A 56,593-nucleotide genomic window follows, 5' to 3' on the forward strand; every position below is an offset into this window, starting at 1 on the left:
GAAGACCTCCTGTGCGTAGAGCTGGTTCCTAGACAGCTCCACTCCACGCCGGGAGGTCTTCACCCATCAACCACACTCACCGCGTGTCGTCACACTTTCTCAACCAACGTGCCTGATCAGTACACCTAGCCCTTCACCTTCGCGGCGGCCGAGTCGGGCATCGGCTCGTACCGGGCGAACGACCGGGTGAACGACGCCGCGCCGTGCGACAGTGAGCGCAGATCGATCGCGTAGCGGGTGATCTCGGCCTGCGGGACCTCGGCCTTGACCAGCGTCCGGTCGTCGCCGACCTTGTCGGTGCCGAGCAGGCGTCCGCGACGTCCGGACAGGTCGCTCATCACCGCGCCGACCAGATCGTCCGGCACCAGGACCGACACCAGGTCGACCGGTTCGAGCAGGTTGATCTTCGTCGCGTTCGCCGCCTCGCGCAGCGCCAGGGCACCGGCCATCTGGAACGCCATGTCGGACGAGTCGACGCTGTGCGCCTTCCCGTCCAGCAGCGTCACCCGGATGCCGACCACCGGATAGCCTGCGCCGACGCCCTTGTCCATCTGCGCCCGGACGCCCTTCTCCACGCTGGGAATGAACTGCCGCGGCACCGCGCCGCCGACGACCTTGTCGACGAACTCGAAGTCGGTGCCCTGGGGCAGCGGTTCGACCTCGATGTCGCAGACGGCGTACTGGCCGTGCCCGCCGGACTGCTTGACGTGCCGTCCGTGTCCCTTCGCCTTGCCGCCGAACGTCTCGCGTAACGGCACGCGGAGCTCGACGGTGTCGACCGATACGCCGTACCGGTTGGCCAGGGCATCCAGTACGACGTCCGTATGCGCCTCGCCCATGCACCACAGCACGATCTGGTGAGTCTCCGGGTTCTGCTCGATCCGCAGCGTCGGGTCCTCGGCTGCGAGCCGTTGCAGCCCGCCGGACAGCTTGTCCTCGTCGGTCTTGGCGCGGGCCTGGACGGCGATCGGCAGCAGCGGTTCGGGCATCGTCCAGGGCTTCAGCACGAGCGGGTCGGACTTGTCGGAGAGCGTGTCCCCGGTTTCCGCGCGGGTCAGCCGGCCGATCGCGCACAGGTCGCCGGCGACAACGGCCGAAGCCGGCCGCTGCTGCTTGCCGAGCGGGAACGACAGGGTCCCGATCCGTTCGTCCTCGTCGTGGTCGGCGTGGCTGTTGCCCGCACCGAAAAAGGACGTGAAATGGCCCGACACGTGAACCGTCGTGTCGGGCCTGATGGTGCCGGAGAACACCCGGACCAGGCTGACCCTGCCGACGTACGGGTCCGACGTCGTCTTCACCACCTCGGCCAGCAGCGGTCCGTCCGGATCGCAGGTCAGTTTGCCTTTCGCGACGCCGTGCGGAGTGAACACCTCGGGCAGCGGGTGCTCCAGCGGCGACGGGAACCCGCTGGTCGCGATCTCCAGCAGCTCGAGCGTGCCGACGCCGGTCCCGCTGCAGACCGGGATGGCGGGAAAGAACGAGCCTCGGGCCACCGCGCGCTCGAGGTCCTCGATCAGCACGTCCTGGTCGATCTGCTCGCCGCCGAGATAGCGCTCCATCAGGGACTCGTCCTCGGACTCCTCGATGATGCCCTCGATCAGGGTGCCCCGGTGCTGCTCGATCAGCTCCGCGTACGACGCGTCGGGTGCGTGCGTGCTGCGCTTGCCGTCGGCGTACTCGTAGTGGGTCTGGGAGAGCAGGCCGATCACGCCCTGCCCCGCGGGGAAGTACAGCGGCAGGACCTTGTCGCCGAAGGCGTTCTGGGCCGCGGAGAGCGCGTTCTCGTAGTTCGCGCGGGCGTGGTCGAGCTTGGTGATCACCACGGCGCGGGGCATGCCGACCTGGTCGCACTCCTGCCACAGCGTCTTGGTCGGTTCGTCGACTCCCTCGTTGGCCGGGATCACGAAGAGAGCGCAATCTGCCGCTCTCAGTCCGGCCCGGAGCTCGCCGACGAAATCGGCGTACCCGGGGGTGTCGATCAGGTTGATCTTGATGCCGTCGTGCAGCAGTGGGGCGAGTGCGAGGCCGACCGAGCGCTGCTGCCGGATCTCGGCGTCCTCGCAGTCGCACACCGTCGTCCCGTCGACGACGGAGCCGGCTCTGGTCAGTACTCCGGAGGCGACCAGCAGCGCCTCGACGAGAGTGGTCTTGCCGGCGCCGGACGGACCGACGAGCACGACGTTGCGAATGGCGGCGGGGGTGTCCGCACCCGGCGCGCCCTGGGAAGTGTTCGTCTTGTCTGCCATGACGTTTCCTCCTGTTCGTCCACCATTCCCCGAAGCAGCCGCCGAGCACAAGAGTTCCGCGAGAGACCGACACGACGGCGACTGATGCTCAGGCGCTCGCGCGTTGGGTGACGGCGATGCAGGCCAGGACGACCACGGCCGCGACCGGCGCGAGGACAGGCAGGTGCTCGCCCATCAGCACGACGGACCAGACCAGCGTGATCAGCGGTTGGGCGAGCTGCAGCTGGCTCGCCTTCGGTACGCCGATCGCGGCCATCCCGCGGTACCAGACGACGAACGCACCGAACTGGGAGATCGCCGCGATGTAGCCCATGCCGACGATCGCCTTGGTGGTCAGCTGCACCGGTTCGGCCGGGAGAGCGATCACTGTGACGATCACGGAGACCGGGAGGGCAGCGACGACGCCCCAGGCGATCACCTGCCAGCCGGGTAGATGCTGGGCGAGCCGGCCACCTTGCGCGTACCCGGCGGCGCACACGATCAGGGCACCGAAGAGGTACAGGTCGCCGATGGTTGGCAAACCGTGGCTCTGCTGCAGCGTGAAGGCGGCGACAGTGAGCGCACCAAGACCCGCGGCGGTCCAGAACGTGCGGGACGGCCGCCGGCCGGTGATCAGCGACGAAATCACGACGGTGGCCAGCGGCAGGATTCCGATGACGACAGCCGAGTGGGCTGTGGTGGAGGTCTGCAGCGCGAGGGTTGTGAGCAAGGGGAATCCGATGACGCAGCCGCCGGCGACTGTGAGCAGACCGGCCCAGTGGCGGCGCTCGGGCAGCGGCACGCGGGCGACGAACAGACAGATCGCGGCGATCACCCCGGCGAGCAGAGCGCGGACGCCGGTCGAGGTCCAGGGGCCGAAGCCTTCCAGCGCCCAGACGGTCGCCGGGAAGCTGAGCGAGAAGGCGACGACGGCCGCCGCGGCCAGCGAAGTACCGGTCCGGACTGATATCGCGGGAGCGCGAGTAGCGCTATCTTGGGCTGTCATGAATGACGGTAGCAGTGGCGGTCGATTGGTGGTTGCACTCCGGGCCGAGCTCGATCGCTACTCCGAAGGACAGAAGCTTCCGTCGAGTCGCGCGCTGGTGACGCGGTACCAGGTGAGTCCGGTGACGGTTTCTCGGGCGATCTCCGCGCTGGTCGCGGAAGGCCTGGTCGTCTCACGTCCCGGAGCTGGGGTTTTCAAGGCGGCCGGGCGCGCGATCGCCGTACCGGGGGATGTTTCGTGGCAGGAGGTCGCGCTCAGCGCTGATCCGCCGCACGCCTCTGTTGACGTCGGCCCACGGGCCGCGGACGCCGCTGGGTTGCTGGCGACGCTCACCGCGCCACCGCCGGAGGTCATCGATCTCAACGGCGGTTATCTGCATGCGGCGCTTCAGCCCGAGCGGGCGTTGGCCGGTGCTTTGGCACGAGCCGGTCGCCGGCCGGGGACCTGGGCCCGGCCGCCGGTCGAGGGACTGACCGAGCTGCGGGAGTGGTTCGCCCGGGATGTGGGTGGACCTGGTGGTTCGCTCGACGGGTCGGATGTGCTGATCACGGCGGGCGGTCAGAACGCGCTCTCTGCTGCTCTTCGCGGTTTGGCCGCGCCCGGTTCGCCGGTGCTGGTCGAGTCACCGACCTATCCCGGGATGCTCGCGATCGCCCGCGCCGCGGGATTGCGGCCCGTGCCGGTACCGGTCGACGCGGACGGCGTGCGGACCGATCTGCTCGCTGACGCTTTCGAGGCGACGCGCGCTCGGCTCTTCGTCTGCCAGCCGCTCTTCCACAACCCGACGGGAAGTTGCCTCGCCGCCGAGCGCCGTACGGCGGTGGTCGAGATCGCGCGCTCCGCAGGGGCCTTCGTCGTCGAGGACGATTTCGCCCGCCGGCTCGTGCACGCCGACTGCGAACCGCTTCCGCCGCCGCTGGCTGCTGACGATCCCGACGGTGTCGTGGTCCACGTCCGCTCGCTGACCAAGGCGGCCTCGCCGAGCCTTCGCATCGCCGGGCTGACCGCGCGCGGGCCGGCCTTCGAACGGTTGCGGGCGATCAACGCCGTGGACACCATGTTCGTCCCACGGCCCTTGCAGGAGACCGCACTCGAACTGGTCGGCTCACCCGCTTGGTCACGCCATCTCCGAACGCTTGCCCAAGCGCTGCAGGACCGCCGTACGACGTTGCTGTCGGCGCTGGGGAGTTCGTTGCCGGAGGTCGTGCCGGTCAATCCGCGCCGGGGCGGCTATCACCTGTGGCTTCGGCTCCCTGAGGGAACCGAAGAACGCGCTCTCTCGGCTGCGGCGCTGCGCCACGGCGTCGCGGTCACCGCCGGTGCGGCCTACTTCAGCGCCGAGGTGCCCGCGCCGCACCTTCGCCTGAGCTATGTCGGGACTCCGGGCACTGCCCAGCTCGAGGAAGGTGTCCTTCGGCTTCGGCGGGCGTTCGGCTAACCCGCCGCGCCGCGCTGGCTGGTCAGTGCGGCGACGAGAGTTTGCAGATCCTCCGGGTGCAGGCGGGTTGTAGTGAGCTGGGCTCGGACCGTTTCGAGCTCGGTGGTCGCCTGGGTGGCTTGGAGTTGGAGCTGCTCGGTGCGAGTGCGGAGGACCTCGAGGTCGGCGCTGGTCTGGTCATGACTGAGGGTGAGTTGCTGGAAGGCCTCTGCTTGAGCTGACTGGGCCGCCTCGGCGCGGAGTCGGGCGGCTTCGGACTCCTGGGCCTTGCGTTCTTGCGCGGAGAGCGCGTTCTGGAGAGCGTGCAGCTCGGCCCGTGCGGCTTCGAGGTCGGTACGACGGGATGCTTCGGCTTCGCGGGCGCTGTCTCGTTCGGCGCGGATCTCCTCTCGCTCGGTGCGAAGCGTGTCGCGTTCGAGGCGGGCCGCGTCGCGTTCGGCCAGGAGGCGCTCGGCGGCGACGGCGATCTCGCGGAGCTGCCGGTCGGTGCCGGCCGCCCGTTCTGCTTCCTTGGCGGCCTGAGCCTCCGCGGCGCGGCGGGCGTTGACGGCTTCTTCGGCTTGCTGGCGTGCTGCGCCGAGGGCCTCGGTCGCGTCCAGCGCCTGGCGGGCGGCGGCGGACGCGCGTTCGACAGCCTCGGCGCGCTCATTGGCGGCGCGCTCGGCGGCGGCCTGGCTCTGACGGGTTCGCTGCTCGGCTTGTTCGCGGGCTTCTTCGGCGGCCACGCGGGCCTTCTCGGCCTCGGCGACCTGGGCGTTCGCCGTCTCCACGGCCGCGACGGCTGCTGCTTCGACCTCGTCCAGACGGGTGGTGACCGCTTCGAGAGCGGCGGTGAGCGCTTCCACCGGTCCGCGCACGCTGTCCAGGTGGTCGCGCAGGCGTTCGGCGTCCAGGCGGAAGGTGCTGCTGCCGGCGTCCAGGCCCAGCGCTCCCAGGGCTTCCTTCTCTGCCCGGGCCATCTGCGCGCAGGTCCGGCCGCCTTCCCAGCGGGTGTCCCGGCAGAACGTCCGCGGGCGGCCGCCCTGGAGTCCTGGAGCGGGCAACTCGGCCCGGCACTTGCTGTAGCCGCATCTTCCGGCGTCCACGATCATGCTCAGACCCTAGATGTTCGAGGTTAGACAACCTGGAAACCGGTTCGGCGTTTCCGAAACCAAACCCAACCACCACGAAACCAGCATTTTGTGAGTGTGTTCTCCCGCCTGCGGAGTGGGAAGCCGAAGCGGACCGGATTGGCTGCCAGGATCGGGGCATGGACGGATTGCTGGTCGTGCTGGAAGCTGCCCGGAAGGCGCGAGAAGACGACCAGATCGTCGTCGCGGAAGGAACCTGGCCGGGAGTCGACGACCCAGAGACGCTGAGAGAACAGGTCGCCGACTGGCTGAGTCAGTACGCGAACGCCGGCACGCGGCGGACGTACGCCTATGCCCTGGGATTGCCGATCGCGTGGGTCGACGTCTTGATAGCGGGAGAGAAGGAAGCGGCCGACGCCCCGAGCCGCGGTTCAGGAGTCCGGCGCGAGGGGCCCTTGCACGACCTGGCCTGGTTCAGGTGGTGTGCCGGGCGGGGGATGGATCCCCGCGCGGCGACCGGGCGCGACGTGAAGGCCTGGCTTCATCTCCTGGATGCGGCCGGAGCCGAGAAGCGGACTCGCCAGCGCATGCTGAGCACGCTCTCCGCGTTCTACGGTCATCTGACCGAGACCGGCGTCGTCCCGGCGAACCCGGCAGCACTCAACCGGGCCCGCCTCGGACTGAACCGGAGCTCCAGAGACGCGTCGCCGACCATCCGCCTGACCGCGTCGCAGCTGCACGCGCTGCTGGATGCGGCAGGCAAGCTCCCGAACAAGACCCGGTACAAGGACCTGTACGCCGCCCGCGCGGTGGCCGTGGTGGCGCTGCTGACCTTGGGATTGCGGGTCTCGGAGCTGGTCGGGCTGGATCGTCAGCACCTGGTGGTGTCCGGCGGCGAGCCGATGCTCCGGGTGCTGGGCAAGGGCGGGGTGCACCGGGAGGTGTATCTGACGACGCTGGCCGCCGAGGCCCTCGAGCGGTACCTGAGAGAGCGCGATCTGGTGCAAGAGACAACCACTCCGGCGTTGCGCGGCCGGACCAACGGCAAGGCGACGAGTCCGCTGATCGCGACCCGCGACGGGGCTCGCTGCTCCCGGTTCGACGTGAACGCCTTGCTGAAGCGGGTCGCCCTTCAGGCTGGGCCGGCGTTGGAGGACGTCGTCGACAAGGTGCATCCGCACGCGTTGCGGCACGCGTACGTGACGATCGCGCTGGAGCAGGACGCCCGGATCCAGCACGTGCAGGCCGACGTCGGGCACGCGAGCATCGCGACGACGCAGTACTACGACCGCGGCCGCCGCACCCGCGACACCAGCGCCGCGGATCTGGTCGAGGCCGCAATCCGCGCCGCGGGCGAGACCAAGGGCACTGAACCTGAAGCGCGGCGCGAGCAGACGGTGGACTGACACCTCGGTACTGTCGCCGCATGCGAAGGGCACTCTGGACCGCGGTCGTCACGCTCCTCACCGGGCTAGTCCTGACCGGGTGGGCGGTGCCGGCCAACGCCTCGCCGGTCACCGGCCGCGAGACCGGGGACGAAGTCAGCCGCATGCAGCTCGACTACACCGTCGGCAAGGACGGCGTACTGCACGTCAAGGAGACGATCGACTACCGGTTCGCCAGCTCCGGACGGCACGGGATCTACCGCTTCCTGGTGACGCGCGAGCCCTACGTCGACGACTTGTCGAAGGACCAGAAGTACGAGATCTCCGACATCACCGTCAGCAGCCCGAGCGGCGCGCCCGACGAGTTCGAGGAGACGACCCGCAAGACCAACGGCGGGCGCGACGAAACCGTGCAGATCAAGATCGGCTCGCCGAACGAGACGATCGCCGGCCGGCGGGCGACGTACGTGATCGAGTACGACGTACGCGGCGCGCTGCGGCACTTCGACGACCACAGCGAGCTGTACTGGGACGCCACCGGTTCCCGCTGGGAGGCCGTGCTCAACCGAGTCGACGTCACCGTCACCGTTCCGGAGGGTGTCCAGCAGGTCGACTGCTTCGCCGGCCCGCACGGCAGCACGGCCAGTTGCGAGCGCAAGTCGATCTCCGGTGAGCAGGGCGTCTTCTCCGCGTCGAACCTCGACCGCGGCGAAGGTCTCACGATCGTCGCCGGCATCACGTCCGGCGTGGTGGCCAACGACACCCCGATCATCGTCGACGCGCCGAACTGGCTCGAGCGCAACGGCGTCAACCTGCCCGGCGTGGTCACCGCCGGCCTGGTCACGCTCGCCGGTCTCACGACCGCGATCGTCTACGGCCGGCGCGGAAACCGCGATCTGCGGTACGCCGGGATGCCGCCCGGCACGTTCCCGCCGGCCGGCTCGACCGTCGGCGCGGTGAAGGACACCCTGTCGACCGACCAGATCCCGGTCGCGTTCTCACCGCCGCCGATCCCGGTCGGCGAAGGTGGGCTGCTGATCGACGCGAAGGCGAACACCACCGAGACCGCCGCGACGCTGATCGACCTGGCCGTGCGCGGCGCCGTACGGATCGACAACACCGGCGACGAGCAGAAGGCCGTGCTGCTCAACGCCGGCCTGGCCATGGCGCCGCACGAGCAGGTTCTGCTGCAGAACCTCTACCCGACCGGCATGCCCGGCTCCGAGATCACGCTGGAACGCCGCAAGACCGGCGACAACTCGATGCGCCGGGCGCACGACGCGATGATCAGCGCCCTGCGCGAGCAGATCAGGGCCCGCCAGTGGTACACCCGGATGCCATGGGCCGCCCGCGGCAAGCAGCTGTCCGGCGTCTTCCCGTGCGCGTGCATCGCGATGGTCGGGCTCTGGATCTTCGGCGCCGGCGCGATCGGTACGGTGATCGGCGCCGCCACCGGCGGTCTGGGCCGCGCGGTGGTGATCGGGCTGCCGGTACTCGCCGTGGTCGTTGCCATCGGCACCTTGATCTCGAAGCGGGCGCGGGGACAGCGGAGCCCGGCCGGCCGCGCGGTGACCGACCAGCTGATCGGCTTCCGGACCTACCTGGCGACCGCCGAAGCCGACCAGTTGCGGTTCGAGGAGGGCGAGGACATCTTCAGCAAGTACCTGCCCTGGGCGATCGCGTTCGGCCTGGCCGACCGGTGGCAGCGGGTGTGCTCGCAACTGGTGGCGGCGGGACGGATCCCGGCCGACCCGTACTGGTACGTCGGGCCGTCGTACTACAGCTCGGGCTTCGCGGCGGGCAACATCAGCCAGACCGTGGCGCAGACCTTCGATCCGCCGCCGGCGCCTTCCGGCAGCGGCGGCGGGGGCGGCAGCTCCTCCGGCTTCAGCGGAGGTTCCTCCGGTGGCGGTGGAGGCGGCGGAGGCGGCGGTTCCTGGTGATCGACCTCCGGGCACAGCGGGGGAGTGGGCCGCCGCCGGAGCGGCGGCCCGGAAACTCCCGGACCTGCGTCAGACCTTGCCGCCGGCGGCCGTCGGCGCGGTCGGGTCCGCACCCTCGTCGCCGACCGTCTCGCGGGCCAGGAAGTCCTCCAGGTGGAACAGATTGTCACCGGCCCGCTTCGCGACGTTGACCAGCGTCGTCATCGCGGCGACCTCCTCGACCTGCTCCTTGAGGAACCACTGCATGAACTGCTCGCCGATGTAGTCGCCGTCGTCCCGCGCGGTGCGGGCCAGCGTCTCGATCTGCTTGGTGACCGTGATCTCCTGCTGCAGCGCGAGCTCCAGCGGGTCGAGCGCGGTCTTGAAGTCGTTGACGACCTCGCCGACGCCGGGGATCTGCGGCCGGACGTCCATGTCGAGCAGGTACTGGACCATCATCATCGCGTGGTTGCGCTCTTCCAGGGCCTGCTTGTAGAAGTGCGCGGCCAGCCGCGGGAGATCCTGGTCGTCGTACCAGACAGCCACTGCCGTGTACTGCTGGGCCGCCGTGAATTCGTTGCGGATCTGTTCTTGCAGGAGTTTCGCGTACGTGCTCATGCCGACCACGGTAGTGCGCGGCACCGCATTTCACACCGTTGGCGAGGCTGGCCTAACGGGGTGTCAGGCACCGCCCGCCACGTGCGACCGGATCGCGGGAAGGTTGCCCAGCGGGGCGAAGAAACCGCTGATGCCGTGGTCGAACGTGATCGCCGCGATGCCCTGCTGGGTCCAGATCGGTGCCTGGGCGACCGCGTCGGCCGGCGTGAGCGCCAGGACTTCCACCTGGTCGTCGGCACCGGCCAGACCGTTGGCGACGGCGAACCCGCGGGCCCGCTGGGCCGAGGTGAACGCCATCAGGAACGGCTGGTCGCCGTGCACGCCGACGAACGGCTGCGGGTTGGTGGGTTCGCCGCGCTGCACGAACCACCAGCGCTCCAGGGAGAAGGTTGCCGCCCACAACTTCTCCTGGTTGGCGGTGCTCGGGTCGGTGCGGACGGCCTCGGCGAGAACGTCGGTCGGGGAAACTTCCTGCATCCCCCGACCGTACGTCGTCAGCGGTTTCCCAGCATCACGAATTCCGTGTCGCCGCCGGGAAGTGTGATCGTGATCTCGCGTCCGTCCACCGCGACGTCGATGCCCTCGGCAAGAGCCTGCGGCGCCAGGGCGTCACGGGTCAGCAACACAGCGTGCACGAGCACGGCCGGTTCGCCGGTGTGGGGAGCGGTGAGGTACGGCGTGGCCGAGTGCGGGCCGAAGGCGTTGGCGCCGAGTCCGCGGTGGACGCCGGCGGAGGTGTAGCCGTGCAGTCCCACCACTGCTGACATCAGACCTTCTGAGTTTCGGGTGGAAGCCCAGACCGCTCCCTCCGAACTGGCAGTTGCTTCTGGCAAAGAGCTGCCCGCGACGGCGTAGCCGCCGCTGCGGACGAGGGCGCCGGCGGGACCCTCGACCAGCGAGACGCGGATCTCCCAGTTGCCGTAGATCACCGACGTGGTCTCGATCGGCCACGGGCCCTCGGTGCCGAGCCAGGCTTTGTGCCACGACGACGCCGTGCGGGCGCCGATGCCGAGGCGGCGGATGCGGCCCCGGGTGCTGGTGCGGCCTTCCTGGTCGATCAGGCAGATCAGGTTGTCGATCGCGGGCACGTGGTCGGCGAGCTCCGGACCGGCGTGGTTCGAGTAGGCGAACCGGTTGTAGTGCGCGTCACCGGCCGGCTCGACGCCCTCGGGCTCGGTGAGCGGCGCGTGGTCGGCGCCGTGGTTGACGAGCCGGACGAGCTGGTCGTGCCGGCTGTTGTGCACGATCCATCCCGGCGCAGGCATCGCCCGCACCTGGTCCTCGTCGTCCAGCGGGATCGAGTCCTCGGGCTCTGACCACACCGGGTGCTCCGGCGGCAGCAGCAACCCGATGAACCCCTTCGACGCCCAGTACGGCGAACCAGGCCCGGAGTACTGCTGTGTCGTCGGCAGGAACGTGTCGTACCACCCGAGCGTCAGCAGCCCGCGCTCGTCCGGCACCCCGTGCTGGACGAAGTGCCGCGCGATCCCCGAGCACAACCGCCGCGTCTGCCCCGGCGACAGCGGCGTCGAATCCAGCAACGCCCCCATCCAGTACGGCGCCGCCGCGGCCATCCGGTACGTCAGCGACCGGCCCTGGTACACCGGAGCCCCGTCGTTGCCGACCAGGTGCACCGCGTCCTCCAGGAACAGCGCGAGCCGCTCCCGGTAGACCTTCAGCCGGTCCTCGTACTGCGCACCCGGCGTGGCGGCGGCCATCCGCGCCCACAGGCCCGGGTAGAGATGCATCGCCCAGCCGATGTAGTTGTCGAAGTTCTGCCCGTCGCCGTCGGAGTACCAGCCGTCACCGACGTACCAGTCCTCGATCCGGTCCAGGCCGCCGTCGATGTCGTCCTGCGAGTACGGCGCGCCGACCGACGCCAGGAACTGCTCGCTGACCACCTGGAACAGCCGCCAGTTGTTGTCGTGCGTCGTCGACCCGATGAATCCGCCGAGCCACTCGGCGACGTGCTCCTGCGCGCGGGTGTCGAGCCGGTCCCAGATCCACTCGCGGGACTCGTGCAGCGCCACCGCGATCGCGGCCGCCTCGACCATCTGCTGCGAGCGCGGGGTCAGCCGCAGCCAGGACTCCGGGTGGTCCGGGTTCGCGCCGTTGGCGACGCCGCGCGCGTACCGCTCGATCAGCTGCTCGCAGCCCTCGCCACGAACGCCGCCGATCCGGAACGCGGCGAGCATGAACGAGCGGGCGAAACCCTCGAGCTCGTCGGACGCCGTACCGGAGCGGCTGGGGCGGCCGGGCAGCACGACGCGGGCCGACCCGGGGGAGAAGTACGGGACGAGCGAGTCGAGCAGGTGGTCGGCCAGCGCCTCCCAGTGACCGCGGACCCAGCCGGTCTGACGGGACAGCTCGCGATCGGTGGCGGGCAGGATGAGCCGTGACGTGTGGACGGTCATGCGATCCTTCCGAGTTCGGCGGGGCTGATGGCGTGCTGCAGCGGCCGTCCGGCGGCCAGCCGTTCGACCTCGCCGACGGCGAGTTCACCCAGCCGGGCGACCTCGTTGCCGAGGGCGCCGGCCAGGTGCGGGGTGAGGAAGACGTTGGGCAGGTCGAGCAGCGGCGAGTCCGGCGGCAGCGGCTCGGGGTCGGTCACGTCCAGTACGGCGTCCAGACGGCCGGCGACGCACTCGGCCTCCAGGGCGCGGGCGTCGACGATCTTGCCGCGGGCGGTGTTGATCAGCACCGAGCCGTCGCGCAGCAGGCCGAGCAGCCGCGCGTCGACCAGGCCGACCGTCTCGGGCAGCAGCGGCGCGTGCACGCTCAGGACGTCGCTGCGGCGGAAGAGGTCGTCGAGTTCGACCAGTTCGGCGCCGAGCTCCGCGGCGTCGGCCGGGGTCAGGTACGGATCGCTGATCAGCACCTCGAGGTCGAAGGACCGCAGCCGGTCGGCGACCATCCGGCCGATCCTGGACGCGCCGAGCAGGCCGACCGTGGTGCCGTAGTTGCCCGGGGAGTTGTACGGGTCGGGGCGCTGACGGTCGCGCTTGTACTCGGCGCCGAGCCGGAACGCCCGCTTGCCGCTGAGCACAATCGTCGCGACGGTGTACTCCGCGACGGGCAGTGCGTTCGCGACCACGGCGGAGGTGACCTGGATCCCGCGATCGAAAGCGACCGGCGTGACGAACCCCTTCACCGAGCCGGCCGCGTGCACGATCGCGCGGAGCCGGGGCGCCGCGTCGAGCACCTCCGGAGTGATCTGTGGGCAGCCCCAGCCGGTCAGCAGGACGTCGACTCCGGCCAGTGCGTCGCGAACCGCCGGGTCGTCGAGGAACGTGTGGTCCGCACGGACCGGCAGCACGTCGGCCACGCGCTCGAGGCGGTCGCGCACCGCGGGGACCAGGACCCGGTCGCGGCTGTACTCGCTCATCGCGAGCAGCACGGTCGGCCGGGCGACTGCCGGCGCCGCGGCCTGCGGCGGTCCCGCCGATTCGGCGCGTGGTGAGACGGCCGACGACGGGGCGGACGGGGAAGGCTCGGAATCGGTGCGCACAGGAGCACGCTAGCAAGCGCTTTCCGGATCCGCTCGTCCGGTCCGCGTCGCGCGCCGCGCGTCGTACGCCCGACCTCGAGCACCGGTCAGCCGCGAAGCCGCCTTGGCGACGGCTGAGCGGTGCACGAAGTCGGCCGCCAGAAAATTCTCGCGGAGCGGAATGACCGCCCGGTGAGTGGGCGTTGTGCAGGGAGAAGGCAGGATGGAGGGGCCTACCGCCCTGTTGGCCAGTGATGAAGGAGACGAGACACATGCTGCGACCGGACGACCTCTACGAGATCGTCGACGAGTCGGTGGCGACCGGCCCGGCGGCGACGCCCAAGGTGCTGGTGCACTCGCTCGACGGGTTCATGGACGCCGGTCAGGCGGGGCGGGTGACCGCCGACCACCTGCTCGACGTACTGGACCACCGGCTGCTCGCGCGCTTCGACGTGGATCTGCTGCACGACTACCGGGCTCGCCGGCCCGAGGTGACGTTCTCCGAGGACCGCTTCATCGACTACACGCCGCCGCAGCTCAACCTGCACCTGCTCACCGACGACGCGGGCGTCGAGTTCCTGCTGCTGGAAGGCGTGGAGCCCGACAACCACTGGAACCGGTTCGCCGGTGCCGTGCGGCAGCTGATCGAGAAGTACAACGTGACGCTGACGGTCGGCGTGCACGGCATCCCGATGGGCGTGCCGCACACCCGCCCGCTGGGCCTGACCGCGCACGCGACGCGTCCCGAGCTGGTCACCCGGTCGAACATCTGGGACGGCGAGATGCGGCTGCCCGCGAGCGCCGGCACGATGCTGCAGGTCCGCCTCGGTGAGGCCGGCAAGGACGCGATGGGCTTCGCGGTCCACGTCCCGCACTACCTGGCCGAGAACCGTTTCCCCGGTGCCGCGCTGGCGCTGGTGCACGCGATCTCCGCGGCCACGGGCCTGTTGCTGCCGAGCAAGGCGCTGCTGGACGAGGCCGCCATCACCGGCCGACTCGTGGACGAGCAGGTCGAGCAGTCCGACGACGCGGCCGCCGTCGTGAACGCGCTCGAGACCCAGTACGACGCGGCCGCCGGTTCGATCAGCCGCGGCAGCCTACTGGCCGGGTCGACGCCGTCGGCCGACGAGCTGGGCGCCGAGGTCGAGCAGTTCCTGGCCGAGCTGAACCGCGACGACGACACCAACTGACGCGAACGACAAAGGCCCCGGAGCGACACGCTCCGGGGCCTTCGTCATGGTTCAGACCGACAGTGTGGCCCGATCCGCGGTGGATCGGGTGAGCACCCGGTCGACGCTGTAGCGTCCCGCCCCGATGGCCGCGAGCGTCAGCGAGAACAGTCCGAGGATCACGACCAGCTCCCAGCCACCTTCGGCCACGAACACGCCGTTCGACATGTGCACGAACAGGAACGCACCGGCCATGTCGAGCGCCAGCAGGACGCCGGCCAGCGAAGTGAGCACGCCGAGGATCAGCGCCGCGCCGCCGAGCAGCTCGGCCCCGGCCGCGTAGTACGCCGACAGCGTGGGCGCGGGCACGCCCATCTGCTCGAAGCCCGCCGCGGTCGCGGCCAGCCCGTTGGTGCGGAACTTCTGCCAGCCGTGCGCGACGAACACGACGCCGAGCCCGACGCGGGCCAGCAGGAGGACGAGGTCACGGGCGGCGGCACGGGCGGCGCCGGAGGGGAGGCGGCTCACGGGGATCTCCTTCGGTCGGACCAACTGTTTGGTTGCGCGTTCAACCAGAGCCTACGGGCCGCGACCGAAAGCTCACCGAAAACGACCGGGTGAGTGGAACCACACCAGCCGGTACGCCGGAGGGCCGGTGCGAACTGTCAGGATGAGGCATGCCCGAGTCCCTGGAGGATCTGGTCGACCTGCTCGACCTGGAGAAGATCGACGACGACCTGTTCCGCGGCCGCCAGCCGCAGACCTCGGCCCAGCGCGTGTTCGGCGGGCAGGTGCTCGGCCAGGCGCTGGTCGCGGCCGGCCGCACGGTGGAGCCGGAGCGCATCGTGCACTCCCTGCACGGCTACTTCCTGCGGCCCGGTGACACCGCCGTACCGATCGTGTACCGGCCCGAGCCGACCCGTGACGGCAAGACGTTCAGCAGCCGCCGGGTGGTCGCGTCGCAGCACGGCAAGCCGATCTTCTACATGTCCGCGTCGTTCCAGCGGCCCGAGCCGGGTCTGGACCACAGCGACCCGATGCCGGACGACGTGGTCCCGCCCGAGGAGGCACCGACGCTGGCCTCGGTGCTGGAGGCGGCAACCGGTCGCTCGGCCGAGGACTGGAACAAGGAGTGGTCCGCGCTCGACATGCGGCTGGCCGGGGTGAGCGGCCGGCAGTTCTGGATCCGGGCCGCCGGCAAGCTTCCCGACGAGCCCGCGCTGCACGCCTGCGTACTGGCCTATGCCAGCGACCTGACGTTGCTCGGGGCAAGCTTGCTGCCGCACGGCCTGGTGATCGGCGACCGGCGGATCCAGCCGGCCTCGATCGACCACGCGCTGTGGTTCCACCGGCCGTTCCGGGCCGACGAGTGGCTGCTGTACGACCAGTCCTCTCCGTCGGCGTCCGGTGCCCGCGGGTTCGCGACCGGTCGCCTGTTCACCCAGGACGGCCGGCTGGCCGCGTCGGTCGCGCAGGAAGGGCTGATCCGTCCGGTCGGGCTGGACCTCGACGAGCAATAACGATTGACGGGCCTGCTAACTTGGTGGACATGCAGCAGCACGCCGTACAGACGACGACGCCGGATCCTGTCCCGGCGCGCTGACTCACGCAGTCTTCCGAAAGCCCCGGGGCGAGTGCCCCGGGGCTTTTGCGTTGTCACCGGCCACTCGCCCGACGAATCGAGCGAGGAACGAAACCATGTACGACCACCGCAAGTACGGCCGCGAGCTCGGCCTGTTCGACTCCGACCCGCTGATCGGCGCGGGTCTTCCCTATCTGCCGCCCGCGGGCGCGGCGATCCGGCACGCGCTGGAGAGCTACGTCGCCGAGCTGGAACGGCGCGCGGGCTACCAGCACGTCTACTCACCGGTGCTCGGCAAACGCGAGCTCTACGAGATCTCCGGCCACTGGTCGCACTACAGCGACGACATGTATCCGCCGATGAGAGTGGGGGAGGAGGAGGTCGTGCTGCGACCGAGCCTGTGTCCCCATCACGCCCTGATCTACCGGTCGCGCGCCCACAGCTATCGCGAGCTCCCGATCCGGTACGCCGAACTCGGCGGCATGTACCGCGCCGAGCTGTCCGGCGTACTCGGCGGCCTGAGCCGGGTCCGTGCGATCCAGCTGAACGACGGCCACATCTTCTGCACCCTCGACCAAGTGGCCGACGAAGCCGGGGGCGCGCTCGACCTGATCCTGCGCGCGTACGGCGATCTCGGCCTGAGCCCGTCCCGCTTCCTGCTGTCGCTGCCTGCGGCCGACGCCCGGATCGGCGAGCCCGGCAGCAAGTACGTCGGCGACCAGGAGAGCTGGGACCGCTCGGCCGACCTGCTCGGCTCGGTCCTGCGTGACGCCGGGGTCGAGTACGAGGAGGCGCCCGGCGAAGCGGCGTTCTACGGGCCGAAGATCGACATCCAGCTCGAGGACGCGGCCGGGCGGGAGTACACCCTGTCCACCATCCAGGTCGACTTCCACCAGCCGGCCCGGTTCGAACTCGAATACATCGGTGCCGATGGCAACAAAGCTGGTGGGAACAGGCTCCGGCCGGTGATGGTGCACCGGGCGATCATCGGCAGCCTCGAGCGGGTGATCGCACACCTGATCGAGCAGCACGGTGGTGCGTTCCCGGCCTGGCTGGCGCCGGTGCAGGTCGTCGTGCTGCCGCTGTCGGACGCCGAGGAGGCCTACGCGGCGGAGATCGCGCGCCGCGCCACCGACCGCGGACTCCGGGCGGAGATCGCGCACGCCGACGAGGGCACCCTCGGCGCCCGGATCCGGGAGAACCGGCCGGCGCCGTACCAGGTGGTCGTCGGGCCCCGGGAAGTTGCCGCCGGCCACCTGGCGTTGCGGTACCGCGACGGCCATCAGGACGACCCGGCCGAGGCGGCTGCGGTGCTGGACGGGCTGATGGTTGCCTGCCGCCCCGCTACCTTGCAGGAGAATCCGCGGTGAATTTCTTACCGAAGGGTTGATTGTCACTGAGGGCTGCGGGATCGTGACTGTCAGTCGTGCCAGCAGAAGGGGTCCAGCCCCTCCAGTGCAAAGGCGGTCCGCCCCCATGAAACGCCTCCTCTCAGTCCTCGGCAGCGCGGTGCTCGGCACCGCGTTGCTGGTCAACCCGACCGTGGCCCACGCGGCTCTCTCGTACGTCGCCCTCGGCGACTCCTACGCCTCCGGTGTCGGCACCCGCAGCTACATCGCCGACAGCGGCGCGTGCCAGCGCTCCACCAAGTCCTACCCGTACCTCGACGCGGCCCGGATCGGCGCGACGCTGACCTCGGTCGCGTGCTCCGGCGCCCGGGTCGCCGATGTCACCGCCAACCAGCTCGGCCCGCTCACCGCGGCCGTCAACTTCGTCACGCTGCAGGTCGGGGGCAACGACGCCGGCTTCTCGTCGGTGATCACCGAGTGCGCGAAGCCGGCCTGGCTGGCCAACTGCGACGGTGCGATCAACACCGCCCAGGCGACCATCAACAACACGATCCCGGGCCGGCTGAACACCCTGTACGCGACGGTGCGCAGCCGCGCGGTGAACGCGAAGGTGATCATCGTGGGCTACCCGCGGCTGTTCAACGGCACCGACTGCAACGCCGGGACGTTCTTCAGCGCCGCCGAGATGACCCGGCTGAACCAGACCGCGGACCTGCTCAACGCCAAGATCGGCGCGGCCGCGAGCGCGGCCGGCTACACGTTCGTGAACCCGACCCAGGCGTTCATCGGGCACGCGGTCTGCGGCAGTCCGGAGTGGATCAACGGGCTGTCCAACCCGATCAGCGAGTCGTACCACCCGAACGTCACAGGCCAGGCCGCTTACGCCAATCTGGTCCAGCCACACCTGAGCTGACACTCGGCGGGCTGCGCGGCGCCTCTGTTCGTGGTGTGATGCAGAGGTGCCGCACCGGCCTGTCCGCCGGCTTCCCGCCGCTCCGGACCAGTTCCGGCTTCGGCCGCCCGGTGAGCGAGGCCGGCCCCGGAGGGGTGGCCGGTGTCGTCGCCGGATGGCCGGCGGACCGGATCCGAAGCGTCGAATCCCCTTCCGGCGGACGCCGGTCGACCGGGACTCGTGCTTGTCTTTTATATGCCTCAAACGGTATATATGGGCTCATGAGCGAATCAATGAGCAGCGAGAACGGCCGGACCGTACTTAGGATGCGGCGCCGGCTCGCCCACCCGCCGGACAAGGTCTGGCGGGCCCTGACCGACCCGGCCGAGCTGGCGCACTGGTATCCGGCGCTGGTCGAGGTGGATCTGCGCCTGGACGGCCGGATCGCGTTCACGTTCACCGACGGCGAGGACGACTTCGTCGAAGACCCGGACAACACCGGCGTGGTCCGCGCCTACGACCCGCCGCGGCTGCTGGAGTTCACCTGGGGGAGCGAGATCCAGCGCTGGGAAGTCACCCCGACCGACGAGGGGTGCGAGCTCAGCCTCACCTCGACGTACGACGACCGCGCGAGCTCGGCCAGCCTGACCAGCGGCTGGATCCTTTGCCTGGACGCGCTGGACAAGGCGCTGGGTGGCGACTCCGTACCGCGGGAGCACTACTCGGTCCTGCACGAACACTTCGTCAAGATCTACGGGCTGGACCAGCCGGAGGTCCGCTCGGACGGCAGCCTGCGCTTCGAACGCCAGCTGACCGCGCCCAAGGACGACGTCTGGGCCCGGCTGGCCGGCGGCGGGAAGGTCGTCGCCGGCCAACTGCCGCCCGACGGTTTCGTTGCCAAGGGCATCGAGCCCGGCGCGGTCACCGAGGCGGAGGAGCCGGTGCGGCTGGTGTACCCGGCAGGTGAAGGAGTGGTCACTTGGACCCTGCGCGACGGCAACGGCGGAGCGCGCCTGGTGCTCACCCAGACCGCCGCTGGCCCCGACAATCAGGCTGCCTGGCACGACCTGATCGAGTCCCTCGCCTCGGCGTCGGTCACCCGGACCTGACCGGTTCCGGCAGCCGTCTCAGGCGGACGACCGGCGACAGGAACACGGCCGGCACCACGAGCGCCGAGGCGGTTGCCGCGACGATCAGCGCGCCCCGGGCGCCGAGAGCCGCCGACAGCAGACCGGCACTGAGGCCTCCGAGCGCACCACCGCCGAACAGCAGCGTCCGGAACACCGCGGTCATCCGCCCCATGAGTTCTGGCGGAGTGACGGTCTGCCGCAAGCTCACGATCACGACTCCGGCCACGCCGAGTCCGAGGTAGGTGACGAAGAACGACGCGATGACCGTTGCCAGCAGCACCGGCTCGGGTCCGGCCGCCAGCGGGATCAGGGCCGGTCCGAGCAGCAGCATCGACTGCGCGATCAGGTAGACGCGCCCGACCGGGAAGCGGGCCACCACCCGTCGCGAGATCGCCGATCCGATCAGGCCACCGACCGACGCGGCGGCGAACACCACGCCGAGGGTCTGTGCGCCGAGCCGCAGGTCACGGCTGCCGTAGAGCAGGAACATCGTCCACACCGTGACCATGGAGAAGTTGCAGCACAAGCCGATCAGCGCCAGCGCGCGCAGCAACGGCCGGCCGAACACCCAGTTCAGACCGTCGAGCAGTTCCCGTCCGGCGTGCCGCCGGCTGTCCTTGGGTGGACGCGGTTCCGGTGCGCGGATGAACAGCAGTGTCACCACCGAGACGGCGTACGAGCAGGCGTCGACCACCAGCGCGATCGGCGCGGTGAGCCAGCCGACCAGTACGCCGGCCAGACCAGGCCCGGCGACATCGGTCGCGCTGGAGGTCATGGCGAGCTTGGCGCTTGCCTCGACGTACTGGCGCGGGTCGCGGACGAGGACCGGGACGTAGGCCATCCAGCTGACGTCGAACAGGACCGACGCGACGCCGATGGCGGTTGCCACCAACAACAATCCGGGCAGCGTGAGCAGATCGGCCCAGTGCAGCAGCGGAATCGCGCCGAGCAGGAGGAGCCGGGCGACGTTGGCACCGAGCATCACCCGGCGCCGGCGCGCCCGGTCCACCCAGACCCCGAAGATCAGCGCGAGCCCGAGGTAGGGCAGCAGTTGCAGGAAGCGCAGCAGACCGACTTCCCGGTCCGACGCGCCGAACACCTGCAAGGCGGTCAACGGCAGCGCCAGCGTGGTGACCTGGCTGCCGAGCAGCGAGAGCGTCTCGCCGAACCAGAACCGGCGGAAGTCGCGGTTGGTCCGCAGCGGGGCAGCGGCGTACGAGGTGGTCATCGCGACGCCAGTTCGGCGATCGCGGCGACCACCTGCTCGACCTCGTCCTCGGTGTTGTAGTAGTGCGGCGACAACCGCAGGCACCAGTCGACGTCCTTGTCGCCGAAGTCGTACTGGGCGAACTCGCGGAAGCTGAGCGCTGAGTTGATCCGGCGGCTGTCGAGCGCGGCCTTGAACTCCTGCGGCTGCCGGCCCTCGATCGCGACGGTGACCAAGGCGCCGAGCTGCCGCCCCCGATCCAGCGCCCGTACGCCGGGCAGCGCGTCGAGCCGGTCGCGAAGATCGGCGGCGAGCGCCGGCGTCCGGTGCGCGATCACGTCGAGACCGACCTGCCGGGCGTACCGAACGGCCTCGGCGCTGCCGATCACCGCGGCGTACGGGAACTCCCAGTCCTCGAAGCGGCGGGCGGTCGGGCTCGGCGTGTAGGTCTCGGGGGCCGACCAACTCGCGCCGTGCATGTCGATGAACAGCGGCTCGTGCCCGGCCTCGAGCACGCGATCGGACACGTACAGGAAGCCCGTGCCGCGCGGCCCGCGGAGGAACTTGCGGCAGGTGCCGGTGAGGAAGTCGCACCCGATCCGGTCGACGTTCAGCGGGTACTGCCCGACCGACTGACACGCGTCGACCAGATACAGCAGATCCAGCTCGCGGCAGTGCCGGCCGATCTCCTCGACCGGCTGAACCAGCCCCGAGTTGGTCGGGATGTGCGTCGCGGCCACGAGTCGCGGTCTGCGTGAGCGCATCAGGGCCGCCATCGCCTCGACGTCGACGCCGCCCTCGGGCAGGTCGGGCGCGTGCACGAGCTCGACACCGAACCGGCGCCGCAGCGACAGGAACGCGATCTGGTTGGAGATGAAGTCGTTGCGGGTGGTCAGGATGACGTCGCCGCGCTCGAACGGGATCGCCGACAGGGCCGTCGCGTACGCGTGGGTGGCGCTGCCGGCGAAGGCGATGTTGCCCGGGGCACAGTTCAGCAGGCCGGAAAGCTCGGTGTAGAAAGCCTCGACTTGCTCGGCACGTGCGGCAGCCGCCTCGTACCCACCGATCCGCGCCTCCAGCTCCAGATGAGCCAGTACGGCGTTCAGCACGGGTGAGGCGAGCAATCCGCAGCCGGCGTTGTTGAAGTGGACCACCTCGCCCGTTCCGGGAGTTTCGGCGCGGAAGGCGAGTAGTGATTCCCGGGTCAGCTCAGTAGCGCTAGCATCAGCTCTCATGAACAACAGTAGCACTACTGGCGGACTCGACCACGGTTTGCGGGCGCTGGTCCGGGACCTGGCACCGGGCCAGAAGCTCCCGAGCAACCGCGAGCTGGTCGACCGGTACCGGGTGGGCCCGGGAACCGTGGTCAAGGTGATCGCCCAGCTGGCCGCGGAAGGAGTGGTCGAGACCCGTCCGGGCAGCGGAACGTTCGTCGCCCTGCCGTCGCGCGGCGCCCCGGTGCTGCCGGACTTCGGATGGCAGACCGTCGCCCTCGCCGACCGGTCCGTGGATCCCGGCCGACCGCTCGGCACCTCGTGGCCGGCCGGAACGATCCGCCTCGACGGCGGCTATCTGCACGAGTCGCTGCAACCGGTCCGGGCCTTGGGCAACGCGCTCGCCCGCGCCGCCCGGCGACCGGGTGCTTGGGATCGCGCTCCGGTGAACGGCCTGCAGTCGCTGCGAGCGGTCTTCGCGACGTGGTGCGGTCCGACCGTGACACCGGACGACGTACTGGTCACCGGTGGCGGTCAGAGCGCGCTGTCCGTCGCGTTTCGCGCGATCGCCGCTCCGGGAAGTCCTGTCCTCGTCGAGTCGCCGACCTATCCGGGTGCGTTGGCGGCGGCGCGGGCCGCTGGGCTCAGTCCCGTGCCCGTGCCGATCGACGCCGACGGCCTGCGACCGGAGCTGCTGGCCGAGGCCTTCGCCCGGTCGGGTGCGAGGCTGCTGTACTGCCAGCCGACGTACCAGAACCCCACCGGCGCGGTGCTGTCGATCGAGCGGCGGCGTCAGGTGGTGGAAGTCGCGCGAGCCGCCGGGGCGTTCGTGCTGGAGGACGACTTCGCCACGTTCCTGGGCCACGGCGGTCCGGCCGCGCCTCCCAAACCGCTGCTCGCCGACGATCGCGACGGCACGGTCGTCCTGATCACCTCACTGACGAAACCGGCGGCCCCAAGTCTGCGGGTTGGAGCCCTGGTCGCCCGCGGTCCTGTGCTGGAGCGGCTGCGGTCCGTACGGCAGGTGGACGACTTCTTCGTCCCGCGACCGCTCCAGGAGGCCGCACTCGAACTGGTCGCCGCGCCGTCGTGGGAACGCCACCTGAAGACGCTCGGTGCCGCGTTGCACGAACGCCGTCACGGGCTGATGACGGCGCTGGAGGAGCATCGACCGGACTGGGCCGTGGATCACGTGCCGACCGGTGGACTCCACCTGTGGGTCCGGGTCGGGTCCGACGACGTGGCGCTGACCGCGGCCGCGCGCGACCTGGGGGTCGGGGTGAGCCAAGGCAGTCGCTACTTCGCCACCGAGCGGCCGGGGTCCTGGTTGCGGTTCAACTTCGCCGCCGCGTCCGATCCGGTGGAGCTCGCCGAGGCGGCGCGGCGGCTCGCCGGGCTGTGAACTTCACCGGATCGGACGATCAGGCCGTCGCGCCGACGTACTGGCGCAGGTGTTCGGCGGTGAGCGAGGCGCTGGACTCGACAAGGTCGGCCGGGGTGCCTTCGAAGACGATCCGGCCGCCGTCGTGGCCGGCGCCCGGGCCGAGGTCGATCAGCCAGTCGGCGTGCGCCATCACGGCTTGGTGGTGCTCGATCACGATCACCGTGTTGCCGTCGTCGACCAACCCGTCCAGCATCGTCAGCAGCTGGTCGACGTCGGCCAGGTGCAGGCCGGTGGTCGGCTCGTCGAGGATGTAGATCGATCCGCGCTTGCTCATGTTGATCGCCAGCTTCATCCGCTGGCGTTCGCCCCCGGACAGGGTGGTGAGTGGTTGCCCAAGGCTCAGATATCCCAGGCCGACCGAGTTGAGCCGGTCCAGGATCGTCCGCGACGGCCCGCGCGGGAAGAACTCCCGTGCCTCGGTGACCGTCATCCGCAGGACCTCGCTGATGTTCTTGCCGCGCAACTGGTAGGCCAGCACCTCCGGGGTGAACCGGGCGCCGTTGCACTGTTCGCACACCGACGACACCTCGGCCATCATGCCGAGGTCGGTGTAGACCAGCCCGATGCCCTTGCAGGTCGGGCAGGCGCCGACGGAGTTCGCGCTGAACAGCCCCGGTTTCACCTTGTTGGCCTTGGCGAACTCGGCCCGGATCGGATCCAGCAGCCCCGTGTACGTCGCGGGGTTGCTGCGCCGCGACCCGCGGATCGGGTCCTGCCCGGCGACGATCACGCCATCGCGGCCGGCCAGTGAGCCGTGGATCAGCGAGCTCTTGCCCGAGCCCGCGACGCCGGTGACGACCGTGAGGACACCGAGCGGAGCCTCCACACTGACGTCCTGCAGGTTGTGCAGATTCGCCTCTTCGATCCGCAGGCTGCCGGTCGGGGTGCGGACGTGGTCGCGTAGTGCGACCTTGTGGTCCAAATATCTGCCAGTCAGCGTGCCGGACTTCAGCAGACCCTTCACGTCGCCGGCGTAGCACAGCCGCCCACCGGCCAGACCCGCGCCGGGCCCGAGGTCGACGACGTGGTCGGCGATCCGGATCGTTTCCGGTTTGTGCTCGACGACCAGCACGGTGTTGCCCTTGTTCTTCAGTTGCAGCAGCAGTTCGTTCATGCGCTGAATGTCGTGCGGGTGCAGGCCGACGGTCGGCTCGTCGAAGACGTAGGTGACGTCGGTCAGCGCGGACCCGAGGTGCCGGACCAGCTTCACCCGCTGCGCCTCACCGCCGGACAGCGTGCCCGACTCGCGGTCCAGGCTGAGGTATCCCAGCCCGATGTCGACCATCGACTCGAGCGTCTCGCGCAGCCCTTCCAGCATCGGCCCGACCGACGGGTCGTCGATCCCGCGGACGAACTCGGCCAGGTCGCTGATCTGCATCGCCGAGCACTGCGCGATGCCGACCCCGTCGATCCGCACCGCCAACGCCGCGGCGTTGAGCCGCGCGCCGTCGCACTCCGGGCACCGCCCGAGCTTCAGCGCGCGATCCGCGAACGCCCGCGCCGCGCTCTGCATCGCGTCGCGGTCCTTGCCCAGGTACTGCTTCTTCACCTTGACCACGAGTCCCTCGAAGGTGAGGTTGCTCGTGCCGACCTTGACCTTGGTCGTCGGCGAGTACAGGAACTTGTCCCACAGCTCGGCGGGGTAGTCGCGCAGCGGCAGATCGGGGTCGAACATCCCGGACTGCGCGAACAGCTGCCAGTACCAGGTGCCGACGCCGAACCCGGGCGCCTTGATCGCGTCCTGGTTCAGCGACTTGTCGCGGTCGACCAGCTCGTCGAGGTCGACCTCGGTCGCCTTGCCGAGGCCCTCGCAGACCGGGCACATGCCCTCGGCCCGGTTGAAGCTGAACGCCGACGGCGGCCCGGCGTACGGTGTACCGATCCGGCTGAACAGGATCCGCAGCATCGTGTGCGCGTCGGTCGCGGTGCCGACCGTCGAGCGGGCGTTGGCGCCGATGCGTTCCTGGTCGACGATGATCGCGGCGCTCAGGTTGCGCAGCGAGTCGACGTCGGGCCGCGACAGGCTGGGCATGAAGTTCTGCACGAAAGCGGTGTAGGTCTCGTTGATCAGCCGCTGGGACTCCGCGGCGATCGTGCCGAAGACCAGTGAGGACTTGCCGGAGCCGGAGACCCCGGTGAAGACGGTCAGGCGGCGTTTGGGGATGTCCAGCGAGACTCCGCTGAGGTTGTTCTCGCGGGCTCCGCGGACCTGGATCACGTCGTGGCTGTCGGCGGTGTCGTCGGTCGAACGCGTAAAAGGCATGCCTTCAATCGTCTCATTGAAGCGTCCATAAAAGCTTTGATGCCGCCAGCCCGCCCGACGCCACCGCAGAACCTTCAACCGTCGGTGAAGCTTCGAGTTCAGCCCAAGCGTGCCTGGACGGCGTCCAGCAGCTCCTGCAGCTGCCGGCCCAGCTGCTCGCGCTGCCCCGCGTCGAGCGACGACACCAGCTCCGCCTCGCGGGTCAGCACTTGGTCGACGGTTCGCTCGATCAGCTCGTGGCCGGCGGGCGTCAGCGACACGACCACCAGCCGCGCGTCTTCGGTCCGGCGGCTGACGAGGCCCGACTCCTCGGCCCGCCGTACCCGCTGTGAGATCGCGCCGGCCGTCACCAGCGTGCGAGCCGTCAGCTCCCGCGTGCTCAACTCGTACGGCGGCCCGCTGCGCCGCAACACGCTGAGCAGGTCCAGCGTCGCGGGGTCGACGCCGAGTTCGGCCAGCAGTCGCCGCCGGTCGTCCGCGAACAGCTTGGCCAGTCGCCACAGGGGAGTGACGATCCCGATCGACTCGGTCGGCACACCGGGCCGTTCCCGCTGCCAGGCCCGCGCGATCTCCACCGCGGGGTAACTGCTTGGAGCGTCCAGCGGATAGGAGTCGGAGAACTTGTCGGCCATGCGGGCCATGCTACGTTTAGACCTAAACATTTAGACCTAAACGAGAGGAGAACGCGTGCCCAGAACGATCGTGGTGACCGGGGGAGCGGCCGGAATCGGCCGTGCGGCAGCGCTGTTCCGCGCGGACGGCGACCAGGTGGTGATCACCGGGCGGCGGGCCGACGTCCTGAAGCAGGCTGCCGACGAGTTGGGCTGCGAAGCCGTCGTGTGCGACGCGACGGATCCGGCGCAGGTCGCCGAACTGGCCGCGGCGCTGCCGGAGCGAGTCGACGTACTGGTGAACAATGCCGGGGGCAACACCGACCTCAGCGCTCCCGACGCCGGTGGGGATCTCGGCCAACTGGCAGCGAACTGGCTCGCCAACTACACCGCGAACGTGGTCTCCGCAGTGCTGACCACCACCGCGGTGGCGCCGCGGCTCACGACGGCCGCGATCCACCTCGGCTCGATCGCCGGAACTCGCGGCGGCGGCTCGTACGGCGCTGCGAAGTCCGCACTCGCCACCTGGAGCCTGGATCTGGCCGCCGAGCTCGGACCGCGCGGGATCACCTCCAACGTGGTGGCTCCCGGATACACCGCGCAGACCGAGTTCTTCCAGGGCAAGCTGTCCGACGAGCGGCGCCGCTGGCTGGTGGACTCGACCATGACAGGCCGGGCCGGTACGCCGGAGGACGTGGCCGCGGTGATCCACTTCCTCGCCTCGCCCGGCGCGCGGCACCTCACCGGGCAGGTCCTGCACGTGAACGGCGGTGCGCTCACCACCCGATGACAACGAACGCGTCCGCAAGGTCGCCGGCGCGTCGGTGAGAATGGGCCCATGCGTGCCACCGTCAAGGACGTCGCCAAGCGGGCCGGGGTGTCCCCGAAGACGGTGTCGAACGTCATCAACGGCGTGGTCTTCGTCCGGCCGGAAACCCGGGCCAAGGTCGAACAGGCACTCAGCGAGCTCGACTACGTGCCGAACCTGAGCGCCCGCGGCCTGCGCAACGGCCGGTCCGGGATGATCGGCCTGGCGCTGCCCGATCTGCTCCGGCCCTACTCCGCCGAGATCACCCACCTGGTCGTCGAGCTCGCGCACGAGCGCGGCTGGGGTGTGCAGATCGAGCAGACCGCCGCCGAGCCCGACCGCGAGTACGACCTGCTCTCGAAGGCCCGGTCGCACCAGATCGACGGCCTGATCCTCAACCCGGTCAACCTCGACGACAGCGCGGTCATGTCGGCCGGCCCACTGCCGCCCGTCGTACTGATCGGGGACGTCGACCAGGACGTCGTCAGCCAGGTCTGCATCGACAACGTCAGTGCCGCGCGCGACATGACCCAGCACCTCGTCGACCAGGGCTACCACCGGATCGCCGCGGTCGGCACGCCGGAAGTTCCCAACCGCACCGGCCGGGTCGGCGGCCGCACCGACTCGGCCGGTACGGCGGCCGCCCGGCTGCGCGTGATCGGCTACCGTGAAGTGCTCACGGCGGCGGGCTGCTACGACCCGGCGCTCGAGATCGGCCTGGACCGGTGGAGCCCCGAAGGCGCCGCGACGGTCGTCGGCGAGTACCTGGAACAGCACGAACCGCCGGACGCGATCTTCTGCTTCACCGACACGATCGCCAGCGGCGCGTTGTCGGCCCTGTGGTCGGCAGGCGTCGCCGTACCGGAGCGCTGCGCGGTCGCCGGCTTCGACAACATCCTCGAGAGCCGGTACACGGTGCCGCCGCTGACCACCGTCGACTTCGACCGCCGGCACTTCGTCGCGTCGGCCCTGGACCTGCTCGCCGAGCGGATGTCCGACCCCGCCGCGACGCCGCGCCGGATCGTCGTACCGCATCGTCTGGTGACCCGCGCCAGCACCGCACGTTAGGCAACACGTTCCGACAAAAACCATGATCGTCAGGTCTTGTCAGCGCATTGCAACGATGTAATGATCGGTGCCGCCTGCGAAGGGACACCGCCCATGACACCGTTCGATGGTCAGATTTCCCGGCGCCGTCTGCTCTCCGGAGCCGCCGCGCTGGCCGGTGGGAGCCTGCTGCTCGGCTGCGCGCCGGGCGCTCGCGGTTCCACCGACGAACTCAGCTACTGGCACCTGATGAGCGGCGGCGACGGCATCGTGATGGCCGGCCTGGTCGACGCCGTGAACGCGATGAACGCCGGATTTCGCGCCGAGCAGACCGTGCTCGCCTGGGGAGCGCCGTACTACACCAAGCTGGCGATGGCCTCGGCCGGCGGACGCGCGCCGGATCTGGCAGTCATGCACGCGTCCCGGATCGCCGGCTACGCGCCCGGCGGGCTGCTCGAGCCGTGGGACGTCAACCTGCTCGCCGAGGTCGGCGTGCACGAGAGGGACTTCCCGCCGCTGGTCTGGCAGAAGGGCCTGTACAACGGCAAGCTGTACTCGATCGCGCTCGACACGCATCCGTTCGTGCTCTACTACAACACCCAGCACGCCGAGAAGGCCGGCGTCATCGACGCGATCGCGGCGATGGACAGCCCCGAGCAGTTCGTCGAGGTCGCGACGAAGCTGCAGAAGGTCACCGGCAAGCACGGTCTGTCGTACGGCTACCTGAGTGACCCGGCGCAGATGTGGCGGCTCTTCTACACCTTCTACCGCCAGACCGGCGCGGAACTGAAGCTCGTGCCCGGTACGAAGGCCGAGGCCGACCAGGCGGCCGCGGTGAAGGTGCTCGACTTCGTGCGGTCGTTGCTGAACGACACGATCGCCACCCGCAGCGGTGACGGCGGCACGGCGGTCAGTGAGTTCCTGCACGGCGAGAGCGGCTTGCTGTTCGGCGGCGTGTGGGAACTGCCGGTGCTGAAGGACTCCAAGATGCCGTTCGACGCGATGCCGATCCCGGCGCTGTTCGGGCAGCAGGCCGCGTACGCCGACTCGCACACCTTCGTGCTGCCACGGCAGTCGAGAACGGATCCCGAACGTCGCCGCCACACCTACCAGTTGGTCGCCGAGCTGCTGAAGCGCTCGGTCACCTGGGCGGAGGGCGGCGGGCACATCCCGGCGTACCAGCCGGTGGTGAAGAGCCCGGAGTACCTCGCGCTGAAGCCGCAGTCGAACTACGTCGGCATCCCGGCGTACGTCAACTACGACCCGGACGTCTGGTTCAGCGGCGCCGGCAGCGACTTCACCAACTACTTCGCGGAGAACCTGCAGAACGTCTATCTCGGCAGCGGGGACCCGGCGGCCGGCTTCGACGGGTTCGTGCGGCGGCTGAACAAGCTGCTCGACCGCCCGCAACCGGTCTGAGCTGATCCAGAGAGGGAGATCGCGATGCCGACAGCAGTCGACAGCCCGGCCGCCGAGGTGGTGGTCGCGAACGGCAAGAGAGCCGGCGCCGTCCGGGCGAGGCGCGACGAGTCACTGACCGGATGGGCCTTCGCGGCGCCGTTCGCGGTGCTGTTCGTGCTGTTCCTGGTGGTCCCGGCCGGCTACGGGCTCTACCTGAGCTTCACCGGTGAGACCCTGACCGGCGCGAACAGCGACCTGGTCGGGTTCGCCAACTACGCCGAGGCGCTCGGCGATCCCGACATGTGGAGGTCGTTCGGCAACACTGTGTGGTTCACGGTGCTGAGCACGATCCCGCTGGTTGTGCTGTCGCTGGCCTTCGCGCTACTGGTCAACCTCGGGCTGCCCGGCCGCTGGTTGTGGCGGCTGTCGTTCTTCCTGCCCTACCTGCTGGCCTCGACCGTCGTGGTGCTGTTCTGGGCCTGGATGTACAACCCGAAGCTGGGGTTGTTCAACGGCGTGCTGGCCGAGTTCGGCATCGCGCCGATCGCCTGGCTGCAGAACCCGAACGTGGCGATGATCTCGGTCGTCCTGACCACGCTGTGGTGGACGATCGGGTTCAACTTCCTGCTCTACCTGGCCGCATTGCAGAACATCCCCGAGCAGCAGTTCGAGGCGGCCGCGATCGACGGCGCCGGCAAGTGGCGCCAGCTGTTCTCGATCGTGATCCCGCAGCTCGCGCCGACCACCGCGCTGATCCTGACGCTGCAGGTCCTCGCGTCGCTCAAGGTGTTCGACCAGATCTACATGCTCACCAACGGTGGCCCGGCCGGCTCCACCCGGCCGATCGTGCAGTACATCTACGAGGCCGGCTTCACCGGTTACCGGTTCGGCTACTCGTCCGCGATCTCCTACCTCTTCTTCGCGATCATCGTGGCGATCTCGATCGCGCAGTACAAGCTGATCAACCGCAGGAGCGCCCAGTGAGCACCTACACCCTGTCGAGAGGTCTTCAGCGCAACAAGGCGGCGTACCGGCGGGGCCACAAGCCGGGGGAGAACCCGTGGAGCGTGTCGCGGATGGTCGCGCTGCTGATCCTCGCGTTCCTGGCCGGGACCTGGCTGGTCCCGTTCGCGTGGGCGATCCTCACCTCGCTGAAAAGCGAGGCCGACGCCGGAGCGTCGACCCTGAGCCTCAGTCCGCCCGACGGGTTCAGCCTCGATGCCTACCGCAAGGTGCTCAGCGCCGGCGACATCCCGCTGTGGGCGTGGAACAGCCTGCTCACCTCGGTGCTGATCACGGTCATCACAGTCGCCACCTCGGCGCTGGCCGGCTACGCGTTCTCCCGGATCAGCTTCCACGGCCGGCGCTGGCTGTACGCCGCGATCATCGCCGCGATCATCATTCCGCCGCAGCTGCTGATCGTTCCGCTGTTTCGCCAGATGCTTGCTTTCGACCTGGTCGACACCTACTGGGGAATCATCCTGCCGCAGGCGTTCGCGCCGGCGATGGTGCTGATCCTGAAACGCTTCTTCGACCAGATCCCGGTCGAGCTGGAAGACGCCGCCCGGGTCGACGGCGCGCACCGGCTGCGGGTGTTCTGGTCGATCGTGCTGCCGTTGTCGCGGCCAATTCTCGCCGCGGTCGCGATCTTCGTTTTCATCGGTGCGTGGAACAACTTCCTGTGGCCGTTCATCGTCACCACCGACGCCGACCTGATGACGTTGCCGGTCGGTCTGCAGACCGTGAAGAGCGCGTACGGCCTGCAGTACGCGCAGAACATGGCCTCGGCGATCCTGGCCGCACTTCCGCTGGTCGTGGTGTTCCTGTTCTTCCAGCGCCAGATCATCAAGGGCATCGCGACCACCGGATTCGGGGGCCAGTAGGTCCAGCCCGAACGCGCTGGGCGGACAAGCGTTCCGGCAGGCGGGAAACCTGACCTCATCCCTTGAAAACGTCGTCACTGTCAGCAAGGCTGCCGTGATCACTCCGTTGCGGTGAGGCGTGCCGGAGTGCGGCAACTGTGCTCGCGTCGGTGTTGCGAAAACCGTTGCACCGGCGACAGTTGTGTCTTTCAACTGTCCCTCGGGGGACCCGATGAGGAGGGGGATCTGTGTCAGCCATGAGGCGGCTCGCCGAGCAGCGCCGTGATGTGAGGAGTCACGGCACGTCAGCGCTCGGCAGGGCTTCGATCCAACCAGCGGTCTGTACCGGCATCCACGAGGTGAGCTCGTCGATCCCGGCCGGGCGGCCGCGACGCGTGGCGGTTCTGACCTTGAGCAACGGTCTGACCACCACCCTGCGTCTGCGCGACGGTGCTGCGGCACCCGAGCAGGGCGCGACGGTGTTCGTCCGGGGTGGCCGCGGGATGGGTGATCAACCCGCCACAGGTGGGGTCATCCTCGCGCCGGTACGTCCCAGCTAGAACACCCGGCTGCAGCAGCGACTCGCCGGTCTCAGGTCAACGCCGAGCTGAGCCCGGCAAGTCGCTGGAAACGAATCACTCGTCGAACGGCTGGATGATTCCCCGGACCTCGACCGGGGAGTACCTCGCCTCCACCAGCCGCCCGGCCAGTTCGGTCGCCCGCTCCAGGTCGCACTCGAACAGGTAGTAGCCGGCCAGCACTTCCTTTGCCTCGGTGAACGGCCCGTCCGTCACCGCCGGCGCGTTGTCCCGCACCTGGACCACCCGTGACCCCGACGTGGTGAGTCCCTGGGCCTCGATCAACTCACCACTGGCCCGCGTCTCGGCCAGCAGGGCGCGGTGCACGTCGTGCACCGACTCCATCCCTTCGGCCTCCAGGGCCTTCCAGGTCTCCTCGTTGCCGTAGATCAGCACCATGTACTTCACGTCGCCTCCTCGGTTCCGTCCGAGGCTACGTCGGAGCCGGTGCCGTCAGCTCGACACCGGCTCCGCACGGTCTACTGACCGGCAGCCGCTTTCGCCGCGGCGAGGTCGATCTCAAGTCGCCGCGTGACCGGCACCGACGCATCGGAATACTGACCGGTCAAACAGATCGGCCCGGTCCAGCCGAGGGACTCCAGCGTGGTGAACGCGCTCGACCAGTTGGCCATGCCTTCGGAGCCCTGAACGAACCAAGGCTTCCAGGCGCCCCCGACATCGCCGCTGGGTTCGGTCGCGACGTACGTGACGTTCTTCAGGTTGACGATGCCGAGCCGGTCCTTGGCCAGGTCGAGCGTGATCAACGGATCGTCACCGGCCAGTACGTCGTGCGCCGCATCCCAGACCACCTTGAACTGCTCCGGCAGTCCGTCGAGCAATTGCACGACACCGAGCGTCGAGGCAACGAACTTGCCGTGGTGCGGCTGCACCCCGACCTGTACGCCGTACTGGGCGGCGTGGCCGGCCGCGGCCTCGAGCTGCTCGCGCTTGCGTCGTACCGATGCCGCGTAGCCGTCCGGGCCGAGCTCGGCCATGATCCGGATCATCGGGACACCGGCCGAGGCCGCCGCCGCGAAGATGGATTCGTCGAGCCCACTGGCGATGCTGATCGGCTCGACGCCGGCCGCCCGGAGTTGCTCGGTGAACTGCGGCAGCAGCTTCTCCGCGGTCGCCGGCGTCACGTACGCCGTGTCCCGGACGGGGATCTCCGCGCCGGTGAAGCCGAGTCCGGCGACGAGCGCGCCCAGCTCGTCACCGGGCAGCTCGGCCCACGGTTTGGTGAAAACGGACCAGATGTAGTTCATGGGGTCAGCGGCCTCCGAGTCCACTCATGGTGATGCCCTTGACGAACCAGCGTTGGGTGAGGAAGAACAGCACGATCAGCGGCACGGTGGTGATGGTCGCTGCCATCAGCAACAGGTTCCACTGGGTGCCGTTGGTGTCCTGGAACACCTGCAGCCCGACCGCCGCGGTCCGGGTCGCGTCGGTGTTCGAGATCACGAGCGGCCACAGCAGGTTGTTCCACTGCCCGATGAACTTGAACACCGCCAGCGTCGCGATCGCCGGCACCGCGAGCGGCACGATCACCCGGATGAACGCCTGCCACCGGTTCGCACCGTCGAGACGTGCGGCCTCTTCGTAGTCGCGCGGGATCCCGAGGAAGAACTGCCGCAGCAGGAACACGCCGAGCGCGGTGAACGCGTGCGGCAGGATCATGCCCGGCCAGGTGTCGATCCCCTGCAGCTTGGCCACCAGCACGAACTGCGGGATCAGCGTCACCTGCGACGGGATCATCAGCGTCGCCAGATAGACGCCGAACAACCAGGTCCGGCCCGGGAACTGCAGCCGGGCGAACGCGTACGCCGCGAGCGCGGCCGTCACGGTCTCCAGCAGCGTCGTACCGGCCGCGAAGATCACCGTGTTCACCAGGTAGCGGCCCAGCGGGACCAGGTCGAAGGCGCGGGTCAGGTTCTCCGGGTGCCAGCTGCTCGGCCAGAACGACGGCCGCGCGGCCATCGACTCGGCGTCGGACTGGAACGCCACCAGCACCATCATCACGACCGGCACCAGTGTCACCGCGGTGACCACGAAGCAGGCGAACACGACCAGCTTCCGGGTCGCCACCGGGTTGGTGCGCAGGGGAGCGAGCGCGTTAGTTGTCATAGTGGACGAGCCTCCGCTGGAGCAGGAACTGGGCCGCGGTGATCACCACGATGAAGCCGAACAGGACCAGCGACTGCGCCGCGGCGTACCCCTGGTCGTAGTTCTCGAAGCCGGTCCGGTAGATGTACATCACCAGCGTCGTGGTCCTCGAGCCCGGACCGCCGTTGGTCATGATCAGGGCCTGGTCGAAGACCTGGAACGAGCCGATGATCGACGTCACCACGACGAAGAACAGCGCGGGCGACAGCATCGGCAGCGTGACGTTGCGAAACGTCTGGACCGCGTTGCTGCCGTCCACCTTCGCGGCCTCGTACAGCTGCTGCGGGATCGCCTGCAGCCCGGCCAGGAACACCACCATGCCGAAGCCGAAGCTCTTCCACACGCTCATCGCGATCAGCGCGGGCATCGCCCAGCCGTCGGAGATCAGCCAGGCCGGCCCGTCGATCCCGACCAGCCCGAGCACGGCGTTCACCAGGCCGTCGTGCGGGATGTAGAGCCAGATCCAGACGAACGCGACCGCGACCGTGATCGTTGCGTAGGGCAAGAGCAGCAGCGAGCGGAAGACCGCGATCCGGCGAACGCCCTCGTTCAGCAGCAGCGCCAGCGCCAGGCTGACCAGGATCGTGACCGGCACGCTGACGAAGGTGAAGTACGCCGTGTTGCCGAGCGCGGACCAGAACGTCGGGTCGGGACCGAGCCGGGCGAAGTTCTTGAGGCCGGCCCACGTCGGGGAGCTGAACAGGTTCCAGTTCAGCAGGCTGATCACGCCGGCCGCGAGAACCGGTCCGGCGGTGAAGATCAGGAAGCCGATCAGGCTGGGCAGGATGAACAGCCACGCGGTGAGCGCCTCGCGGTTCCTGGACTTCCTGGCGCCGGCCGGCCGCTGGTGGGGCGCTGCTGCCGCGGTGGTGGCGGGCAGGGTGTCGACGGCCATCGGGTCACCCCTTCCGGGCCGAGGCTTGGCGGATGTTGTCCTGGTGCTGCTCCATCAGGACGTCGAGGCGCGGCGTCAGGCCGTCGATCGCCTCCTTGACCGTGACCTGCCCGAGGAACGTCCTCGGCAGGTCCTGGCCGAGCAGTTGCTTGACCTGGTTCCAGTTCGTGGTCACGTCGAACGGATGCCCGCCCGCGACCTTGCCGGCCAGGATGTCCTGCACGATGCCGAGATTGTCCGGCGGCGGCTTGAAGGCGCTGCCCGCCGACAGCCGGGCGGGATTGTTGCGGCCGGCCCGGGCATAGATGTCGAGGGCCCCTTTGCTGGTCAGCGTCTTGAGCAGCTTCCAGGCCAGCTCGAGGTCGTCGCCGCGGACCTTGGCCGGGATCGCGAAGCTCGACCCCGACACCCGCGGCGTACTGCCGGCCGCGCCGGCCGGGAACGGGACGATGTCCCAGTCGAACTTTGCCTTCCGCACGTTGACCACCTGCCACGGCCCGTTCTGCATGAACGCGACGTTGCCCTCGAGGAAGTTGGACAGCGAGCTCTCGGTCACCAGGTTCGCGATCGGCGGCGTGACCTTGTCCTTGACGAACAGGTCGACGACGAACTGGATCGCCTCCATCGCTTCCGGCGCGTTGAGCGCGCTCCTGGTCGCGTCGGCGTTCATCACGTTGCCGCCGGCGCAGTAGATCCACGACACCAGGTCGTCGATGGCCGGCGCGCAGCTGAAGCCGTACTGGTCCGGTGGCCGGGTCAGCTCCTTGGCCAGGTCGCGGAACGCCGCCCACGTCATCGGCTCGGTCCGCGACGGCAGTGCGATGCCCTGCTTCTGCAGCAGCGTCTTGTTGTAGTACAGCACCGTCGGCGCGACGTCGAAGCCGATGCCGTAGGTCTGCTCGTTGAACGTGCTGATCGTGCGGATCGGCTGGTAGAAGTCGCCGAGATCGAAGTCGGGGTCTTGGGTGATCAGGTCGTCCAGGGGGCGGTGCGCACCGCGGGCGGCGTACGTCGGGATCAGGGTGCCGTTCAGCGCGGTGACCAGGCTGGCCGTGCCGCTGACCAGTTGCAGGTCGAGTTTGGTCGGGTAGCCGCTGGAGGGAGTGAGGTTCGGGACGGACTTGATCTTCAGCTCGCGTTCGACGTACGCGCTGAAGTCCTCCCACACCTTGCGTTCGGCCGGGCTGCTGGACCACATGGCCCAGCTCGCGGCACCGGACGGTGGGCCGGACGAGCAACCGGCGGCGGCTGCGCCGAGGCCGGCCAGGCCGGTCAGCTTGAGCAAGCTGCGGCGGGACAGCTGTGTCTGCATCAGGGGGAACTCCTCAGGTGAAGAGCAGGTCGATCGACTCGGCGCGGATCCGCTCCTCGTCGACCTCGACGCCCAGGCCAGGGGCGGTGGGGACCGTCGCGACGGCCTTGGTGATGGTCAGTCCCTCGACGTACAGGTCGGACAGCAGCTCCGGCCCGTTCAGCTCGGCGGGCAGTGCCAGTTCCAGCTGGCTGAACACGTGCAGCGCGGCCGCGAAGCCGATGCCGCAGTCGGTCAGGCCGCTGGAGAGAATCTCGAGACCGCCGGAGAGCGCGACCTGGGCGGTCTTCAGCGCGTTGCGCAGGCCACCGGACTTGGCGACCTTGATCACGACCAGGTCCGCGGCGTCCAGTTGCAGCGTACGGGCCAGATCCTGCGCGGTGAAGCTGCCCTCGTCGATCGCGACCGGCAGGTCAATCAGTCCGCGCAGCCTACGCATCGCGAGCAGGTCGGTGCTCGGCACGGGCTGCTCAACGCAGTGGATCGTGCGGATGTCGCGCGTCCGGTCGAGTAGTTGCCTGAGGGCGCTCGGGCGGTAGGACTGGTTCGCGTCGAGCCACAACGGTTTGGCGCCGGCGACCTCCGCCACCGCCTCGATCGCGGCGGCGTCCTGGTCGGGGTCGCCACCGATCTTCACCTTGTACGCCGCATAGTCCGACGACTGCCGGGCGTGCTCGCGCACGATCTCCGGCGCACCGACCCCGATCGCCGAGCAGAGCGGGATCTCGTCGTGCACCTTGCCGCCGAGCAGCGCGTGCACCGGCACGCCGGCCAGCTTGCCGGCCGCGTCGTGCATCGCGAGGTCGACGGCCGCGCGGGCGAACGGGAAGCCGTTCGACACCGACGGGCTGAGGCGCTTGGCCGCCTGCTGGTGGAACAGCTCCACGTCGAACGGGGTCAGCTCCAGCAGGATCGGGGTCAGGTGCCGGTTGATCACCACCGCGATGGTCTCGGCGGTCTCGTAGCTCCAGCTGGGGAGCGCTCTCTGCTCTCCCCACCCGACCACGCCGTCCTCGGTGGTGAGCTTCACGAACATCACGGCACCGGCCTGGTCGGGCCGTTGGTCCGGGCTGCCGACCGCACCGCTGCCGAGCACGAACTGCCGCGCGAACGGCACCGCGACGGCGAACACCTCGACCGATCTGATCCGCGACATCGCGATCCTCCTTCCGCTCAGGCCTGGATCGACCAGGAGGACGGGTCGACGTAGCCGGGGCCGCGCGTGCCGTGGTCGAGGTACTGCAGGACATCGGCGATCACGTAACCCGCCAGTGCGAGATGGCCCTCTTCGGTGTCGCCCGCGACGTGCGGGGTGAGCAGCAGGTTGGGTGCCTCGAGCACCTTTTGCTCCAGCGTCGGCGGCTCGGGGTCGTACACGTCGAGGGCGGCGTAGATCCGGCCGTCCAGCGCGTGCTCCAGCAACGCCTGCTGATCGATCGCCGGCCCCCGCGACGAGTTCACGACCACCGCGTCGTCCGGAAGCCGCTCGATCAGCTTCCGCGTCACCAGCCCCTTCGTCTCCGGTACGTCGGGCACGTGCAGACTCACGAATCCCGCCTGCAGCGTCTCCTCGAGGTCCGCCCGCCGGACCCCGAGTTCCGCGGCGCGCTCGTCGCTCAGGTACGGGTCGTGAACGACGACGTCGCACCCGAACGGCTTCAGCAACGTGATCAGGGCCCGCGCTGTCGAGCTCGCACCGAGGATCCCGACCTTCGCGCCCGCCAGTTCGTGCCCGCGGTAGGCCGTCTGCTTCCAGCCGCCCGCGCGGATCGCGCCGTCGAAGCGGGGGAGCCGGCGAGCCAGCGTCAGCATCGAGGCGAGGCAGTACTCGCCGACCGACCAGGCGATCCGGCCACCGGCGGAGAAGACCGCGACGCCGGAGTCGAAGATCGCCGGGTCGACCAGCTTCTTCACCGAGCCGGCCGCGTGCGCGACCACCTTCGGGCCGCTGCCGTCCGACCAGATCGACTTGTCCAGGTGCGGCGTACCCCAGCTGGTCAGCACCACGTCAGCTTCACGGGAGAGCGCGTTCACCGTTTCCGGGCTGGTCTCCGGAGCCCAGGTCACCGCGAACTTCGCCTCGATCAGCTCCCGGGTCTGCGGGCTGATCACGTCCTCGGCGCGCTCCGGCGTCATCACCACGGCCAGCTTGGTCACTTGGGCTCCTCACCTGTCGACTGGTCCGAAGGTAAGGGCTTTCCGTTATGCTCGTCCAAGCCCGATTCCGCATCGATCGATACCGAGGGCGCATGGACGTCTCACTGCAACAGCTCAGAGGCTTCGCCGCGGTCGCCGAGGAGCAGCATTTCGGCCGCGCCGCCCAGCGGCTGAACATGACCCAGCCGCCGCTGACCCGCCAGATCCAGGCCCTGGAGCGCTCTCTCGGCGTCAGCCTGTTCGACCGGACCGGCAGGGGAGTGCGGCTGACCGCGGCCGGCGGCGTGTTCCTGGAGCACGCTCACCGGGTGCTCGCGCTGCTCGAGGTCGCGCCCGAGGCGACCCGGCGCGCAGCCGAGGGGCAGACCGGCACGTTGCGGCTCGCGTTCACCGCGATCGGCGCGTACGCCGTACTGGCCGACTTCCTGGCGATGGTGAACCGGCGGATCCCCGCGGTCAGCGTCGAGCTGACCGAGCTGGTCAGCCCCGACCAGTACGAGGCGCTGGCGAACCTGGAGATCGACCTCGGCATGGTCCGCCCGCCGATCCCGGACGGCTTCGAGTCGCTGCTCGTGCACACCGAGGACCTGGTGCTCGCCGTACCCGCCGACCACAAGCTCGCGACCGGAGACGCGCCCGTGACGCTGGCCGACGTCACCGACGAGTACATCGGCTACAGCCCCGAGGGATCGCGCTATCTGCACGACATCTGCGCCGCGATGATCGGCATGAACCGGTACGCCGTCAGCCAGCTCGCGTCGCAGGTCCCGACGATGCTCGCGCTGGTCCGAGCCGGTCTCGGGTGCGCGCTGATCCCGCGTTCGATCATGGCGATGGGTGTCGAGGGCGTTCGCTACCGCGAGCTCGACGCCGCCGACGCGCACTCGGTCACCCTGCACGCCTGCTGGAGCCCGGACAGCCCGAATCCCGCCCTTCAGCGTCTGGCAGAGTCACTGCGACAGCAACCGCAGTTGGAGGAGTAGAAACGTTGGAATCCGTCGTCGCCACATTGCGTGCGGCCGGCTGCGTCTTCGCCGAGGAAGAAGCCGAACTGATCATCGCCACGGCTGCCGGCCCGGATGAGGTCGCGCGGATGGTCGACGAGCGGATCTCCGGCCTGCCGCTGGAGCAGGTGCTCGGCTGGGCGTCGTTCCACGGGCTGAGGATCGCAATCGATCCGGACGTTTTTGTGCCGCGCCGCCGGACCGAACACCTGGTCGACGAGGCGATCGCCCGCTGCCGCCCCGACGCGGTCGTCGTCGACCTGTGCTGCGGATCCGGCGCTCTCGGCCTCGCCGTCGCGACCGCCGTACCGGGGGTGAGCCTGTACGCCGCGGACCTGCACCCGGCCGCCGTCAAGAACGCCCGCCGCAACCTGCCCGCCGCGCAGGTCTTCGAAGGCGACCTCTACGACGCCCTGCCGACCGACCTGCGAGGACGCGTCGGCATCCTGCTCGCGAACGTGCCCTACGTCCCCACCGACGACGTACAGTTCCTGCCCGCCGAAGCCCGCCTGCACGAACCGCGCCTGACCCTCGACGGCGGCGCCGACGGCCTCGACCTGCTCCGCCGGGTCGCCGCCGACGCCGCTGACTGGCTCGCGCCGGGCGGCCACCTCTTCACCGAAGCGAGCGCCGAACAAGCACCCGTGGCCGCGGAGCTCCTGACCGCCGCCGGTCTACGAACCACCATCAGCACCGACGAAGACGACTTCGCCACCACGGTGATCGGCACGCGCGACTGATCACCGCGCGAGTTCTGCCGCCTCGTCCAGGCGGGTCAGTTTGTGCGGATTGACGATCGCGAAGATCCGGCTGATCTTCCCGTCCTCGATCTCCACGCTCACCGTGCCGAACTGCTCGCCGACCTGGATCCGGAACGCCGGCGCCCCGTTCAGCCACAGCGGCGCCATCGTGATGTCGTTCACCTGGTACGCCCGCGCCAGCAGCTTCGCCACCACCTGGGCACCGTGGATCGGCACCCGCGCGGCGGTCACGACCCCGCCACCGTCGGAGACCAGCACGACGTCCGGTGCCATCACTTCCAGCAGCTCCTGGACCTGCCCGGTCCGCAGCGCCCGCTGGAACCGCTCCACCACGGTCCGCTGCTCGGACCGGCTCACCTGCACCCGTGGCCGTCTCGCCGCGACGTGCTCCCGGGCCCGCTTCGCGATCTGCCGCACCGCCGCCGGCGACTTCCCGGTCGCCTCCGCGATCTCGCCGTACGGGAGTTCGAAGACCTCGCGCAGCACGAACACCGCGCGCTCGGTCGGACCGAGCGTCTCCAGTACGGTCAGCATCGCGATCGACACGCTGTCGGCCAGCTCCACGTCGTCCGCGATGTCCGGACTGGTCAGCAGCGGTTCGGGCAGCCACTCGCCGACGTAGTCCTCGCGCCGCCGCGCCAGGGTGCGCAGCCGGTTCAGCGCCTGCCGCGTCACGATCCGGACCAGGTACGCGCGGGGCTCGTTGATCTGCGACTGGTCGACGTCGGCCCACCGCAGCCACGACTCCTGCAGCACGTCCTCCGCGTCCGCCGCCGACCCGAGCATCTCGTAGGCCACCGTGAACAGCAGGTTCCGGTGGACGACGAACGGATCGGTCATGGGATCGACCCTACGGCCGGGTGGTGCCATCTGGTTCTCCTCGTCGGTCGCGGTGACGAGCATCAGACACCGGCCGGCCCGACGGTGTGACACCCGGATCGCCGTACGCTGACCGGATCCATCGGTTCGGGAGGGGCTGTTCGATGACGACTGTCCGTACGGCGACCGCGGGTGACCTCGACGGACTGGTCGCGTCGTGCGCCGCACTGTTCGCGGAGGACGCCGGGCAGCGCGATCACCTGCGCAACACCGCCTGGCCCGCGACGTACGGCGACTCGTGGTGTGCTGGGTTGCTCGCCGATCCGGCCGCCTTGGTGCTGGTGGCAACGAAGGACGACTCCGTGGCCGGCCACCTGATCGGCAACTTGCTGCCGGTTTCCGAGATGTGGACCGCACCGCGCGCCGAGCTGGTGAGCATGTACGTCCGGCCCGAAGTGCGCGGCGGGGGAGTCGCGGGCCGGCTGATCGACGGCTTCGTCGGCTGGGCCCGCGAGCGGGGCGCGGCACGGCTCGAGGTGAACGCGTACGCGACCAACGAAACCGCACTGCGGGTCTACGAGCGGCACGGGTTCCGTCCGCACTCGGTGCTGCTGACCACCGATTGAGAGGCGGCCGGAGCTGTCGGCCGGCGTTGGTAGCGTCTGGGTAATGGACGGACTGAGTCTTCAGGTCACCTCGGTGACCATCATGGCCCCGGACCCCCGGGCGCTGGCGGAGTTCTACTCGCGGCTGCTCGGGCGGCCGGTGACCACCAGCGAGGGGCCCCGCGAAGGGCATCCGGCGGCCGACGGCTGGGCGCAGATCCGCGCCGCCGAGGGCAGCGGCGAGGTCACGCTGAACTTCGAGTACGAGGAGCAGTGGAAACGGCCGCGCTGGCCGGCCGAGCCCGGCGCGCAGAACGCGACGCAGCACCTCGACATCGCGGTCGACGACCTGGACGCGGCCACCCAGTACGCCGTTGCCCAGGGCGCCGTGCTGCCCGAGTTCCAGCCGCAGGACTCGGTGCGCGTGCTGCTCGACCCGGCCGGCCATCCCTTCTGCCTCTTTGTTTAAACCCTTCTGAGCACGTGCAGCAGATACTCCCGGCGGTTCAGCGGATCGTGATCGGTGCGTTCCCGCCGGGGGACCGCACCGATCACGGGCTGGTACCGCTCGAACGCCGACTCCAGGACACCTTCACCTCGCGTGAGGGCGGGAAGTTGCTGCTCCAATTGATGGACGGCCGAGGCGGGGATCTCGCCTTCCAGCACGGAGACGTCCTGGTCGAGCGCCGGCACCCGCGGGATCGCCCGCAGCTTGGCCAGCGCCGCCAGCACTCCGCGGACCGCATCGGTCGGAAGCTCCAGTTGGAACCGGTGCATCGGCTCATGCACGGTCGTGCCCGCTCGGCGTAGCGCCGTCGTCAGCACCAACGGGGTCAGCAACCGGAAGTCCCCAGCCGTGCTCGACATGCTCTTGTCGAAGACCGCGTGCGCGTGGCTTTGCCGAGCCGAGTAGCCCGAGTGGGTCATGACTACGCGGGCGTCGGGAATCTCCCACCCGTACAGACCCTGCCGCAGCGTCTCGTGCACCGTGTCCTCGACCGCTTTGATGAACGCGAACGGCATCGACCCGAGCTCGACCTCCAGCTCGAACGACACCCCGGCGCCGGGCGCGGCCGGCTCGACCCGGAGCCCGATCGTGGCCAGGAACGGGTTCGGGTCGACCTTGTTGAACTCCACCGCCGCGCCGATCCCGTCGAGCCGCTCGATGTGGATCGTCGTGGTCTCGCGGAAGCTCACGTCGAGCCCGTACTCGGTCGCCAGAGTCGTCTGGACGACCTCCTTCTGCACTTCGCCGTACAGCGAGACCGAGGTCTCCTGGCGCACGTCGTCCTGGCGCAGGTTGATCAGCGGGTCCTGCTCGGCGAGCTGGGAGAGCGCGCTCTGCAGGTTCCCCCGGTCCGACGCGCGGGCCGGTACGACGACGGTTTCCAGCGTCGGGGGAGCGAAGAACGCGCTCTCCCGCTTGCTCTCGCAGTCCGCGACCGGACCGGTGGTGAGCTCGTCGCCGATCCGGACCTCGGTGAGACCCCAGAGCTGGCCGATCTGACCGGCCGCGACACTGTGGCTCGTGGTCGTCGTCCCGGCGTCGAAGACCCTGATCGCGGTGACCTTCGCCTCCCGGCCGGCACCGAAACGCACCCGGTCGCGGGTCCGCAGCTCACCGCTGAACATCCGCACGTAGGCGATCTTCTCGCCGGCCGGGCCACGCTCGACCTTGAACACCGATCCCACGACCGGCGCTTCGCGATCGCCTTCCGGCGCGGGCAGCAGTTCCCGGATCCCCGCGATCAGCGGTTGCGTCCCGGCGCCGGTGATCGCCGATCCGAAGTACACTGGATGCACCAGCGCCCCGCGCGTCTGCTCGGCCAGGCCGGCCCACAGCGCGTCGCCGGAGAGCGCGTTCTCGTTCTCCACGAACGTTTCCAGCCACCGGTCGTCGTGCTCGGCGAGCAACTCGACCAGGCTGAGCCCGAACGCCGGATCACTCACCCCGTACGGCGTGAAGGCCGCGTCGGGGGTCCCGCGATCGACGGTCGCGCCCATCGCCACGACCGACGGCGAGAGCTTGGCGGCCAGGTCGCACAGCAACGACTCGTGCCGGGCGCCGGCACGGTCGATCTTGTTGACGAAGATCAGCGTCGGGATCCGCAGCCGCTGCAGCGTGCGCATCAGGATCCGGGTCTGGGCCTGCACGCCCTCGACCGCCGACACCACCAGCACGGCACCGTCGAGCACGCCGAGCACCCGTTCCACCTCGGCGATGAAATCCGGGTGGCCCGGTGTGTCGATCAGGTTCACGGTGACGTCGCCGAGCGCGAACGAGACCACGGCCGACTTGATCGTGATCCCGCGCTGCCGCTCGAGCGCGAGCGAGTCGGTCTGGGTACTGCCGTCGTCGACGCTGCCGACCGCGTCGATGACTCCGGCGGCGTACAGCAGCCGCTCGGTCAGGCTGGTCTTACCGGCGTCGACATGCGCCAGAATCCCCAAGTTCAGTGCTTTCACGCAGCTTCATGTCCCTTGTACAGGTGTGGATGCGGAACGAGGTGGACATGAAGCGAGGTCGCATCTCGGCGCTCCTTTGCTGCGGGACAGGTCGCTACGAGTAGAACAAGCCCTGATCCGGGCGGCAAACCCTTTTCCGACGGATCGGGGTCACCCGGCGCTGCCCGCCCGATCCCGCTCGTAGGCCGCCACCGCCGGCTTCAGCACCTGCTCACACCATTCGGCGAAGCAGGTCGTCGCCGACCGCGGGACCCGCTGCGCGCTGTCGTAGACCCGCTGCTCGTTCTGCGCTCTGGCCATCGCGATCAGGCCGTCGGCCGAGGCGGCACTGACCCCGTGAGCGGTCAACGCGGCCTTGTACTGCTCGGCGTCGGCCGGCTGGAAACGCACCGGCCGGCCGAGAACCTCGGACATCACCTCCGCCATCTGGTCGAGCGTCAACTCGTCCGGGCCGATCACCGGCACGTCGCGCCGACCGCTCCAGGAGTCGTCGAGCAGGAGCTCGGCCGCCACCGCCGCGATGTCCGCGGTCGCGATGGTCCGCAGCGGACGATCGCCGTCCATCGGGAGGGTGAACATGCCGTGCTCGGCGATGAAGGCTGTCGCGTTGAGGAAGTTCTCCAGGAAGTAGGGCGCGCAGAGCGTTCGCTGGTCGACGCCAGTGGCCGCGATGACGTCGTCGGCGGCCAAGGCTGCCGTCAGGTGCCCGGCGTCGTGCGCGATCCCGCGGCCCAGCGTCGACACGTTGACCACCCGGCGTACGCCGGTGGTGCGGAACGCCGTGGCCGCGGCGCGGGCGAAGGTCAGGTAGTACTCGTCGAGGTCGGCGGCCTGCGCGTTCGGGGGAACGAGCCAGAACACGCTCTCCGCGCCGGAACACGCCTCGGCCAGCACGTCAGGATCTTCGTGCGAGCCCTGCACGACCTCGGCCTTCGCCCGGACGGCGGCCGGCAGGCGATCCGGATCGCGGGCCAGGAGGCGGAGCTCGGCGACCCCGAGCAGGCGGTCGACGACAGTACGGCCGATCTGGCCGGTGGGAGTGGTGATGGTGATCATGTGATCGATCCTGGTGGCGGCCGGGAGAAAGCTGAAGGATCGTTCCGGACGTGGTTGTTACCCTCAGAGCAACACCGCGGAGGAGGTCGGTCATCGAGTCCCAGGCGCTGCGCTACTTCGTTGCCGTCGGCGAGGAACTGAACTTCACACGCGCCGCGGAACGACTCGGCATCTCCGCTCCGCCGTTGTCGCGGGCGATCCGCAAACTGGAGTCCGAGCTCGGGGTCACGCTGTTCGAGCGGACCACGCACAGCGTCGTACTGACTGCTGCTGGATCAGTGCTGCTCGAGGACGCACGGATCGCGCTCTCTGCTCTGGACGCCGCCGGACGGAGGGCGCGCCGCGCCGCGAGTGCCGAGCCGAAGCTGGTCCTGGCCGTCAAGCCCGACAGCGACGCCGGGCTGCTCGAGTCGATCCTCGCTGCCTTCGCGACCGAAGCGGCGGCGTTGCCCGTCGAGGTCCTGCTGTGCGGCTGGGGCGAACAGGCCGGACTCGTCCGCGACGGGCATGCCGACGCGGCGCTGATTCCCGAGCCGTTCGACAGCACCGGATTGGACTTTGAAACGATCACCACCGAGTCCCGCGTCGCCGCCCTCGCGACGTCCCACCCACTGGCCGACGAGGGCCGGGCATCCCACTTACTGGCTGACGATCGCCGAGGCGAGATCAGCATGTCCGACCTCGGGCTTCCAGCCGATCCGGTGCGGTTGCAGGAGCACCTCGACCAGCTCATCGCCAGGCACGGGGTGCGGGATCTGCCGCAGCTGCTGAAGCTGGTCGAGCTCCGCGAACTGGTCACGCTCGTACCGGCGTCGGTGGCCGACCGCTATCCCCGCTCAGGTGTCGTGTACCGCCCGGTGCGCGACGCACCACCCGCGAAACTGGCGATCGCCTGGCCGCAACAATCCCGCTCGACAGCCACCGCGGCCCTCGTCCGCGCCGCCACCTCGACCGGCCGGAGAGCCGATGACTGACCCGAAGACCGAAGAGCTGCGCACCGCCCACGACGTACTGGCCGAGTGGTACGCCGAGAACCTCGACGGAGTGCTTGACCGCACACCTACGTCTATCTTCTGGCGCGGAGGCTTCCGCTTGATTGAGCCGGACGCGTTGATCGGGCCGGTCGCGGCCAGCGAGCCTGTGCAGGGGTTCGTCGGGAACGAGACCTTTCGGGTTCGGACGGTCGCGGGGGAGACGTACTACGTCAAGTCCGGGCCGGGTCTGACTGCTGAAGCGCGGGCTTGCTCGCTGGCTGCTGAGGCGGGAGTGCTCGCGCCGGAGATTGTTGCTGTGGGCACCAACGGATCGGTGGAGTACCTGGTTCAGCGTGCCGTCGCCGGGGGAGAGGTCAGCCTGTCCGACACCGGGGTGCTCACGAGTGTCGGGGTCGAGCTCGTGAAGTTGCATCGGGTTCGTGGCGATGGTTTCGGTTTGCTGAGTGGAGCGCTGCGTCCGACCTGGACGGAGCTGCTGATGGATCAGGTCGGCTCGCTGGACGGACTCGTCGACGCCGGGTTGCTGCCGGCGGATCACCGCGAGCGGCTGGTAGAACTCGTCGCGGCCCGGACGCCCGAACCCGAGGAGCCGGTGCTGCTGCACGGCGATCTTCATCCCCGCCACGTCTACGCCGCCGGCGGCGTACTGACCGGGATCATCGACTGGGGCGACGCCTTGTACGGCGATCCGCTGTTCGATCTCGCACGGTTCTCGATCGCCGGCGCCGGCGCGACGTCCGCCGTACTGGACGGGTACGGGCTCGCGCTGACTCCCGAGCTGGAGCAGACGTTCGCGCTGTACCGGGCCGTGTGGTCGGCGGTGGCGCTCCGGGCAGAGCTCGACGCGGGCGGCGACTGGTTCCAGCCGCATCTGGACCGGATCGCGGGGGAGTTGGCGCGGCTCAGCTGACCAGCGTGCCGATGTGCTCGCCGCGGCAGATCGCGGCCGCCGCACCAGGCGTGTCGATGTCGAACACGTGCAGCGGGAGCTGGTGATCGCGGGCCAGGATGAACGCCGACTGGTCCATCACCCGCAAGTCCCGGTCGATCACCTCCTGATAGCCGAGCCGGTCGAACCGGCGCGCGGTCGGCACCTTGTTCGGATCGGCGTCGAAGATGCCGTCGGCCCGGTTCTTGGCGACCAGCAGCGCGTCCGCCCCGAGCTCGACCGCGCGCTGCACCGACGGGTAGTCGGTGGTGGTGAACGGCTGCCCGTTTCCGCAGCCGAGCAGCACGATCGCGCCCTTCTCCAGGTGCCGGATCGCGCGCAGGCGGATGTACGGCTCGGCCAGGTTGTTGATCGGGATCGCCGTCATCAGCCGTACGTCGACGTCGCCGAGCGCCGCGATCCGTCCGCGCAGCAGCACGGCGTTGATCACCGTGCCGAGCATGCCGATGTTGTCCGCCTCGACCCGGTCGATGCCCCAGTCCTCGGCCCGGTTGCCCCGGAACACGTTGCCGCCGCCCACGACCACCGCCACCTGGACACCGGTCGCACGCGCCGCGAGCACCTCGGTCGCCAGATGCGTCAGCCGCTCACTGCTGAAGCCGAACTCCGCCTCCCCGGCGATCGCCTGCCCCGACAACTTCAACACCAGACGCTCGTACACGGATCTCTCCTCGACGTCGTGAGCAGGCCGTCTTGCATTCCATCACATTTGACGGGGCCGACCGACCGCTCACCGATCGAGGACGTGTCAGGCGTTCCCGTTGAGCATGGCGGCGGTCAGGACGTTGCCGGCGACGCCCCAGCCTCCGTCGGCGACCTCGTCGATCAGGACGACGGTGGTGGGGCGTGCCCGCTCGCCGTAGATCTCCGCGTACAGGTCGGTGGTGCGCTCGACGATCTTCTGCTTGTCCTCAGCGGTGAGGGTGCCCGCGGGAACCTTGAAGTTGGCGAAAGGCATGAGTGTTCTCCTCGAGTGGGTTCGTCGGTGATACGGAGGACGTGTCCCAGCCGTTGCCGGCGGGGTCAGATGCTGCTCAGGGCGGCGGGGTCACACCATGCCACCGTTGGCCCGCAGGACCTGGCCGTTCACCCAGTGCCCTGCCGGGCTGGTGAGGAAGGCGGCCACCTGGGCGATGTCTTCCGGCGTGCCCAGCCGCTCCAGAGGCGGGGTGTTGGCGAGCCGGCCGATCTGCTCGGGCGTCTTGCCTTCGAGGAACAGGTCCGTGGCTGTCGGGCCGGGCGCGATGGTGTTCACGGTGATGTCCCGCGCGCGCAGCTCGCGGGCGAGAATCAGCGTGATCGACTCGATGGCAGCCTTGCTCGCCACGTACGCGCCGTACCCGGGGAACTGGGTACCGACCACGGAGGTCGAGAACCCGACGAACGAGCCGCCCGCGCGCAGTCGCCGGGCCGCCTGCTGGGCGACGACGAACGTGCCGCGGGTGTTGGTGCGGTGCACCGCGTCGAGCACCGCCAGATCGAGGTCGGCGATGGGTGACAGAGCGAGCCGACCGGCGCAGTTCACCACGACGTCCACACCGCCGAACTCTTGCTCCGCCCGGTCGAACAAGGCAGCGACTGCGTGCTCGTCGGCGACGTCGGCCTGCGTGGAGATCGCCCGCCCGCCGGCGGCAGTGATCGCTGCCACCGTGTCCTCGGCGGCAGCGACGTCGCGGGCGTAGTTCACCACGACGGCAAGGTCGTCCCGGGCGAGCTCGAGGGATACCGCCCGGCCGATGCCGCGGGATCCGCCGGTGACGACGGCAACCCGTACGGCTGTCGGGGTCGGTTGGTTCGTAGTCATGTCGTCCACGATGCTCGGCACAGGTGGCCGGAACCAGGGGATGACATCCCCTGTGTCCAGTGGCCCTGGCGACCGCAGAATGGCAGGCATGGGTTCTGTGAAATACGCCGAGCTCGGTGCATTCCTGCGCTCGCGGCGTGAACGCATCCGCCCGGCGGACGTGGGACTGCTCCACGGCCCCCGCCGCCGGGTTCCTGGCCTGCGCCGCGACGAGGTCGCACAACTCGCCGGCGCTTCGGTGGACTACTACAACGAACTCGAACGCGGGGCAGGATCTCAGCCCTCCGAGCAGATGATCGCCGCGTTGGCGAGAGCACTGCGTCTGACTGCTGACGAGCGCGACTACCTCTACCATCTGGCCGACCGCCCGGTGCCCGCGCACGGCGGACCGGCCTCGCACGTCCACCCCGGCATGCTCGACCTGCTCGCCCGGCTGACATCGACACCGGCACAGGTCATCACCGACCTGCACGTCACCCTCGTACAGAATCCACTGGCGGTGGCGCTGCTCGGGGATCACTCCGGCTTCCGGGGCGCGCGGGCCAGCTTCGTCCATCGGTGGTTCACCGACCCCGACGCCCGGCAGCTGTATCCCGAAACCGACCACGACGACCAGTCCCGGGCCTTCGTGGCCGACCTGCGGGCGGCTGCCGCGAGACGAGGTGGCAAGGACACCGAGGCCGGCTCGATGATCAGCTCGCTGCTCGACACCTCCACGGAATTCGCTGCGCTGTGGGCCGACCACGACGTGGCATTCCGGCGCGGCGACCGCAAACGCCTCAACCACCCCACCCTTGGCCTGATCGAGGTCAACTGTCTGCACCTGTTCAGCGAGGACGGTCGACAGCGGCTGCTCTGGTTCACTCCCGCGGTCGGTACCGACAGTGCCGACCTCCTCGACCTGCTGTCCGTCCTTGGCACCGAGCAAGTCGCGTCACGACTGCCCGATCTGTGAGGCGCATGGTTGCGGATTGGAGGGACCGTCGCGAAGTACCGCCTCCCGCGCTGCTCGGCTGAGTGGACCGATCGCCCAGCAATCTGCCCGGCGACTCCGACCGGTTATGGATCGAGGACCTTGTCGAGGCTCTGGTACGTGCGGTTGCTCGCGGTGGCGGCGCGGCGTTCGCGGCCGGTGGCTTCGATGTAGTTCTGGCTGGTGGCGAGGCTGGCATGTCCGAGCAGCGCCATGATCTCCGAGGCGGTGGCGCCGTCCTCGGCGAGCCGGGTCGCGAAGGTGTGGCGCAGGGCGTGCAGGTTGGCGCCGACCGGGACGCGGTCGTGCAGCCCGGCCCAGCGGTAGCAGGACTTCACCAGGTACTCCAGGCCGCCACGGCCGATCGGGTCGCCGTTGCGGTCGAGCAGCAGCTTGGCCGACCGGTTGAAGCGGCGGCTCGGGAACCGGCGCGCGCAGGATTCGACGTACGCCTCGATGATGCGTTCCATGATCGGCTCGACCGGGATCGAGCGGTCGCGGCTGCCCTTGCCGTGCACGTGCAGGCGCATCTCACCGGGCCGTCCGGCGAGCGAGTCGGTGGTCAGCGAGCGCATCTCGGCCGAGCGGAGCCCGGCGACCAGTCCGAGGGCGATCACCAGCAGATCACGCTCCGGCCAGGGATCGCGCGCCCGGCGAGTCCCGTCGGCCGCTGCCTTGAGCAACTTCTCCGGGGTGTCCTCGCCGCGCAACGGCTTGGGGGACAGGGGAGGGGTCTTCGGCCGCGCGACCGCACCCATCGGGTTGCCCGCGAGCAGTCCGTCGGACACGCAGAAGGTGAGGAACTGGTTCCAGGTCGACCAGGCTCGCAGAACCGAACTCTTCGCGTGCCCGTCGGCGAACGCACCGAACGCCGTCCGCAATGCCTGCGCGGTGAGTTGCTCGACCTCGAGCTGCTCGGGGTCGTCGGTCAGCAGCGCGGTGATCCCGGCCAGGTCGCGTCGATAGGCGTCGGTGGTGTGCGGAGAGTCCTTACGCGGCCGCCGCGCGGCGAAGAACGCGGCCTGAGCTTCGAGCACCTTCATGGGCGCCATTCCTACCGCACGCCACCGACAGTCTCCTGTGTTGTTGCCGTCAGCAACTATCTCTCATGCATAATGGTGATTATGCATGAAACAACGTCTCCAGAAGGGGCTGTGCCCAGCCCCGGGGGACAACATTCGGCCGGTCGATCTCAGCCGGCCGCAGGTGCGCTCTGAGCCATCCAGGCCAACCCTGGACACCGCACGAACTGCCTGCCGGCGCACTCACAAGCTGTTTGTCGCCATTTCGGCCCGCCGAGAAGATCGACGACAAGCAACCAGCGAATCCGTCAGGCCAACATCCAGACGATCTCAAGCGACGAGCTGAGACACCACGCCCACCTGGTCGCTGCGCGCTAGACCACGCAGAGGTCATGCACATGCGTCACGCAGACGTCGTACGCACGGCATCACAGCCGTCTTCGAACCCCTCCAGCAGCCTCTCTCCAGACTCCCATCCAATGCGCCGATAATGGACATTATGTCAACTAGTCGTCACCGAGGCGACCCCCTACCAGATGAGTGCCTCTAGGTGGTTGTGGCCGGCAAGCAGGCGATCGATGCGATGTTGCGCCCCTTCGCGGACGTCAGGCTGCGGATGGTGGGCGTAGAGCGCGAGCTCCACGTACATGTCATAGAAGTTCAACCGCTCGCGCAGTTGCTCGCGTTCGAACAGCTCCGGATACGCCCCGTGTAACCATCCGGGCACCTCTGTGAGTGTCGCCTCGTCGAGCCCGCGTTCGTCGGGCGTGGGTGGGAACTCTCGCGCCCTCGCGCACCACCGCAGGATGGTGTCGAGCTCGACGTCCGCGGGCTGCGCCAGCGCCTCCGCGAAGTCGATGAGACCGGTGACGCGTCCTTGGTCGACGATCACGTTGGACCCATGGAGATCACCATGGACCAGGACGGGTTCGTCGGCGGCGAACAACGCCAGCCGCTCCTCGACCCAATCGGCGACGTCCGCGAGCAGGCGCGAGTCATGATCTGGCAGTCGCCGGGCAGCCTCCACCTGCTGGAGTGTCGCGCTCACCACGGGCGGGTGGAACGCAGGCCACGGTTTGCCGGCGAGTGCGCCGGCCAGCCACGGCGGCAACAGGTCGGCCGGAACAGGAACTCGGTGAAGTGCGCGCAACGCAGCACCGAGGCTCTCGATCATTGCTTGGCGCGTGTGCGGGTCCGCCGTCGGCCATGCGTCGTACAGGGTTTGGCCGGGCAGGCGTTCGGAGATGTACCACGGCCCGTCCGGGCCGTCGCCGTGAGCGATGAGTCGGGCATGCGGGACCTCGCTGCCGGCGAGTAGGTTGACCACTGCGGCCTCGTGGCGATACGCGTCGCGGAATCGTCCGTCGTTGTTCAGTCGTACGACGTATTCGTCGCCGACCCACACGCGGCTGACCCAGCCGGCCTTGGAAATGAAGCGCCCGGTGGCCGGCAGACCAGCGGCCGCCAGCGTTCTCAGCAGCACCGGATCGGTAGCCGGCTCGTCGACGAACGGTGTTGATCGGGTGATCGCGGTGCTCCTCAGAACGGCTGACAAGGTATCAACGTAGCGACCTCAACCGCACAGAACCGCGAACCACGCTGCCAGGCGGCGGGCGCTCGAAACACGCGCCCGACTCCCCCGCGCGCTCAACGGTAGATGCCCATCAGCCGGCCCATCACGGGCTCATCTGTCACGCGACGATCCCCCGTTGTCGCGGATCACTCGAAGCAGTTCGACTCCTGACGAGATCAGAGCTACATCTTTGTCGAGGCCGTCCGGCAGGTGTCCGCGTTGCTCCTCGTCGGTGATGCAGGTCGGACATCCGACGGGGAGGATCACCCAGTCGGCTGCCCGAGCTCCTTCTACGAGAAGGTCCCAAGGCTGATCACCCAAGACGCGGCTGACCATCATGTGGTCTCCATCGAGGTAGACATCCGCTGTCCCACCGCCGTACTCGACGACCGCAAGGTGGTGCTCGGGCTCCTCGCGCACAACGAATGGCCGAAGGACGTCGCGCATTTGCTCGCCGCCACCGCGGCCAGCGTCGCCGTCACGGAACCGCTGGAGGTGCACGTCGAAGGACACCAACGAACGGTCTCACGGTCGACAGATCGGACTCATGTCAGGATCCTTCGGCGTATCCAATGTGCACGCCACGTATTGCCATCATCACTCCAGGCACCTAGCGTCGGCTGCGGCCGCCCCCGCGAGAGACTGGAGCAACTCTTGAACGACGCGCAGAACCTGGGCCCCGAGTCGACGGCACGTGTTGGGCGGAGCGGCTGGCCTGGCTGCTGGAGCTGCCGTCGTGACGACGCTCCCCTGCAGCGCCGCCGCGGCGCCCACTCACGGCGGGCCCGAGCTCGCGCGCTGGCGCCGGCAGGCAGCACGTGTCCGGATCACCCGCGACGACTGGGGTGTCCCCCACGTCTCCGGCCGGACCGACGCCGACGCGGTGTTCGGGATGATCTACAGCCAGGCCGAGGACGACTTCAATCGGATCGAGAACAACTACCTGGTCAGCCTCGGGCGGCTTGCCGAGGCCCAGGGTGAGAGCGCGATCTGGCAGGACCTGCGGCAGCGGCTGTTCGTCGATCACGAGGACCTGAAGCGCGACTGGGTGAAGTGTCCGGCGTGGTTGCGCAAGCTGATGCAGGCCTGGGCGGACGGGCTGAACTACTACCTCGCCACGCACCCCGACGTACTCCCCCGGGTGATCAAGCGGTTCGAGCCGTGGATGGCGCTGAGTTTCTCCGAAGGCAGCATCGGCGGCGACATCGAGCGAGTACCACTCTCCCAGCTCGAAGCGTTCTACAGTCTGCGCCAGCTCCCGATGACCGAGGCGGAGCGTGGGCTGCTGTTCGCCGAGCCGAAGGGCTCGAACGGGTTCGCGATCGCGCCGAGCCACACCCGCGACGGCCGGGCGCTGCTGCTGATCAACCCGCACACCAGCTTCTTCTTCCGCGCCGAGCAGCACGTCACAAGCGACGAGGGGCTCAACGTGTACGGCGCGGCGACGTGGGGGCAGTTCTTCATCTATCAGGGCTTCAACGCGCACGCCGGCTGGATGCACACCTCCAGCGGCGTCGACAACGTGGACGAGTTCGCCGAGACGATCGTCACCGGGGCCGGCGGCCGCCGGTTCTACCGGTACGGCGACGCGCTGCGGCCGGTGACGACGAAGACCATCACGCTGTCGTACCGCACTGCCGACGGCGTACTGGCGAAGCGCAGCTTCACCACCTACGCCACACATCACGGCCCGATCGTGCGCGAGGCGGACGGCCGGTGGATCGCGTTCGCCCTGATGAACCGGCCGGTCGCGGCGCTGCAGCAGAGTTTCCTGCGCACCAAGGCGCGGGACTACCGGGACTTCATCCAGGTGGCCGGCTTCAAGGCCAACAGCTCGAACAACACGCTGTTCGCGGACTCCAAGGGCGAGATCGCGTTCCTGATGCCGCAGTTCATGCCGGTCCGCGACGACCGTTTCGACTACCGCAAGCCCGTCGACGGCAGTGACCCGGCGACCGACTGGCGCGGCGAGCACAGCCTGCGCAGTCTCCCCCAGGTCGTGAACCCGAACAACGGCTGGACGTTCAACACGAACAACTGGCCGTGGACCGCGGCCGGTGCGGACAGCCCGAAGGCGGCCGACTATCCGCGGTACTTCGACCAGGCCGGCGAGAACCCCCGCGGGCCGCAAGCGATCCGCGTCCTCACCGCGCGGGACGACTTCACCCCGCAGACGCTGATCGACGCGGCGTTCGACCCGTACCTGACCGCCTTCGCCCGGCTTGTACCGGGCCTGGTCGCGGCGTGGGACCAGCTGCCCGAGCGCGACCCCGCCAAGACGAGGCTGGCCGGTCCGATCCGGCTGCTGCGCCGCTGGGACCACCGCTGGAGCGCCGATTCCGCCGCGACCTCGCTGGCCGTGTTCTGGGGCGAGGCGCTGTGGGCACCGCTGGCGCTGGCGGCGAGGGACGCCGGGATGTCGATGTGGGACTACCTGGCCGAGCGCGCCACCGACGCGCAACGGCTGACGGCGCTGCAGCAGGCGGTCGACCGGCTGACGCAGGACTTCGGCAGCTGGCAGGTTCCCTGGGGACAGATCAACCGGTTCCAGCGCAACGACGGCGCGATCGTCCAGACCTTCGACGACGCGAAACCCAGCACGCCCGTCCCGTTCACCTCCGCCCAGTGGGGTTCGCTCGCGTCGTTCGGCGCCCGACGCTATCCGGGAACGAAGCGGTACTACGGCACCAGCGGCAACAGTTTTGTCGCCGTCGTGGAGTTCGGCCCGAGGCTGCGTGCCTGGGCCGTGACCGCGGGCGGCGTGAGCGGCCACCCCGACTCCCCTCACTTCAACGACCAGGCCGGGCGTTACGCCTCCGGCAACCTGCGGCCGGTGTACTTCCACCCCGACGAGCTCGAAGGCCACATCGAACGCAGCTACCGACCGGGGCGGTAACAGCGCGTCACTCCCCTACCGGCCGAAATGCAGATGCCGCGCGGTGGATCGCTCAGTGAGACTTGGCGGATGGTGACAACGCCTCGCCCGCTGATCGACTCGGCGGTGCGGTCCGTCTGCGGTCGCGACGTCGAGCGTCTCGTTCCTCTCGCCGGTGGCGGGATGAACGAGACCTACCGGGCCGAGCTCACCGGCGATCTCACCGTGGTCGTGCGGATCGCGCGTCAGGACGCGTCGTGGTTCGTCGACGAGGCGCAGTTGATGGCGCAGGCGCGTGAGGCAGGCGTTCCCACGGCCGAGGTGCTCGGCCTCGAGCACCTCGACCACGAGGGCGAGTTGCTCTCGTTCTCGGTCCAACGGTTCCTGCCGGGCCGTTCCCTCGACGAGCTCGTCGGCGTTCTGCCTGCCACTGAGCTCGAGCGCCTGGTCCTGGACGCCGGCGAGATCCTGGCGCGGGTCCACAGCGTGACGCCGTACGCCGGGCGCGGTATCCGGCACGAGCTACGGCTGCCGGACGAAGACGCCGTGGCCAAGATCTCGCGCATCGTCGCGGAGACTCTCGACCCAGCCGCGGCCGCGGTCGTCGAGCGTGGGGCCGACTTCCTGCGCCGGGAGGTGACGACCCGTCCCGCTCCCCCGTTGTCGCTTGCCCAGGGCGACTTTCTGCCCAAGAACCTCCTGGTCCACGACGGGACGGTCGTCGGCGTCATCGACTGGGAGTTCGCCGGGCCCGCGTCGCCGGCCTTCGACCTCGCCCGGTGGGAGGTGTCGGCCGGCGCGCCCTTGCACGACCGTTCGGACCTGCTGCGCCGCGGCTACGCGCGGGTCGCCGATCCCGAGTCGGCGGCTGCCGGCTTCACGCCGGCGTTCGCCATCGACTGGACACTCGAGATGCTCGCGTGGAAGAACCCGGCTTCGCCGGCTCAGTTCGCGCGCTGCGTGGACGTGATTGCCCGCTGCACGAACTCTTGACCACCTGTCACAGGACGCGCCCGGCCGGCGTCTTGATGCCGTATCCACCTCATCCAAGGAGACGGCATGACAACGAACAGCGTGAACACCCCGACGACCGACGTCGTCGTGATCGGCGGCGGGTACGCGGGGGTGATGGCGGCCAACCGCCTGACTCAGCGCGACGACGTCACCGTGACGCTGGTCAACCCGCGGCCGGACTTCGTGGTGCGGCTGCGCCTGCACCAGCACGTCGCCGGAGAACCCGCACCGGTCGTGGACTACCGGGAGATCCTGTCCGAGCGAATCCAGTTGGTCGTCGACAGCGCGACCGGCATCGACGCCGCCGGACGGACCGTGACCCTGGCGAGCGGCGACACACTCTCGTACGACTATCTGGTCTACGCGCCCGGCAGCGGAAGCTTCGACTTGTCGAGCATCCCCGGCGCCGAGCAGTTCGCCTACCCGGTCGCCAACCTGGAGG

52 protein-coding genes (1 of these 52 cut by a window edge) are annotated in these 56,593 nt (G+C 69.3%); 24 read left to right on the forward strand and 28 right to left on the reverse strand.

Features of this window, described 5'->3' with window-relative positions:
- Positions 1–125 precede the first annotated feature (125 nt).
- Entirely contained in the window at positions 126–2,246 is a 2,121-nt protein-coding gene (locus BWI15_RS20585) for an elongation factor G-like protein EF-G2 (RefSeq protein WP_077016130.1), read from the reverse strand.
- Between the two features lie 88 nt (positions 2,247–2,334).
- Positions 2,335–3,231: a DMT family transporter gene (locus BWI15_RS20590; RefSeq protein WP_077016131.1), complete on the reverse strand. Its 897-nt coding sequence runs from the start codon at positions 3,229–3,231 to the stop codon at positions 2,335–2,337.
- Between BWI15_RS20590 and BWI15_RS20595 the strand changes: the two genes are divergently transcribed.
- Positions 3,230–4,669 (forward strand): aminotransferase-like domain-containing protein, encoded by a 1,440-nt coding sequence (locus BWI15_RS20595; protein ID WP_077016132.1) that lies wholly within the window; start codon positions 3,230–3,232, stop codon positions 4,667–4,669. The two genes, BWI15_RS20590 and BWI15_RS20595, sit on opposite strands and share 2 nt — an antisense overlap.
- Here the strand turns inward: BWI15_RS20595 and BWI15_RS20600 are convergent.
- Positions 4,666–5,760 carry a hypothetical protein gene (locus BWI15_RS20600; RefSeq protein WP_083750912.1) on the reverse strand — a complete coding sequence of 365 codons (1,095 nt, stop codon included), beginning with the start codon at positions 5,758–5,760 and terminating at the stop codon, positions 4,666–4,668. The two genes, BWI15_RS20595 and BWI15_RS20600, sit on opposite strands and share 4 nt — an antisense overlap.
- A 158-nt stretch (positions 5,761–5,918) precedes the next feature.
- On the opposite strand from BWI15_RS20600, the gene BWI15_RS20605 reads away from it, so the two are divergent.
- A complete protein-coding gene (locus tag BWI15_RS20605) occupies positions 5,919–7,145 on the forward strand; it encodes a tyrosine-type recombinase/integrase (RefSeq protein WP_168197355.1) in 1,227 nt (408 codons plus the stop codon).
- Between the two features lie 20 nt (positions 7,146–7,165).
- Positions 7,166–9,067, forward strand: coding sequence for a DUF2207 domain-containing protein (locus BWI15_RS20610; protein ID WP_077016133.1), 1,902 nt, complete (start codon positions 7,166–7,168; stop codon positions 9,065–9,067).
- A gap of 69 nt (positions 9,068–9,136) precedes the next feature.
- Here BWI15_RS20610 and BWI15_RS20615 read toward each other — a convergent pair whose 3' ends face one another.
- The 4 genes from BWI15_RS20615 to BWI15_RS20630 form a co-directional block, all read right to left on the reverse strand.
- Entirely contained in the window at positions 9,137–9,664 is a 528-nt protein-coding gene (locus BWI15_RS20615; protein WP_077017147.1) for a ferritin, read from the reverse strand.
- Between the two features lie 63 nt (positions 9,665–9,727).
- Entirely contained in the window at positions 9,728–10,141 is a 414-nt protein-coding gene (locus BWI15_RS20620; RefSeq protein WP_077016134.1) for a hypothetical protein, read from the reverse strand.
- 17 nt (positions 10,142–10,158) lie between these two features.
- The gene (locus BWI15_RS20625) at positions 10,159–12,078 is read right to left on the reverse strand and encodes a DUF2264 domain-containing protein (protein WP_077016135.1); all 1,920 of its coding nucleotides are present in this window, start codon (positions 12,076–12,078) and stop codon (positions 10,159–10,161) included.
- The gene (locus BWI15_RS20630; RefSeq protein WP_168197356.1) at positions 12,075–13,172 is read right to left on the reverse strand and encodes a hydroxyacid dehydrogenase; all 1,098 of its coding nucleotides are present in this window, start codon (positions 13,170–13,172) and stop codon (positions 12,075–12,077) included. The genes BWI15_RS20625 and BWI15_RS20630 overlap by 4 nt, the downstream gene beginning before the upstream one ends.
- Before the next feature lie 251 nt (positions 13,173–13,423).
- Between BWI15_RS20630 and BWI15_RS20635 the strand changes: the two genes are divergently transcribed.
- Positions 13,424–14,341: a proteasome assembly chaperone family protein gene (locus tag BWI15_RS20635; RefSeq protein WP_077016136.1), complete on the forward strand. Its 918-nt coding sequence runs from the start codon at positions 13,424–13,426 to the stop codon at positions 14,339–14,341.
- 51 nt (positions 14,342–14,392) lie between these two features.
- Here the strand turns inward: BWI15_RS20635 and BWI15_RS20640 are convergent, their stop codons facing one another.
- Entirely contained in the window at positions 14,393–14,848 is a 456-nt protein-coding gene (locus BWI15_RS20640) for a DoxX family protein (protein WP_077016137.1), read from the reverse strand.
- 149 nt (positions 14,849–14,997) lie between these two features.
- Here BWI15_RS20640 and BWI15_RS20645 point away from each other — a divergent pair, with 149 nt between their 5' ends.
- The 4 genes from BWI15_RS20645 (at position 14,998) to BWI15_RS20660 (ending at position 19,252) form a co-directional block, all read left to right on the forward strand.
- Positions 14,998–15,840, forward strand: a complete 843-nt coding sequence (locus tag BWI15_RS20645; RefSeq protein WP_077016138.1) for an acyl-CoA thioesterase — start codon at positions 14,998–15,000, stop codon at positions 15,838–15,840.
- A 133-nt stretch (positions 15,841–15,973) separates the two neighbouring features.
- Positions 15,974–17,272, forward strand: a complete 1,299-nt coding sequence (gene thrS, locus BWI15_RS20650; protein WP_269087185.1) for a threonine--tRNA ligase — start codon at positions 15,974–15,976, stop codon at positions 17,270–17,272.
- Between the two features lie 106 nt (positions 17,273–17,378).
- Positions 17,379–18,164 (forward strand): SGNH/GDSL hydrolase family protein, encoded by a 786-nt coding sequence (locus BWI15_RS20655; protein ID WP_077016140.1) that lies wholly within the window; start codon positions 17,379–17,381, stop codon positions 18,162–18,164.
- 260 nt (positions 18,165–18,424) lie between these two features.
- Positions 18,425–19,252, forward strand: a complete 828-nt coding sequence (locus BWI15_RS20660) for an SRPBCC family protein (RefSeq protein ID WP_077016141.1) — start codon at positions 18,425–18,427, stop codon at positions 19,250–19,252.
- Here the strand turns inward: BWI15_RS20660 and BWI15_RS20665 are convergent.
- Together BWI15_RS20665 and BWI15_RS20670 are read right to left on the reverse strand one after the other, a co-directional pair.
- Positions 19,239–20,501, reverse strand: a complete 1,263-nt coding sequence (locus BWI15_RS20665) for an MFS transporter (RefSeq protein WP_077016142.1) — start codon at positions 20,499–20,501, stop codon at positions 19,239–19,241. The genes BWI15_RS20660 and BWI15_RS20665 overlap by 14 nt on opposite strands.
- A complete protein-coding gene (locus BWI15_RS20670; RefSeq protein ID WP_077016143.1) occupies positions 20,498–21,715 on the reverse strand; it encodes an aminotransferase class V-fold PLP-dependent enzyme in 1,218 nt (405 codons plus the stop codon). The genes BWI15_RS20665 and BWI15_RS20670 overlap by 4 nt, the downstream gene beginning before the upstream one ends.
- Here BWI15_RS20670 and BWI15_RS20675 point away from each other — a divergent pair.
- Complete coding sequence (locus tag BWI15_RS20675) at positions 21,714–23,096, forward strand: aminotransferase-like domain-containing protein (protein WP_077016144.1); 1,383 nt, start codon at positions 21,714–21,716, stop codon at positions 23,094–23,096. The genes BWI15_RS20670 and BWI15_RS20675 overlap by 2 nt on opposite strands.
- A gap of 19 nt (positions 23,097–23,115) precedes the next feature.
- On the opposite strand, the gene BWI15_RS20680 is transcribed toward BWI15_RS20675, so the two are convergent.
- Positions 23,116–25,401: an ATP-binding cassette domain-containing protein gene (locus BWI15_RS20680; protein WP_077016145.1), complete on the reverse strand. Its 2,286-nt coding sequence runs from the start codon at positions 25,399–25,401 to the stop codon at positions 23,116–23,118.
- 98 nt (positions 25,402–25,499) lie between these two features.
- On the reverse strand, positions 25,500–26,033 hold the full coding sequence (locus tag BWI15_RS20685) for a MarR family winged helix-turn-helix transcriptional regulator (protein WP_077016146.1): 534 nt from the start codon (positions 26,031–26,033) through the stop codon (positions 25,500–25,502).
- A gap of 55 nt (positions 26,034–26,088) precedes the next feature.
- Between BWI15_RS20685 and BWI15_RS20690 the strand changes: the two genes are divergently transcribed.
- The 5 genes from BWI15_RS20690 (at position 26,089) to BWI15_RS20710 (ending at position 31,151) form a co-directional block, all read left to right on the forward strand.
- Complete coding sequence (locus BWI15_RS20690) at positions 26,089–26,802, forward strand: SDR family NAD(P)-dependent oxidoreductase (protein WP_077016147.1); 714 nt, start codon at positions 26,089–26,091, stop codon at positions 26,800–26,802.
- Between the two features lie 48 nt (positions 26,803–26,850).
- A complete protein-coding gene (locus BWI15_RS20695) occupies positions 26,851–27,888 on the forward strand; it encodes a LacI family DNA-binding transcriptional regulator (RefSeq protein ID WP_077016148.1) in 1,038 nt (345 codons plus the stop codon).
- Positions 27,889–27,981: 93 nt separating this feature from the next.
- On the forward strand, positions 27,982–29,286 hold the full coding sequence (locus tag BWI15_RS20700) for an extracellular solute-binding protein (RefSeq protein WP_077016149.1): 1,305 nt from the start codon (positions 27,982–27,984) through the stop codon (positions 29,284–29,286).
- A 24-nt stretch (positions 29,287–29,310) separates the two neighbouring features.
- Positions 29,311–30,252, forward strand: a complete 942-nt coding sequence (locus BWI15_RS20705; RefSeq protein ID WP_077016150.1) for a carbohydrate ABC transporter permease — start codon at positions 29,311–29,313, stop codon at positions 30,250–30,252.
- Positions 30,249–31,151, forward strand: coding sequence for a carbohydrate ABC transporter permease (locus BWI15_RS20710; protein ID WP_077016151.1), 903 nt, complete (start codon positions 30,249–30,251; stop codon positions 31,149–31,151). The genes BWI15_RS20705 and BWI15_RS20710 overlap by 4 nt, the downstream gene beginning before the upstream one ends.
- Before the next feature lie 614 nt (positions 31,152–31,765).
- On the opposite strand, the gene BWI15_RS20715 is transcribed toward BWI15_RS20710, so the two are convergent.
- The 7 genes from BWI15_RS20715 to BWI15_RS20745 form a co-directional block, all read right to left on the reverse strand.
- Positions 31,766–32,107, reverse strand: a complete 342-nt coding sequence (locus BWI15_RS20715; RefSeq protein WP_237771473.1) for a YciI family protein — start codon at positions 32,105–32,107, stop codon at positions 31,766–31,768.
- 80 nt (positions 32,108–32,187) lie between these two features.
- Positions 32,188–32,973: a sugar phosphate isomerase/epimerase family protein gene (locus BWI15_RS20720; RefSeq protein WP_077016153.1), complete on the reverse strand. Its 786-nt coding sequence runs from the start codon at positions 32,971–32,973 to the stop codon at positions 32,188–32,190.
- 4 nt (positions 32,974–32,977) lie between these two features.
- Positions 32,978–33,832 (reverse strand): carbohydrate ABC transporter permease, encoded by an 855-nt coding sequence (locus BWI15_RS20725; protein ID WP_083750913.1) that lies wholly within the window; start codon positions 33,830–33,832, stop codon positions 32,978–32,980.
- Positions 33,822–34,766 (reverse strand): carbohydrate ABC transporter permease, encoded by a 945-nt coding sequence (locus BWI15_RS20730; RefSeq protein WP_077016155.1) that lies wholly within the window; start codon positions 34,764–34,766, stop codon positions 33,822–33,824. Before BWI15_RS20730 ends, BWI15_RS20725 begins: the two co-directional genes overlap by 11 nt.
- A gap of 4 nt (positions 34,767–34,770) precedes the next feature.
- The gene (locus BWI15_RS20735) at positions 34,771–36,078 is read right to left on the reverse strand and encodes an ABC transporter substrate-binding protein (RefSeq protein ID WP_077016156.1); all 1,308 of its coding nucleotides are present in this window, start codon (positions 36,076–36,078) and stop codon (positions 34,771–34,773) included.
- Between the two features lie 13 nt (positions 36,079–36,091).
- Positions 36,092–37,234 (reverse strand): mandelate racemase/muconate lactonizing enzyme family protein, encoded by a 1,143-nt coding sequence (locus tag BWI15_RS20740; RefSeq protein ID WP_077016157.1) that lies wholly within the window; start codon positions 37,232–37,234, stop codon positions 36,092–36,094.
- Positions 37,235–37,251: 17 nt separating this feature from the next.
- The gene (locus BWI15_RS20745; RefSeq protein WP_077016158.1) at positions 37,252–38,235 is read right to left on the reverse strand and encodes a hydroxyacid dehydrogenase; all 984 of its coding nucleotides are present in this window, start codon (positions 38,233–38,235) and stop codon (positions 37,252–37,254) included.
- Positions 38,236–38,327: 92 nt separating this feature from the next.
- Here BWI15_RS20745 and BWI15_RS20750 point away from each other — a divergent pair, with 92 nt between their 5' ends.
- Both BWI15_RS20750 and BWI15_RS20755 read left to right on the forward strand, forming a co-directional pair.
- Positions 38,328–39,218 (forward strand): LysR family transcriptional regulator, encoded by an 891-nt coding sequence (locus BWI15_RS20750; protein WP_077016159.1) that lies wholly within the window; start codon positions 38,328–38,330, stop codon positions 39,216–39,218.
- A 5-nt stretch (positions 39,219–39,223) separates the two neighbouring features.
- Positions 39,224–39,979 carry a putative protein N(5)-glutamine methyltransferase gene (locus tag BWI15_RS20755; protein ID WP_077016160.1) on the forward strand — a complete coding sequence of 252 codons (756 nt, stop codon included), beginning with the start codon at positions 39,224–39,226 and terminating at the stop codon, positions 39,977–39,979.
- Here BWI15_RS20755 and BWI15_RS20760 read toward each other — a convergent pair whose 3' ends face one another.
- Positions 39,980–40,840 carry an RNA polymerase sigma-70 factor gene (locus tag BWI15_RS20760; protein ID WP_077017149.1) on the reverse strand — a complete coding sequence of 287 codons (861 nt, stop codon included), beginning with the start codon at positions 40,838–40,840 and terminating at the stop codon, positions 39,980–39,982.
- Positions 40,841–40,983: 143 nt separating this feature from the next.
- Here BWI15_RS20760 and BWI15_RS20765 point away from each other — a divergent pair, with 143 nt between their 5' ends.
- Together BWI15_RS20765 and BWI15_RS20770 are read left to right on the forward strand one after the other, a co-directional pair.
- On the forward strand, positions 40,984–41,445 hold the full coding sequence (locus BWI15_RS20765; protein WP_077016161.1) for a GNAT family N-acetyltransferase: 462 nt from the start codon (positions 40,984–40,986) through the stop codon (positions 41,443–41,445).
- A gap of 43 nt (positions 41,446–41,488) precedes the next feature.
- Complete coding sequence (locus BWI15_RS20770) at positions 41,489–41,893, forward strand: VOC family protein (protein WP_077016162.1); 405 nt, start codon at positions 41,489–41,491, stop codon at positions 41,891–41,893.
- Here the strand turns inward: BWI15_RS20770 and BWI15_RS20775 are convergent.
- Together BWI15_RS20775 and BWI15_RS20780 are read right to left on the reverse strand one after the other, a co-directional pair.
- Positions 41,890–43,890 carry an elongation factor G gene (locus tag BWI15_RS20775; protein WP_077016163.1) on the reverse strand — a complete coding sequence of 667 codons (2,001 nt, stop codon included), beginning with the start codon at positions 43,888–43,890 and terminating at the stop codon, positions 41,890–41,892. The genes BWI15_RS20770 and BWI15_RS20775 overlap by 4 nt on opposite strands.
- Positions 43,891–44,040: 150 nt before the next feature.
- Positions 44,041–44,946: an NAD(P)H-binding protein gene (locus BWI15_RS20780; protein ID WP_077016164.1), complete on the reverse strand. Its 906-nt coding sequence runs from the start codon at positions 44,944–44,946 to the stop codon at positions 44,041–44,043.
- Between the two features lie 50 nt (positions 44,947–44,996).
- Between BWI15_RS20780 and BWI15_RS20785 the strand changes: the two genes are divergently transcribed.
- Positions 44,997–45,920: a LysR family transcriptional regulator gene (locus BWI15_RS20785; protein ID WP_237771383.1), complete on the forward strand. Its 924-nt coding sequence runs from the start codon at positions 44,997–44,999 to the stop codon at positions 45,918–45,920.
- Positions 45,913–46,851 carry a phosphotransferase family protein gene (locus tag BWI15_RS39730; RefSeq protein WP_077016165.1) on the forward strand — a complete coding sequence of 313 codons (939 nt, stop codon included), beginning with the start codon at positions 45,913–45,915 and terminating at the stop codon, positions 46,849–46,851. Before BWI15_RS20785 ends, BWI15_RS39730 begins: the two co-directional genes overlap by 8 nt.
- Here the strand turns inward: BWI15_RS39730 and pyrH are convergent.
- From pyrH to BWI15_RS20805, 3 genes are all read right to left on the reverse strand, one after another.
- Positions 46,844–47,551: a UMP kinase gene (gene pyrH / locus BWI15_RS20795; RefSeq protein ID WP_077016166.1), complete on the reverse strand. Its 708-nt coding sequence runs from the start codon at positions 47,549–47,551 to the stop codon at positions 46,844–46,846. The two genes, BWI15_RS39730 and pyrH, sit on opposite strands and share 8 nt — an antisense overlap.
- A gap of 87 nt (positions 47,552–47,638) precedes the next feature.
- Positions 47,639–47,848 (reverse strand): 4-oxalocrotonate tautomerase family protein, encoded by a 210-nt coding sequence (locus BWI15_RS20800; RefSeq protein WP_077016167.1) that lies wholly within the window; start codon positions 47,846–47,848, stop codon positions 47,639–47,641.
- Positions 47,849–47,938: 90 nt separating this feature from the next.
- Positions 47,939–48,694, reverse strand: coding sequence for an SDR family oxidoreductase (locus BWI15_RS20805; protein ID WP_077017151.1), 756 nt, complete (start codon positions 48,692–48,694; stop codon positions 47,939–47,941).
- 88 nt (positions 48,695–48,782) lie between these two features.
- On the opposite strand from BWI15_RS20805, the gene BWI15_RS20810 reads away from it, so the two are divergent.
- Positions 48,783–49,649, forward strand: coding sequence for a helix-turn-helix transcriptional regulator (locus BWI15_RS20810; RefSeq protein WP_237771384.1), 867 nt, complete (start codon positions 48,783–48,785; stop codon positions 49,647–49,649).
- Between the two features lie 104 nt (positions 49,650–49,753).
- On the opposite strand, the gene BWI15_RS20815 is transcribed toward BWI15_RS20810, so the two are convergent.
- The 3 genes from BWI15_RS20815 to BWI15_RS20825 form a co-directional block, all read right to left on the reverse strand.
- A complete protein-coding gene (locus BWI15_RS20815; RefSeq protein ID WP_077016168.1) occupies positions 49,754–50,710 on the reverse strand; it encodes a tyrosine-type recombinase/integrase in 957 nt (318 codons plus the stop codon).
- Between the two features lie 508 nt (positions 50,711–51,218).
- The gene (locus BWI15_RS20820; protein WP_237771385.1) at positions 51,219–52,244 is read right to left on the reverse strand and encodes a phosphotransferase family protein; all 1,026 of its coding nucleotides are present in this window, start codon (positions 52,242–52,244) and stop codon (positions 51,219–51,221) included.
- Positions 52,245–52,373: 129 nt separating this feature from the next.
- Complete coding sequence (locus BWI15_RS20825) at positions 52,374–52,775, reverse strand: hypothetical protein (protein ID WP_077016169.1); 402 nt, start codon at positions 52,773–52,775, stop codon at positions 52,374–52,376.
- 223 nt (positions 52,776–52,998) lie between these two features.
- Between BWI15_RS20825 and BWI15_RS20830 the strand changes: the two genes are divergently transcribed.
- The 3 genes from BWI15_RS20830 to BWI15_RS20840 all read left to right on the forward strand — a co-directional run.
- Positions 52,999–55,158 carry a penicillin acylase family protein gene (locus BWI15_RS20830; RefSeq protein ID WP_143465760.1) on the forward strand — a complete coding sequence of 720 codons (2,160 nt, stop codon included), beginning with the start codon at positions 52,999–53,001 and terminating at the stop codon, positions 55,156–55,158.
- 69 nt (positions 55,159–55,227) lie between these two features.
- Positions 55,228–56,130 carry a phosphotransferase family protein gene (locus BWI15_RS20835; protein ID WP_083750914.1) on the forward strand — a complete coding sequence of 301 codons (903 nt, stop codon included), beginning with the start codon at positions 55,228–55,230 and terminating at the stop codon, positions 56,128–56,130.
- 66 nt (positions 56,131–56,196) lie between these two features.
- Positions 56,197–56,593 carry the beginning of an NAD(P)/FAD-dependent oxidoreductase gene (locus BWI15_RS20840; RefSeq protein ID WP_077016170.1) on the forward strand. Its footprint extends 821 nt past the window's final position, so only the first 397 of its 1,218 coding nucleotides appear in the window; its start codon is at positions 56,197–56,199; its stop codon lies beyond the right edge, outside the window.

The sequence above is a fragment of the Kribbella sp. ALI-6-A genome, from assembly GCF_001984195.1.
GTDB lineage: Bacteria > Actinomycetota > Actinomycetes > Propionibacteriales > Kribbellaceae > Kribbella.

Bases quoted from the DNA above. Each gene is read 5' to 3' on its own strand.
- BWI15_RS20585 (WP_077016130.1), bottom strand. From the start codon at position 2,246: ATGGCAGACAAGACGAACACTTCCCAGGGCGCGCCGGGTGCGGACACC.
- BWI15_RS20595 (WP_077016132.1), top strand. From the start codon at position 3,230: ATGAATGACGGTAGCAGTGGCGGTCGATTGGTGGTTGCACTCCGGGCC.
- BWI15_RS20590 (WP_077016131.1), bottom strand. From the start codon at position 3,231: ATGACAGCCCAAGATAGCGCTACTCGCGCTCCCGCGATATCAGTCCGG.
- BWI15_RS20600 (WP_083750912.1), bottom strand. From the start codon at position 5,760: ATGATCGTGGACGCCGGAAGATGCGGCTACAGCAAGTGCCGGGCCGAG.
- BWI15_RS20605 (WP_168197355.1), top strand. From the start codon at position 5,919: ATGGACGGATTGCTGGTCGTGCTGGAAGCTGCCCGGAAGGCGCGAGAA.
- BWI15_RS20610 (WP_077016133.1), top strand. From the start codon at position 7,166: ATGCGAAGGGCACTCTGGACCGCGGTCGTCACGCTCCTCACCGGGCTA.
- BWI15_RS20615 (WP_077017147.1), bottom strand. From the start codon at position 9,664: ATGAGCACGTACGCGAAACTCCTGCAAGAACAGATCCGCAACGAATTC.
- BWI15_RS20620 (WP_077016134.1), bottom strand. From the start codon at position 10,141: ATGCAGGAAGTTTCCCCGACCGACGTTCTCGCCGAGGCCGTCCGCACC.
- BWI15_RS20625 (WP_077016135.1), bottom strand. From the start codon at position 12,078: ATGACCGTCCACACGTCACGGCTCATCCTGCCCGCCACCGATCGCGAG.
- BWI15_RS20635 (WP_077016136.1), top strand. From the start codon at position 13,424: ATGCTGCGACCGGACGACCTCTACGAGATCGTCGACGAGTCGGTGGCG.
- BWI15_RS20645 (WP_077016138.1), top strand. From the start codon at position 14,998: ATGCCCGAGTCCCTGGAGGATCTGGTCGACCTGCTCGACCTGGAGAAG.
- BWI15_RS20655 (WP_077016140.1), top strand. From the start codon at position 17,379: ATGAAACGCCTCCTCTCAGTCCTCGGCAGCGCGGTGCTCGGCACCGCG.
- BWI15_RS20660 (WP_077016141.1), top strand. From the start codon at position 18,425: ATGAGCGAATCAATGAGCAGCGAGAACGGCCGGACCGTACTTAGGATG.
- BWI15_RS20665 (WP_077016142.1), bottom strand. From the start codon at position 20,501: ATGACCACCTCGTACGCCGCTGCCCCGCTGCGGACCAACCGCGACTTC.
- BWI15_RS20675 (WP_077016144.1), top strand. From the start codon at position 21,714: ATGAACAACAGTAGCACTACTGGCGGACTCGACCACGGTTTGCGGGCG.
- BWI15_RS20670 (WP_077016143.1), bottom strand. From the start codon at position 21,715: ATGAGAGCTGATGCTAGCGCTACTGAGCTGACCCGGGAATCACTACTC.
- BWI15_RS20680 (WP_077016145.1), bottom strand. From the start codon at position 25,401: ATGCCTTTTACGCGTTCGACCGACGACACCGCCGACAGCCACGACGTG.
- BWI15_RS20685 (WP_077016146.1), bottom strand. From the start codon at position 26,033: ATGGCCGACAAGTTCTCCGACTCCTATCCGCTGGACGCTCCAAGCAGT.
- BWI15_RS20695 (WP_077016148.1), top strand. From the start codon at position 26,851: ATGCGTGCCACCGTCAAGGACGTCGCCAAGCGGGCCGGGGTGTCCCCG.
- BWI15_RS20700 (WP_077016149.1), top strand. From the start codon at position 27,982: ATGACACCGTTCGATGGTCAGATTTCCCGGCGCCGTCTGCTCTCCGGA.
- BWI15_RS20705 (WP_077016150.1), top strand. From the start codon at position 29,311: ATGCCGACAGCAGTCGACAGCCCGGCCGCCGAGGTGGTGGTCGCGAAC.
- BWI15_RS20715 (WP_237771473.1), bottom strand. From the start codon at position 32,107: ATGGTGCTGATCTACGGCAACGAGGAGACCTGGAAGGCCCTGGAGGCC.
- BWI15_RS20720 (WP_077016153.1), bottom strand. From the start codon at position 32,973: ATGAACTACATCTGGTCCGTTTTCACCAAACCGTGGGCCGAGCTGCCC.
- BWI15_RS20725 (WP_083750913.1), bottom strand. From the start codon at position 33,832: ATGACAACTAACGCGCTCGCTCCCCTGCGCACCAACCCGGTGGCGACC.
- BWI15_RS20730 (WP_077016155.1), bottom strand. From the start codon at position 34,766: ATGGCCGTCGACACCCTGCCCGCCACCACCGCGGCAGCAGCGCCCCAC.
- BWI15_RS20735 (WP_077016156.1), bottom strand. From the start codon at position 36,078: ATGCAGACACAGCTGTCCCGCCGCAGCTTGCTCAAGCTGACCGGCCTG.
- BWI15_RS20740 (WP_077016157.1), bottom strand. From the start codon at position 37,234: ATGTCGCGGATCAGATCGGTCGAGGTGTTCGCCGTCGCGGTGCCGTTC.
- BWI15_RS20750 (WP_077016159.1), top strand. From the start codon at position 38,328: ATGGACGTCTCACTGCAACAGCTCAGAGGCTTCGCCGCGGTCGCCGAG.
- BWI15_RS20760 (WP_077017149.1), bottom strand. From the start codon at position 40,840: ATGACCGATCCGTTCGTCGTCCACCGGAACCTGCTGTTCACGGTGGCC.
- BWI15_RS20765 (WP_077016161.1), top strand. From the start codon at position 40,984: ATGACGACTGTCCGTACGGCGACCGCGGGTGACCTCGACGGACTGGTC.
- BWI15_RS20770 (WP_077016162.1), top strand. From the start codon at position 41,489: ATGGACGGACTGAGTCTTCAGGTCACCTCGGTGACCATCATGGCCCCG.
- BWI15_RS20780 (WP_077016164.1), bottom strand. From the start codon at position 44,946: ATGATCACCATCACCACTCCCACCGGCCAGATCGGCCGTACTGTCGTC.
- BWI15_RS39730 (WP_077016165.1), top strand. From the start codon at position 45,913: ATGACTGACCCGAAGACCGAAGAGCTGCGCACCGCCCACGACGTACTG.
- BWI15_RS20800 (WP_077016167.1), bottom strand. From the start codon at position 47,848: ATGCCTTTCGCCAACTTCAAGGTTCCCGCGGGCACCCTCACCGCTGAG.
- BWI15_RS20805 (WP_077017151.1), bottom strand. From the start codon at position 48,694: ATGACTACGAACCAACCGACCCCGACAGCCGTACGGGTTGCCGTCGTC.
- BWI15_RS20810 (WP_237771384.1), top strand. From the start codon at position 48,783: ATGGGTTCTGTGAAATACGCCGAGCTCGGTGCATTCCTGCGCTCGCGG.
- BWI15_RS20815 (WP_077016168.1), bottom strand. From the start codon at position 50,710: ATGAAGGTGCTCGAAGCTCAGGCCGCGTTCTTCGCCGCGCGGCGGCCG.
- BWI15_RS20835 (WP_083750914.1), top strand. From the start codon at position 55,228: ATGGTGACAACGCCTCGCCCGCTGATCGACTCGGCGGTGCGGTCCGTC.